The organism is Thalassotalea hakodatensis (assembly GCF_030295995.1).
Classification (GTDB): Bacteria; Pseudomonadota; Gammaproteobacteria; order Enterobacterales; family Alteromonadaceae; genus Thalassotalea_C; species Thalassotalea_C hakodatensis.
In genome coordinates, this window is sequence record NZ_AP027365.1 from 3,748,645 (window position 1) to 3,806,315 (window position 57,671).

Below are 57,671 nucleotides of genomic sequence, written 5' to 3' on the forward strand. Positions count from 1 at the left end.
TGATCGAGCTAAAACCTTGCGCAAAGGCCCATTGATAACTTTCTTGCCAGTTACCCCCAGTTAGAGCTACCTGCTCAAGCCCCATGCTTTCTAATTTTCGAGCGGCTTTTTGGATATTTCTTTCACTATAGTTATCAAACTCAGGAAAGTATAGAAACACCTCACCATTAATATGTTGAATGGTTTTATTCTGTTGCCAATCTGTTGCTTTATTGTCGTTAATTAAATGTACTAGAACACCTTGCTTCACGGGAACACCTTATTTCTTGAAATTCATTGTGTTAGTTTACACCAAACAAACAAGGTGCTCACACTTAGTTCAATAAATATTGTACTATCATGCACACTTTATTTTACAAAATTGTCTTAACTATGAAGCTAACACTTTCTCGAGCAACCCTTGAAAAGCGATATAAGCGATTTCTGGCTGATGTCATCCTTGATAACGGCAATAGAACTACTATCCACTGTGCAAATACAGGTGCAATGACCGGTTGTGCGACTTCTGGAAACAAGGTGCTTTACAGTGTTTCAGAGAATAAAAAAAGAAAATATCCCTATAGCTGGGAGCTTAGTATCACCGAGCAACAACACACCATCTGCGTCAATACCATTCGCGCAAATCAGTTGGTAGAAGAAGCATTAAACAATGGAATAATTAATGAATTCGAACATTTTTCAGCATTAAAGCGGGAAGTTAAGTATGGTAACGAAAACAGTAAAGCTGATTTTTATCTTCTCGATGAAAATGGAACTGAAACGTATATCGAAGTGAAAAGTGTCACGTTATTTGAGGATGAACAAGGTTATTTTCCTGATGCTAAAACCCTACGAGGACAAAAGCATTTGCGTGAATTAATAGACATTGTAGAACAAGGTAAACGTGCCGTGTTATTGTTCGCGGTGCTACATTCCGCTATTAATAATGTCAAAGCAGCAGCGCATATAGATCCCATTTATGCTGACTTACTCCGCCAAGCAAAAGAAAAAGGAGTTGAAATTCTCGCATATAAAGCAGAATTTTCTGTTAGGGAACAGGAAGTCGAAATTCAATTAACAACGCCCATATCTGTCAGTTTTATCGATTAACACTGCAAAAAGTGATATCCCCTTTTGAAGGGTTAAATGAAAATACAACAAAAAAACAGCTAATTTGTTACAACTATTATCAACAAAAGATTGACGAGAGCAGCTAAATCTTGCTAAAAAAGTGGGCTTGCAATAAAACAGGATTCATTCATTATAAGTTATACTTGTAACATTTTGATATTCCACTAAAAAAAATATTTTTAATGATTGTTCTTGAATTTTGTCTAACGTAACACAATATAGTTCTGATATTTCAGGTCTATTTTAAAAATTGGCACATGCAGTCAAATTAGCATTCTTTAATTGTTATTTGAACTAGTTAGCATTAGGAGAATTAGCATGCCAAACAGTAAAGCTTTAGGTATTTTAGCGTTAGCAGGTGTAGAGCCGTATGTAGAAAAACCTAATGAAGAATACATGAGCGCTGAGCAATTGGAACACTTTAAAAAGATCCTAGAAGCATGGCGTACCCAACTTCGTGAAGAAGTCGATCGCACCGTAACTCATATGAAAGATGAAGCGGCAAATTTTCCTGACCCTGTGGATCGTGCAGCGCAAGAAGAAGAGTTTAGCTTAGAATTACGTACTAGAGATCGTGAACGTAAATTAATTAAAAAGATTGAAAAGACTTTGCAATTAATTGAAGAAGACGATTTTGGTTTTTGTAAAAGTTGTGGCATTGAAATCGGTATCCGCCGATTAGAGGCTAGACCTACCGCTGATCTTTGTATTGAATGTAAAACATTAGCGGAAATCAAAGAGCGACAACTTGCCGGTTAATCATCTGTAAAGATGAATAACGAAAACACAACAAAGCGACCTAAGCAATATCGAGGTCGCTTTGCACCATCTCCTTCTGGCCTGCTACACTACGGCTCACTTATCACAGCATTAGCAAGTTTCCTTGACGCTAAACACCATCAAGGTCAATGGCTCGTACGCATTGAAGATATTGATCCGCCAAGAGAGCAGGCAGGCGCTAGTGATATAATTTTAGAAACCTTGCTAGCCTTTGGTCTTCAGTGGGATGAAGACGTAATGTTTCAAAGCCAGCAGTATTCGCGGTATAACCAGATAATTTCATCGTTAAAGCAACACTCTCTTGCTTATCATTGTCAATGTACTCGTGCTCAAATCAAATCTATCGGAGGCATATACCAAGGGCATTGCCGACACTTAAACCTAACCGAACCACAAAGTGCGATCCGCGTAAAAAACCAGCCTAAAATTGCCCATTATGATGATATTTTCCAAGGTAGAGTATCTTGTAATACCTCACTGGCTGCAGAAGATTTTATTATCAAAAGACGGGATGGACTATACGCTTATCAACTAGCTGTTGTCGCAGACGATATTGAGCAAGAAATCACTCACGTGATCCGGGGCTGTGACTTACTAGAGCCAACCGCCAGACAATTAAGTTTTTTTAAAATATTGGATGAAGCAACCCCGCAGTATGGCCATATACCTTTAGCCGTCACTGAATTGGGCTATAAATTAAGTAAGCAAAATAAAGCACCGGCCATTGACCGCAATGATCCTGAATCCAGCTTAATAAATGCCTTATCATTTTTAGGACAACAACCACCAGCATTACTTCAAACTGCTGATGTTAAAACGATTATCAGTTGGGCTATCGAAAATTGGCAGCGCGAACTTGTGGCTAAAACTCGCGAGATCACTATCTAATTTTCTTATCGTTTCTGCGTTATTCCAATCAAATATCTATTATAACCGCAGTTGCCTGTATTTTTTTCATTCTCTTTTTAGCCCTACTGTTATATGATCGCGGCGCTCTTTTTTAGTTTTGAGGTTGTTAAGTATCAAACGCGTTATCAATTTGTGTAAGAAGGTATTCGGCCAATCTATGCGTGAAAAAAATTCCAACAGTTCAATCAGTGCAGTAAGCACCGATGGCCCGCAAATTTTGACCAGAGATCAACACCCTGTCTCTCGTCAATATATCAGTTCTAATGCGCTAAAAGTACTTTATCGCCTGAATAAATCAGGCTTTGATGCATACTTAGTGGGTGGTGGAGTTCGAGACATAATGCTTGGTTTAACGCCAAAAGATTTTGATATTGCCACTAATGCGACACCTGAACAAATTAAAGGATTATTTAGAAACTGTCGTTTAATTGGTCGTCGTTTTCGACTTGCCCACATTGTTTTCGGTAGAGATGTGATTGAAGTTGCTACTTTTCGTGGTCATCACGACAACCCTCAACAAGCACAGAATTGCGGGAAAACATCAAAGCAAAGTGAACATGGAATGCTACTGCGTGACAATATCTATGGCTCGATTGAAGAAGACGCTGAACGTCGTGATTTTACCATTAACGCACTTTATTATTCGATAGCTGATTTTAAAGTGTACGATTTTGCCAATGGTGCCAAGGATATTTCTCAACGAAAAATTCGTTTAATCGGCGATCCAGAAACGCGTTACCGCGAAGATCCTGTGCGAATGTTACGAGCCATTCGCTTTGCCACAAAGCTCGACATGGATATCAGTAAAGAAACTGAAGCACCTATTGTTTCATCGGCGCCATTATTAGAAAACATTCCACCAGCACGTTTATTTGAAGAATTTTTGAAGCTATTTTTGTCGGGTAAAGCCGTTGAAAATTACACGATGCTACGTCAATACGCTTTGTTTCGTTACTTTTTCCCTGTCGTAGAAGAGGCCTTAGTTAATCAATCGCTACCTTATTTATCTCCATTTATCACGCAAGCTCTTACCAATACAGATGACAGAATTAATAACGAAAAGCGCGTAACACCCGCTTTTCTTTTCGCAGCAATGCTTTGGTATCCAATTCAGCAACAAATAAAAGCGCTTAAACAAACATCATCACTTACACCACAAGATGCATTTTTTGCCGCTTATGGCGAAATAATGGGCCGTCAACAGCAGAGTATCGCAATCCCCAAACGTTTTCAGTCAGTTATAAAAGACATTTTAATTTTACAAGATAAGCTCGCTCGACGTGAAGGCAAAAAAGCGTTTCGTACCTTTGAACATCAAAAATTTCGAGCTGGTTACGACTTTCTATTATTGCGCCACCAAGTGGAGTCTGCACAAGGGTGTGATGATTTAGCAGAGCTTGTTAATTGGTGGACTGAGTTTCAACAACGTAACTACGATACTCAACAGCAAATGGTAAAAACACTTGGCCGAAGTAAACCAGGTGCCAGACGTTCTCCAAGAAAACGTCGTCGTCCTCGTACGAATAACTCTCAGGACTGATCATGGCAATTTGTTATATTGGCTTAGGTAGCAATTTATCTAATCCGCAACGACAAATACAACTTGCTGTTCAATGTATCAGAGCGCATACAGGTATCACTCAAATAGCGCTTTCAGCACTTTATTGTAGTCAACCGATGGGGCCACAAGACCAGCCTGACTATATGAACGCAGTCATGGCTATTAATACTAAACTCACCCCCATTGAATTACTTGATGCATTACAAGCTATTGAGCAGCAAGCTGGCCGTGTCAGAAAAGGCGAACGTTGGGGAGCACGAGTGCTTGATTTAGATATTCTGCTTTATGATCAAGAAATAATAAACACTCCTCGCCTCACCGTCCCCCATTACGGAATGAAACAGCGAGAATTTGTGTTAATCCCACTAGCAGAGATAGCACCTAAACTGACACTACCTTGTAATAGTAACGTGTCAACCCTGGCCGAGAGCATCGATAAAAACGCACTAACAATTCACAGCCAACTCAGTTAAAATCGCTGCAAGAAAATCAATTTATCGCACAAATAACTGTGTTTTGGATCTTTTTATGACAAAGATAACAACCTCAGTGTTGCAAAAAATGAAGCAACAAGGTGAAAAAATAGCGACAATCACTGCATATGACGCTAGTTTTGCTAAATTATTCGATCAAGCAGGTATTCACGCCATTTTAATTGGTGACTCACTAGGTATGGTTTTACAAGGCCAAGATGACACCTTACCTGTTGATGTTGACCATATGGCTTATCATACGCAATGCGTGAAACGCGGTGTTGAAAATACACTGATCATCAGCGATCTACCTTTTATGAGTTACGCAACAAAAGAGCAAGCATTCACTAATGCAGCTACTTTGATGCAAGCTGGTGCAAGTATGATTAAAATTGAAGGCGGTCTTTGGTTAGCTGACACCATTTCCGGTCTTGTTGAACGTGGGATACCCGTGTGTGCTCACCTTGGTTTAACACCTCAATCAGTTAATGTCTTTGGCGGATTTAAAGTACAAGGACGTGACGATAGCAAAGCACAAGAAATGATCGAGCATGCAAAAGCACTAGAAGCCGCTGGCGCTCAATTATTAGTATTAGAATGTATTCCTGCTTCGTTAGGTAAAGCCATTTCCGAGGCGATTGATATTCCAACTATCGGTATTGGTGCAGGAAAAGATACCGACGGCCAAATCCTTGTTATGCATGATGCCTTAGGTATTTCATGTAGTTATATGCCTAAATTTTCAAGAAACTTTCTTATCGACACTGGCGACATTAAAAAAGCTATCGAGTTATATATAAGTGAAGTGCAAAAAGAAAACTTCCCAGGTGATGAACACATTTTTAAGTAGGCGGAATAATGATCACCCTTAACGATATTTCTAGTTTAAGAGAAACCATAAACCAGTGGCGACAACAAGGTTTCAAAATTGCCTTTGTACCTACAATGGGTAATTTGCATGCAGGTCATATTGCATTGATCACAGAAGCCCATAAACACGCAGATAAAGTCGTTGCGAGTATCTTTGTTAATCCTATGCAATTCGGTCAGAATGAAGATATTGCTAATTACCCCAGAACGTTGCGAGCAGATCAACAACAACTTGAAGCCGCCAAAACTGATCTACTTTTCACGCCAACACCCGAAATTGTATACCCAAAAGGCCTTGATAAACAAACCTTTATTGAGGTTCCGCAAGTTTCTGAAGGTTACTGTGGAGAAAGTCGTCCAGGTCATTTTCGTGGCGTAGCAACAGTCGTTTGTAAGCTGTTTAACCTTGTGCAACCTGACGTAGCCTGTTTTGGCTTAAAAGATTATCAACAGGTACAAGTCATTCAAACCATGGTTGAAGATTTATCCATGCCAATCGATATTATTCCGGTAGCAACAGTAAGAGAAGCAAGTGGTTTAGCATTAAGTTCACGTAATGGATATTTAACTGAAGAGGAGTTAAAAATTGCGCCTGCACTTAGTCAAAACATTCAGTGGCTTGCTGAGAAAATAAAACAAGATACCGACTTTATTGGTTTAGCAAAGCAAGCGACTAATTTCATTAATAATGCTGGACTAAAAACCGATTACATCCATATTTGTCATGCGAAAACATTACAGCCAGCAAGCGAAGATGATAAAAACTTAGTTATTTTAGCCGCTGCGCACTGTGGTAAAGCACGCTTAATTGATAATTTGCAAGTCAACCTGTAACTCAACAACAAAGATTACATAATAAAAAAGGCCAACAGTGGTTTTTCACTGCTGGCCTTTCAAACGTGTGTTAGTTGATTTTATTCGTATGAACGTTCAAGCCACATAAGTTGACTCTTCAAATCTTCAATTTCTTTTTGTGCATCAACAAGTTGCTGCTCAATAGATTTATCTTCGATAGTACGCTCATCAATCATTTCTGGCATATTACTGTCCTCTTTATACATCATACAGCCCTCAAAAATGTAATCATAGGTGTAATATTACACCTTAACTTTCATTTTGTAAAACAATCGAAAGAAAAACATTTCGGTTAGAAAGCAAAAGAGTGTAAATTTTAGGCAACAGTCACGAAAAATTTCGATAAGATTCAAGAATCAAGCAATGTTAATTACAATAACATTGCTTCATACTTATAGGTTTTGTGATAAAGCGACCAACTTGGGTAAAAAGTGGCTGCTCTCTTGAGCTAATTCTACTTGTTCCTCTAGAACATCTTTTAGAATCTCTTTTGAAGTAAGTGGATTTGCCAACACAACACGGAAGACTAATGTTTTCCTGCCGTGATATTTTTTCACCTCGATACGCGTACGAGACACAAAAGACTTGCCGTTCTCACGTTGCCTTTTCTGAATGAATTTAGTGAGCTTATCCAATAGATTATTGACGTTAGTAAGCGTGTTTTCATCCGCTTTAGACAATAACTGCTGAACAGAGGCTGGATTATAACGATAGGTTAATAAACATAGTTCAGGTTCTGTTACTAATTCAAAGTCAGGATGTTTATCAATAATATCAGCAAAATATTTTGCCTTCTCAATACCCTGGTTAATCAGCATTTCATAGCCTGGGCGACTAATAATGTGCAAACTTGCATAAACGAGCATCGCCATACCCGGCCTTGAGCCTTCTAATGTATGCGCACCCAAGTCTTTTGAACCTTTACGTAAAATATATTCAGCATGATGCTCAATTGAAGCGACTGACGCAGGATTACGAAAAACAACTAAGCCTGCCCCCATAGGTACATACATTTGTTTATGCGCATCAATAGTGACTGAATCAGCACGCTCAATGCCGTTTAACAAACCTCTGTGTTTACTTGAAAGTAAGGTAGCGCCACCCCAAGCAGCATCAACATGAAAATGACATTGGTATTCATTCGCCACATCTGCTAATTCGTGGAGCGGATCAATATTACCCGTTTCTGTCGTGCCAGCAACGCCGACGATACTTAAAATACGAATATTTTTTGCGGTAAGCTCTTGGCACTTTTCTCTGAGCTTTTGCGGGTCCATTTTATTATGTTCATCGGTTGGTATAGCAACAACGCTGTCTTGACCAATACCTAACACATCAGCTGATTTTTTCAGCGAGTAATGACCTCGTTTAGAAACCAAAATGGCTAAGCCGTCGTACTGATAATGCTTTAATGCATTGAATAAACCTTCTCGTGCGACTCCTTTAAAAGAACCATCTGCTCGTAACAGATTATTGCGAGCCACCCAAAGTGCTGTGATATTGGCCACTGTGCCGCCTGAACAAAATGCGCCTAATGAATGGTTTGCACTGTGCATCCATTGCTGATAAAAATTTTCTTCAAATTGGTACACCAACCGATGCATCATACCTAATACTTGACGCTCTAACGGTGTAAAAGCTTTTGAGGTTTCAATTTTGACCAGGTTCTGGTTTAACCCCACCATCAATTTTGAAAGGGGTAAAATAAAATAAGGCAATGCAGAGGTCATGTGACCAATAAAACTAGGGCTTGAGGTATGAACAGATTGTGACACCAACTTTTCGAGTAAGTGGTGCATGTGATCAGAAACAAATGCAGGTTGCTCTGGAATTTTAGAGCAATCAAAATCTTTTTCTATTTCTGTAAGTGCAGTTTCTTTTGCAGCTATATGTGAACCAAGAAATCCAGCAAGGTTTTGCGAGATCTCTTGTTCTATTCGCCCTAAGGTTGAGTCAGGTGCTTCTGGAATAGTAAAAATACGTAGTAATGACTCTTCTGTCGCATTTGCCGCACGTTTGTTTGTTGTCATAAATAGCACTAACTAATTATTGTCATTAACCCGATACTAATGACCCTTCATAGGTGCGGCACTGTAATAAAATTTAGATCAAATGTCTTGCTTTTTTCACGATTAACACTATTTTGCTAACGAAGTGTTAGCCAATTAATGTTGCTAAGTAAACAAAACCAAGTTCCACTATTGCTAAACTACTTAATGCCATCATAAGTACATTTTTTTTGATATTGTGAGTCATTTTCATTTCCTCTATTAAAATTGACTGATGCTTATCTATAAACAAATATCAGACCAATATTGATATACCATTGTTTTATCTGCATTTTTCCTATAAAACAATGATTACCACTATGATTAATAGTAGTTACAAAAACAATAAAATGGTAATTTTAACCAACAATTTTTAAAAAATTGACCAACAATAAAGTACTCACGTAATTTCGCTATCAGCCCATACTAGAAAATATCTAGCTGCCAGCAAGTTTGTCCACTCGCTTGGTACTTAGCTTCAAACGGTGTCAATGCAGGGCTATTTTCCACTTTGCAAATATCACCAGTACGATTAGTTAGCTTAGCCGCAATTAAAAACTCTTCGAGATATAAACGCCAATTACTACGTAAAATAAGGCGTTCGCCTATTGAAATGATTTCAGGGAACACAGCACTACCATGCCATCGACGCTGAATATGCTTACTTTTAGGCCATGGGTTAGGATAAAGAATATAATGCTGGTTTACTTGCCATTTTTCTTGGGCCACTAAACGATAAAAATCATTAAGATCAGCACGTAACAGTAGGTAGTTATTCACCCCTTGCGTATCGGTACGTTCAATCAACTCTTCATCATTACGCTCTATGCGATGCGCCGATTTATCAACCCCAATAACTAAAGCATTAGGGTTGTTTTTCGCCAATAAACGAGTACTTTGGCCAACGCCGCAACATGAATCGAGGATCACCTCTCCTTGGTGTGCTTTGACGCGTTCATTTGCAACATTAAATGCTTCTAACGTATGTTGTTGAAACGGTTTTTTTGAACGATGTGCTAAATGCTTTTCAACGATTTCTGTCAGTTTCTCGTGAATCCCCGTTTGGTTAGTCACAATAACTTTTGAGTCTCCTAATTGCGTTTCATCCATCAGCTTCTTAATCCAATACCTTTAGTGATCAAATACATGGCAATGGCATATAAACCAATAATAAACGCACCTAGCACACTAAACGCCACTGGTAAGCTGACATCAGAAATACCTAAAAATCCATAGCGGAAAGCATTAACCATATAGACAATGGGGTTGATTTTTGACACGCCTTGCCAAAAATCAGGTAATAAACTTATCGAATAGAATACCCCACCTAAATACGTTAGCGGCGTTAATACAAAGGTAGGAATGATAGAAATATCGTCAAAACTACCTGCAAATACGGCATTAATCAAACCACCTAAAGCAAAGGTTGCTGACGTAAGTGCGACTGTGGCAATGATCACCCATACATTATGAATTTGGATCTGAGTAAAAAACATCGCGATGATTGTAACAATTAAGCCCACTAATATACCACGAGCCATACCACCGCCAACATAACCAGCAACGATGACCCAATTAGGTACAGGAGCGACGAGCATCTCTTCGACATTGCGTTGCCATTTGGCGCTAAAAAACGAAGATGCCACATTAGAATAGGAATTAGTTATAACGCTCATCATAATCAAACCAGGTACGATAAACGACATATAATCAAAGCCGCCCATTTGACCAATTCTTGAACCGATTAACGAACCAAAAATAACAAAATACAAACTGATGGTAATGGCAGGTGGCACTAATGTTTGCACCCAAATACGCATAAAGCGATGAGTTTCTTTATGTAAAATACTTTTTAAGGCAACCATATTTCTGGTAGATGACATGCTTACGCTTCCTCCGCTTTTTCGCCTGTTCCAACAAGGCTGACAAACAGCTCTTCTAATCGGTTGCTTTTATTTCTCATACTGATCACATCAATGTTTTGCTCGCTCAATTGTGCAAATACATCATTAATTCGTTGTGATTTTTTCACATCAACCTCTACGGTATGATCATCAATAACCCGATAACAAAATCCGTTGAGTACAGGGACATTACTGTTAGGCTTGAGGTCTAAAATAAACGTTTCTAAATCTAGCTTTGCCAATAACGATTTCATATCTGTATTTTCAACAATAACGCCTGAATCAATAATTGCGATATTGCGGCACAACATCTCAGCCTCTTCTAGGTAATGTGTCGTTAAGATAATGGTAATACCTTGCTTATTTAACTCGCGAAGGAAGTCCCACATAGAACGTCTTAACTCAATATCGACACCCGCTGTAGGTTCATCTAAAATCAGCATTTGGGGTTCATGCATCAATGCACGAGCAATCATTAAGCGTCGCTTCATACCACCTGAGAGCATACGCGCTGCATTATCTCTTTTCTCCCATAAATCTAATTGCTTTAGATACTTTTCAGCTCGCTGATGAGCTGTTTCTCGATCTACGCCATAATAGCCAGCTTGATTTACTAATATTTTCGTTAAACTTTCAAACTGATTAAAATTAAACTCTTGTGGCACTAAACCAATATGACTTTTTGCCGTTTCTAGTGCCTGATCAATATCATAGCCAAAAACTTTTACTTTTCCTGCAGATTTATTCACTAAAGAAGTTATCACACCGATTGTAGTGGATTTACCCGCACCATTTGGGCCGAGTAACGCGAAAAAATCCCCACTTTCAACGGAAAGATCTATCCCTTTTAACGCTTGAAAGCCACCTTTGTAGGTTTTCTTGAGATCTGAGATTTCGAGTGCTTTGGTCATATCGATTTCAAAATTAAAACAAATAATGATTATAAGTGAGGCAATAATGCACGAAATTCAAGCGTGTAAATAAAATAAAATTCACCTTTGCGCTAGAATAATAACGGTGACTTATTGCCTTTGAATTGTATACAATTTAAAGTAACGGTGTTATCCATGAGGAATATCACAATGCAATTAACAACAATTAAGCAACTACTTATAGGTGCGGCGCTCACCACAGCGATTGTGGCCTGCCAATCAACAGACAGTAAGCCTAATGAACAGGCAAAGAATAATCTCGCTAAAGAAGAGAACACATTAACACTAAAGCGAATTTATCAAGATTACGAATTTAGCTCAGATAGAATCGGGCGCATTCGTTGGTTAGCTGACAACAGCGGCTATACCGCTATTGAAAAATCAGCCGCTAGTAAAAAAGATAAAAAAGGAAAGTCAATTTCAGTTGGCAAAGATATCGTTATCTATAACCCTCAAACGCTGGATCGTGAAGTACTAGTAAGCGCTCAGCAGTTAACACCTGAAGGAAAAGATTCTCCACTTTCAATTCATAATTACATTTGGTCAGAAGATCGCAAGCAATTATTAATTTATACCAATAGTAAACGCGTTTGGCGCTCTAATAGTCGTGGTGACTATTGGGTTCTAGACCTTGCAACAAATAAACTAGTGCAATTAGGCGGAAAAAGCGCAAAGCCAAGCAGTTTAATGTTTGCAAAATTTTCTCCAGATGGCACACGCGTAGCCTATGTACGTGAAGATAACGTGTACATTGAAAACTTATCAACCAACAACATTACTCAATTAACTGATGATGCAGGAAACGGTATTATCAACGGTTTATTTGATTGGGTGTATGAAGAAGAATTCTCGATTCGCGATGGTTTTCGCTGGAGCCCAGATGGTAGCAAAATTGCTTTTTGGCAATTAGATACCACTGGCAGTAAAGACTTCATCATGATCAACAACACCGACGAACTTTACCCTACCATCACAAAATTTCCTTATCCTAAAGTGGGCGAAACAAATTCACTCGCAAAAATAGGTATTGTTGATTTATCCACTAAAGAAACTATCTTTCCAGATTTGCCGTTTAATTCACGTAATATGTATATTCCTCGCATGAATTGGGCAGGTAACGGCAAAGAAATACTGATCCAACACGTGAATCGCAAGCAAGATACTAATCGCTTATATCTTGCGAACAGCACGAGTGGTCAATTAACCCGCATTATGACCGAGCAAGAAGAAACCTTCCTCGATTTTTATGATGATGCTCACTGGTTAAATGATGGCAACTACTTTATCTGGACAAGTGAACGTAGTGGCTGGCGTGATCTATACCGCATTTCAAGAGACGGTAAAGAAGTAATTAATTTAACGCCTGGTGATTTCGATGTGACTGCATTCGGCTCAATACAAGCCATTGATGAACAAGGTGGTTGGGTATACTTTACCGCATCAATAGGCAATACCTCTGAACGCTATTTATATCGTAGTAAACTTGATGGTAGTGTTGTCAATCAACGTTTAACACCTAATACTTTTGCAGGTGTAAATTATTATCAAATGTCACCAAATGGCCAATGGGCTGTGCATAGTTATTCCGCGTTTGATAAGCCAACGCAAAAACGCTTAGTGTCGATTGAAGGGCACCAAGAAAAGCACATGTTAATGAGCAACAAAAAGCTTGTTAACAAGTTAGCAAAATTGAATAAGCCCAGTCATGAATTTTTTCAAGTAAAAGCCAGAGACGGTGTTGTGCTTGACGGTTACATTATGCGCCCAGCTGATTTTGATCCAACTAAAAAGTATCCCATTATTTTCTACGTGTACAGCGAACCTGCTGGTCAAACGGTGCAAAATAGATGGCGAGGAAGTTCATACTTATGGGACAGCTATATGACGGAGCAAGGCTATATTATTGCTTCTATTGATAGTCGTGGCGCACAAACACCTAAAGGGCGCGAATGGCGTAAATCAATTTACGGTGCTGTAGGCATTCTTGCTTCACGCGATCAAGCTGACGCTTTAGACGCCATGGCAAAACGTTGGAATTACATAGATACAAATCGTGTGGGTATTTGGGGGCATTCGGGCGGCGGCTCAATGACATTAAATATGTTATTCCGTTACCCTGAAAAATATCATGTAGGTGTTTCATTAGCGCCGGTACCTGATCAAAAGCTATACGATTCTATTTATCAAGAACGTTACTCTGGGTTATTGCCTGACTATGAAGAAGGTTACAAGCAAGGTTCTCCCATCACGCATGCAAAGAATCTAGAAGGTAATTTATTACTTGTACATGGTACGGGTGATGACAATGTGCATTATCAAGGTGCTGAACGCCTAATCAACGAATTGGTAAAACATAATAAGCAATTTGACTTTATGTCTTACCCTAACCGCAGCCACGGTATTTATGAAGGTGAAGGTACAACACTGCATCTAAATACGATGAAAACACAATATTTCAATCGTCATTTAAAAAATAAACAGTAAAACTGCATTGTACTGAAGCATCAAAAACCTGCCAATTGGCAGGTTTTTTTATAACTTTTAAAAACAATACAAAGTGGCAAATTAAACCTAAGAATAGTAAAAACCACTATTACCTCTTCTGCAAAAAATAACTTAACCCATTGTTAATATTTACTTTATATTTTATGGTCACACTTTTGCTTATATTGAGCATCAATAATCAATTAACGGCGATGTTCACTATTTCTCATTGCGGTTATGCTTTATTTTAGCAGTAGAGGATATTATGAGAGAAATTAATTCGACAGAGAAAAAGAACTGGTTAAGTGCAAGTACATGGTTACGTGGTTTATTCATGCTGCTATTTGGTTTTATTGCAGGTTTTACCCGTTTTATTATCACCTTAATTGCCATATTCCAATTTTTATCACTACTGGCAACAGGTCGAGGAAACACTCATCTTAAAAGCTTTGGTGAAAGCTTAAATAACTATATTTATCATATTAACCAGTTTTTAACGCTTAATACCGATAAATACCCATTCCCTTTAAGTAGTTGGCCAGAAGAAAAACCACATTACCGTTACACGCCTAGAGATTAAAACAGCACGGAAACCATCGCTAATTATTTTATTGGTTAGCAATGGTTTCAATATAATTACCTATCGAGTTTACGCTATGTACCTGCAAATAGTAAATCGTATCATACCAACCATAATATTTTTGCTGTTCAGCCAAGTGTCAAATGCTAACAGTTACCAGCAAAAGTTTGATCGCTTTCTTATTAACACGATCGACACATTGGATCTTAAAAGCTCTTTATCTGTAGCAGTTGTAAAAGATGGTACAGTCATTTACCAAAATACACACGGCTACGCCAATATTGCCAAACAAGAAAAAGCGACTGCTAACACACTCTATTATATCGCATCTATTACGAAGCCGATATTTTCACTTGCAATACAAAGAGTATTGTCGCAATCAAAGTACAGTTTACATACCACGCTTAAAGAAATGTTCCCTGAAGTTAATTTCCAAACTGAAATAAAGGCAGAACATATCACAATAAAAGATTTACTCGCACATACTTCTGGATTATCAGATCAATATTTAACAACAGCCGTATCACTCACAGGCATACATAATCCAACGCTAAAATTAACCATGCTGACACATTTAACTATTAATGAAGAAAACCCACTTGGTCAGTTTGACTATACAAATTTAGGGTACAACATTATCAGTTTGTGGTACGAAAAAACCTTCTATCATCCCTGGCAAACTGTCGTTAAACAGCATGTACTAACACCGATGAACATGCTCAGTACAACAGGCTTTAAAAGTGAAGCTTTACAAAATAACGAACAGATTGCCAAACCCTATACTTACTTTTCATTATCGCCTCAAAAAGCGCTTTATTTAGAGAAGCAAGACAATACCTTACATGCAGCTGGAGGTATCTATTCGACAATAAGTGACATGGCAACGTTTCTTATTCATCAACTCAGCGCGAAGCAAATATCTTCATTATCCAAAAGTATACATTTCACCCAGAAACCAATCGTGGCACTCGACAGTGCACGAGGTGACTTTAAACGTACTCACTACGGATTAGGATGGTATATCGGTCCATACAAGCAACATAAAACCTATCATCATTTTGGCAGTTTTGATGGTTATCGGCCGCATCTATCTTTTATGCCAGAACAAGGCATTGGATTGGTTATTTTAAATAACGAAGGTATGTTAAACGATAAACTAACAGATGTTATTGCCGATTATATTTATGGCTCTCTATTAAAGGAAAATGCTATAGAACAAACAGCAGCCGCACGTTTAGCTAAACTCGCAAACATGGCAAAAAAATACCGCACAGTCTATGTGAAAAAAGAACAAGGTTACCTAGAAAAACCACTCGCTTTAACACTTGATAAAAAAACTTTTACAGGTACTTATGCGCACCCACTTGCAGGTGAAGTTAATATTTCGCTAAACGATGAAAAGTATTTCGTGACTTGGGGTAATCTACACGCAACCGCCACAGCTTTTAAGCAGCCAGATATATTACGTATAAAATTAAGACCAACCCGTGGGCAGCTCATTAGGTTTGATATTGAGCAACACGGTATTAGCGCGCTAACGCTAGACGGGATTACATTTAACAAACAATAGCGCAAAAAAAAGCCTTGCTTAGCAAGGCTTACTTAAACGAAACAATAAAACGCGTTATTTACCTGCGCGTGAAACATATTCACCCGTGCGGGTATCGACTTTTACTACTTCACCAATTTGCACAAACAGTGGAACGCGTACAACAGCGCCCGTTGATAATGTAGCAGGTTTACCGCCAGTACCAGCAGTATCACCTTTTAAACCTGGGTCAGTTTCGGTAATTTCTAACTCAACAAAATTAGGTGGTGTTACCGAAATTGGCGTGCCATTCCAGAACGTTATCGTACATAAATCACCTTCCGATAACCATTTTATATTATCGCCTACCGCTTTTTCGTCAGCAGCAACTTGCTCAAAGGTGTCATTATTCATAAAATGCCAGAATTCGCCATCGGCATATAAATAACCGAGTTCTGAATCCATTACATCAGCACCTTCGACAGAATCACCTGATTTAAAGGTTTTTTCTAGCACTTTGCCAGAGATTAACTTACGGATTTTTACACGGTTAAATGCTTGGCCTTTACCCGGCTTAACGATTTCATTTTCTAAAATGTTACAAGGTTCGCCGTCGATCATTAATTTAAGACCGGCTTTAAATTGGTTAGTACTGAATGAAGCCATAAATACTCGCTTTACTTTCGAGAGATTGAAATTATAAATGCCGCAAATAATACCTTATATTCACGATAATTTGCACACTTCTTGGCAAAAAGAGTTAGCAGCCGTTGTGACAGACCCGAGTGAACTGTTAAAAATGCTTGATATTGACCCAAATGCTTACCAAGATCACTTTTCAGCGCGTAAGCTATTCCCCGTGCGTGTACCCAAACCTTTTATTGCGCGAATGATAAAAGGCGACATTGATGATCCACTACTAAAACAAGTAATGCCATTGTCGGACGAATTTATTGAAACCACAGGATTCAGTACCGACCCGCTAGCAGAACATGACACTGTCGCTGAAGGGTTATTACATAAATATAAACACCGTGTGCTTATGATAGTGAAAGCGGGCTGTGCGATTAATTGTCGTTATTGTTTCCGTCGTCATTTTCCTTATGCTGATAACAGCCCGAATAAACAGCGTTGGCAGCAAGCACTTGACTACATCGCAGATCATCAAGAAATTAATGAGGTGATCTTTAGCGGTGGTGACCCTTTAATGGCTAATGATCAACACTTGCATTGGTTGATAACAGAAATAGAAGGTATCTCACATGTAAAGCGATTACGAATCCACAGTAGATTACCCGTAGTAATTCCCCAACGGATCACACCTGAGTTGGTGAATATGCTCGCAAACACTCGACTTAAAAGCACCCTTGTGTTTCATATCAATCATCCAAATGAAATAGATGAACAATTTGCAAACGCCATTGAGCCCTTGCGGCAAGCTAGAATACCGCTGTTCAATCAAAGTGTTTTATTAAAAGGAGTTAACGACGAAGTAAACACCTTATGCCACCTTAGTGAACAACTCTTTGATCATGGCATTCAACCTTATTACTTACATTTGTTCGATAAGGTACAAGGTGTCGCGCATTTTGATATTGACAATCAGCAAGCTCAAACATTAGTCGCAGAGATGATGGCTATCTTGCCTGGCTTTTTAATGCCTAAAGTAGTGAGAGAAATTGCAGGTGAAGCTAACAAAACCCCCATAAAGCTGGCATAATAGCCGCCATTATTTTGAACAAACTATGAATGTGCTATGAGTGAAGCTGTTAGTAAACAATTGGTAGACAATATTTCAATTATTTTAAAAAAATCGTTGGCGGCAGATGCCACACTAACGGATTTGCGTGAAAAAAAGATGGCAAATTTTGAAAATATTTTTACCAAAGATGCCGGCTTTAACGCCAATGCCAATACTTTTCAACCCTATGTAGAAGAAGTTGCTGACGACTTATTAAAGTGGCAACAAACTCAAGATCAACAGTTACTTATTATGTTAGTCAAAAAAATAGAACAACTGTTTAATGTCTTAGGTAATTTTGAAAATACCTACCGTCAGTAAACAAGTGTATTCACATGTGAATTGAGTTCAATTAGCGGTTTGATGTTGGCCCGGTGGTTAACAACTTCACCAACTACTATTAGTGCTGGACCATTAAAACAAGATATCTCTTGTTGATTTGTTATTCCGTTAATTGTACTACAACACACTTGCTGATCTTTCTCTGTACCTTTATCAATAACGGCTATTGGGGTGTCTTTATCCATGCCATGCTCTATTAATTGTTGGCAAATCATGGCTATTTTATTTAATCCCATATAAAACACTAATGTGCCTGTTTCCTTTGCTAGTAGCTGCCAGTCGCAGTCTTGTTCAGCATTCTGACGATGTGCAGTCACAAATTTAACCGATGCTGCACATTCACGGTGCGTTAATGGGATACCTGATGAAGCAGCACAGCCATTTGCTGCGGAAATACCTGGAATGATCTGATAAGCAATATGTTCAATATCTAACACTTGGGTTTCTTCTGCTAATCGACCAAAAACCGATGGATCTCCCCCCTTCAATCTGACGACATGTAACCCTTGATTAGCATAACTTACCAACAGCCGACATATTTCTGCTTGACTCATTGAATGATAACCACAACGTTTTCCCACAAATACCCGCTTAACGTTAGCTGGGATCATCTGATTAATATCAGCGCTCACCAACCAATCGATCAACACCACATCAGCAGAATTAAAGGCTTTAATGGCTTTTAATGTCAATAGATCAGGGTCGCCACTTCCAGCTCCAACGAAAAATACGGCACCTTCGTTATCCGCTTTAGTTTTATGTGTGAAAGCGTGATTATGTTGCCATCGATTAGTCTGCCAATAACTTGCAAACTTTTTAGTGAATAACGATAACTGCTGAATAGATCTAACCAACATATCAACCTCTTATGCTAACTGTTTAATTGGAATTTCAAGTTGGTGTTCGTCAAGCAAAGCTTGCAATTCGGGTTTACACGAACCGCAATTAGTACCGCATCTTAACGCGTTACCTAGCGCTCCAACAGATTGACAACCCTGTTCTATTGCTGAGATAACTTCACCTTTACTAACTGAGAAACAACTGCATACTTTACGTGTAGCTTCTGCATCTTCAGGTGATTGCTTTGTTAGTAATGATTGAATTTGTTCGACGGTTAATTTTTTCTGTTCAAAGAGTTGATCAATCCATGGCTGACTGATAACAGGTGCAGTTGTGCTGAAATAACCAGCTATTTTTATTTGCCCTTCTTGCAAACAAATAAATTGAAATTGTTTACCGCCTTGCTGACTTTGGCAGATCCACTCACCTGCAATCTCAATCGATTGCTGAAGTGATTCGAAACTAATTAACGACTGCGAAGCTAATTGCCAATAATCACTATGTTTCAAGACGGTTTTTAACCAATATTCACTCGTTATATTTATGGCATTGTTAACATATATTTCCCCAAAGCTTTGATAGTCAATCGCTTCAATATTCACTCCGACATGTTTAGATTCTGGTTGGCCCGAAATAGGATCAACGACACCTTGAAAAAGTGTTGCAACCGTTGCATTAGCCGCAAACTGTTTGTTCCAATGGATAGGTATAAACACTTGACCTTTACGCATAGCACTAGACAGTTTTACAGCAACCTCAATACTACCTTGCGCTGAGCTTACTTTAACGATCTGATCATCCTTTAACGCTAATAATGCACCATCTTGGTGACTGACATAAACATAGGGCTTAGACGTATGCTCATTTAAAGGTGCAGCAATGCTTGTACGTGTCATGGTATGCCACTGATCACGTAATCGTCCTGTATTCAGTACCCATGGAAATTCATGATTAGTTTGTTGTTTTGGAAGTGAAGGCATTACAGGATAAAACTTCGCATTAAAATCATCGCTAACATATCGGCCATCGTTAAAGATCTGCCCCCCCCCTTGAGGATTTTCTGTGGTTACTGGCCACTGAATAGGCATCATATTATTATATTGAGCTATCGTTAATTGCCCTAGCCCCGAGATATCAAATAATCTGCGATTTTTCGCTTGATTATCTACTCCGGTTAATTGTGCAAATTCGGTAAAAATTTCTTGCTGATGTTGATAATTAAATCCGTCAAAGCCCATCGCTTTGGCAACATCGCAAATGATTCGCCAATCATGCCTAGCCTGCCCAGAAGCAACTTGACTTGCACGTTGTCTCGACATTCGCCTTTCTGAGTTGGTCACTATTCCGTCTTTTTCTCCCCAACCTGTGGCTGGCAACTTTACCTCAGCAAACTCAAGGGTATCGTTGTATGCAACACAATCAGAAACAACAACAAAGTCACATTGTGACAATGCTTGTTTTATTTTTGTTGTATTAGGCAAACTAACCGCAGGGTTTGTTGCCATAATCCACACTGCTTTTATTTTTTTATCGGCGATTTGGTCAAACATATCAACGGCTTTAGCACCTTGCTTTACCGCTATCGTGGGTGACTGCCAAAACTGTTGTACCAATGACTGATGGGTACTATTTTCAATATCGAGATGAGCGGTTAATTGATTAGCCAAACCACCCACTTCTCGACCACCCATGGCGTTAGGTTGTCCAGTGATAGAAAATGGCCCACAACCCTCCCGCCCTATTTTTCCGGTCGCAAGGTGAGCATTAATAATACTATGACACTTATCTACCCCAGAAGATGATTGATTTATTCCCATAGAATACATTGACACCGCGTTGTTGTGGGTGGCAAACCATTGATAGAACTGTTCAATAAGAGCTATATCCAATTCACAATACTTAGCAACTGTTGCTAACGGCCACTCATTCGCTACCTTTAACGTTTCCTCAAAACCAGTAGTATGCTGAGCGATATAATCAGTATTTAATTGTTTTTCATTCGCTAAATAACATAATAAACCATTATAAAGTGCGCCATCAGTTCCAGGTTTAATCGGCATAAACAAATCAGCACCTGACGATGTTGGCGTTTCACGAGGATCAATAACGACAAGTTTAACCTCAGGGTTAATCTGCCTTGCGCGTTCAATGCGTTGATATAACACAGGATGAGTCCATGCTGCATTTGAACCAATGAGAATGAGCAAGTCCGTTTGCTCTAAATCACGGTATGAACATGGCACAATATCTTCACCAAATGCGCGTTTATACGCTGAAACCGCTGAAGACATACACAAACGAGAATTAGTATCTATGTTTCCGCTCCCGATATAGCCCTTCATTAGTTTGTTCGCGACATAATAATCTTCAGTTAATAACTGCCCCGAGACATAAAAAGCTATAGCGTCACGACCATATTTAGCGATAATTTCTGTAAACTTATCTGCAACCGTTTGAATGGCTTCTGACCAACTTACTTGGTGTCCTGATACTTCTGGTGTAAGTAAGCGAGTACTTTCGTCTAACGTATCAATCAAATGCGTACCTTTAACGCATAAGCGGCCAAAATTAGCAGGATGATCTTCACTACCATTAATACCTGTTGCTTTACCGTCGGTTACTGTTACATCCACGCCACAACCAACCCCACAATAGGCACATGTAGAGCGTACTAAACTTGCAGGTGGCGTTTCACCTTTGCTTTTAAACATGTAAATACTCTTTATATCGGCTTAGCATTATTCACGAAAAATTTGTACGTATCCTTCAGCAATACGAGTTTTAAAACACGTCACTGCTGCTTCTTCTTGGATACATTTCCCAGTTCTTAATGAATACTGTTGCTTATACAGAGGACTTGCGACAATGGGTTCTCCATTTTGACAGCCAACAATTCCTCGATACAGCACGTTGGCACTGCCAATAGGATCATAATTGGTAATAGCAAAAACCCGTTCAGGTTGTGACGGTAAACTAAATAGCGCTACTTGTTGATTATCATTGATTAAGGCACAAACGCCTGCATTATCAATCAAATCATCAGGCTTACATACATTGATCCATTGTTCATTGGTCGTCATTACAAGACCTCCACGACGATTACTTGGTTAGATTTTTCAGCTGCAGTTGCGGGACGAATTTGATCTCGCTCAGTGACAAATTGAATGTTTTCGTCGCTTTCATCAGAGTTAACAAATTGTTTAAAACGCTTTAAGGCTTCTGGATTTTTTAAGGTTGTCGTCCACTCACACTGATATTTACCAATAATCTCTGTCATGTGCTGTTCTAATGATTGGCAAACACCTATGTGATCTTCGATCACGACTTGCTGTAAGTAAGCTAATCCCCCCTCTAAATTTTCTAACCAAACCGAAGTGCGTTGTAAACGCTCGGCAGTTTGGATATAAAAAGCTAAAATACGGTCAATGTATTGAATTAGCGTAGAATCATCTAGGTCGGTAGCAAATAAGTCAGCATGTCTAGGCTTCATACCTCCATTTCCGCACACATATAGATTCCAACCTTTATCTGTGGCGATAATACCTATATCTTTGCTTTGTGCCTCGGCACATTCACGTGTACAGCCTGACACGGCAAATTTTAATTTATGAGGCGCGCGGATTCCTTTGTATCGATTTTCAATCGCAATCGCCATTGACACACTGTCTTGCACACCAAAGCGACACCAAGTACTTCCCACACAAGATTTTACAGTTCTGACTGATTTACCATAAGCGTGACCTGTTTCTAAGCCAGCTTCTATTAAGGTTTTCCAGATCTCTGGTAACTGTTCAACGCGCGCGCCAAACAAGTCAATTCGTTGTCCCCCGGTAATTTTGGTGTATAGTTTATATTGCTGTGCTACCTCGCCGATTTTAATCAACTTTTCTGGCGTTATCTCGCCACCTGGTATACGCGGAACGACTGAGTAGGTACCATCTTTTTGCATATTGGCCAAGAAGTTATCGTTTGTATCTTGTAAAGCAAGATGCTCGTTAGCCAAGATATAGTCATTCCATACTGACGCTAAAATTGAGCCCGCTGTGGGTTTACAAATTTCACACCCCAAGCCTTGCCCATGTTTAGCCAACAATTCATCGAATGAACGAATTTTTTCAATTTTTACAATATCGAACAACTCACGTCTAGAATAAGCGAAATGCTGACAAATATCTTTTTTAACCTCAACTCCTCTACTTTCCAGCTCACTATCAACCACACTTTTTAGCAATGCTGCACAACCACCACAGCCACTACTTGCTTTCGTACATGATTTAACATCTGCAACCGTGCAAGAGCCTTGATCAATAGCTTGGGTAATATCGCCTTTGGTGACATTCAAACAAGAACAAATAGTGGCGGTATCAGGTAATGCGTCTGCGCCTAAAGTCGGCTTATTTTCAGCCATAGGTAGTATTAACGTTTCTGGTGACTCAGGTAAAGAAATGTCATTTAACTTATATTGAAGTAATGTATCGTATTCATTAGTGTCACCAATCAAAACCGCACCGAGCAAGCTTTGATGATCTTCACTTACGACTATTTTTTTATAAATACCCGCAGGTTGATTAACATAGGTATAGCATTGAGCGCCTTCAGTTTTAGCATGTGCATCACCGATTGACCCAACATCTACGCTCATGAGCTTTAATTTAGTGCTCATATCAGCACCCGAAAATTGGCTAGCGTCTGGCAAAGCAAGAATATGCTGTGCTGCGGTTTTTGCCATACTATAGCCTGGGGCGACAAGGCCGTATATCATCTGATTAAATAAAGCACATTCACCAATTGCGTAGATATCTGGATCTGAAGTCTGACAATGGTGATTAATCGTCACACCACCTCGTTCTCCAACCGTTAACAGACAGTCGCGCGCAAGTTGATCATGCGGACGTATACCCGCAGAAAACAGGATCATGTCGGTTTCTAGCACGGTTTCATCTGAAAAAATCAATTTATAGCGACAAGTTTCTCCACGTGAAATTGATGAGGTTGCTTTTGAGGTATGTACTGAAACACCTAACGCTTCAATTTTTTCTCTTAGCACCTGTCCACCACCTGCATCCACTTGTACCGCCATTAGTTGCGGTGCAAATTCAACAACGTGAGTCTTAAGACCTAGCTGTTTTAATGCATTCGCAGCTTCCAACCCTAGAAGGCCGCCACCGATCACTACACCCACTTCACTGGTACTTGCCGACTTTTCAATCGCGAGTAAATCTTCAATCGTGCGGTACACTAAGCAATGTGGTTGTTCTCCTCCAGGGATCGGTGGCACAAAAGGATAAGATCCTGTTGCAAGGATCAACTTGTCATAACAAAACGATTCACCAACATGTGTTGAAATAGATTTATTTTCTCTATCTATATCAATAACCTTTGCATTGGTACGATAATTCACTTGCCAGCTATCGTACGTACCTTCATCAGTTAATGCTAAACCTTGCGCTGACTTACCAGCAAAAAACTCTGATAAATGAACTCGATCATAAGCTAAACGACTTTCAGCGGATAACACAGTAATATCGATTTTCACGTCATGCTGTTGTAATTCGATAAGCTGTTCAACACAGTGGTGTCCCACCATACCGTTTCCCACGATAACGACCCTACATTGTTTAGACATGTTGTTTCCTTATTATTATATTTTCCTACCTAATGTCCCCTAAAAAAAACCTCGTTATTTATCTTCTGAAATGTCATCAATAAATCGTGGTTTTTGCACGGTATTCTTATCATTGGTAAGCAAGCTAATTGTGCGTAAAATTGGTTGTTCTACAGTTAGTAAAGCAACCGTAATGCCAACAATTATTAACAAGTGTTTTCAATCACTTATAAGAAAACACTCTTTTTTTGTACCGGGCTTTGCACCTGTGTGAGCAAAATTCGCACTAATTAGGGGCGAGCCATTGATTTGAAAGGGGTTGACGTTAATTTTAGCCGTTAAAGTAGAATCGGTTGAAATCACGCAATAGCTATTAAATGAGATATGAAAAAGAAGTGGCAACAGAATCACCAAGATGATCCTGTTTAGTGTTACAAATAGGCGTTTTTTTGTACGAGATAGTTGTTAATCGTTTAACAATTTTTGATAGGCTTAGAAAGAAGCACTTAGCCAAAGCCATAATTTATCCGTATCGACTTTGCCGATAGTATTATTTCCGGCTGAATAAGCAGCAAATTTAATTCCAACAGAATATGTTTTACTGAGTTTTTTCACGTAAGAAATATTCAGTTCGTCACCTAAGTCATCATCAATATTGTTGGCATTATCAGCAGTAAAGTTGTGGAAAACAAGCGCCCACTTTCCTTGAAACATAGTTCCATTAAACGAAATATATTGATCACGTAAGCCAGCAGAAGGAGTAGCTAAAAATTGATCTGTCCAACCATTAAAAGCGTGTAATGTTGCCAAAGGAGTCGAGAAAGCAAACTCACCCTCATCGCTACTTAATACTTCAATACCACCTTTCATCGTTACACCCTGAATTGTCGCACCAAGTTCTGCAAAGTGATAATCAACAGAAAATTGCTTATCCGCTTTATCTGCATGTTGTTTTGCATATTCAATACGGTATAACCAAGCAATATCATTAAATGATTTTTTACCCACCAAGCGCACACCATTAGTCGTCAGTGTATCTGTTATTTCTTCATCTGTATCCAGTAAGTATGAGTAACCAGAAAGCTTACCAAGTTTGCTGTTAATACTCACATTAAAAAGGTGATCTTGTGCTTTATTATCTTTTTGCGCAGCAAAAATACGATTACGCTGAGTTAAATATGCATACTTTACTTCTATGTTATCAGTTGCTTGATAGCCAACAGATGCAGCATCAAATGTTTGTTTGTCTTGGCGCCAACCTACATGCCCAACAAAACGTTGATTGTCTAAAGCGATCACTTGCCGTCCAAGTTTTATAGTCACACCTTTATTTTGGTATTGCACATAAGCTTGATCGACTTCTGTGGTGTTTGGATCCGCAACGACTGAATATTGCGTGCCATACCCATTCGTATCGTTATAGTGATCAAGCCCAACATCACGAGAATCTGCAAATTCAATAAAGCCAGAAAAATGTTGATATTGCGGGGTTTGTAGTCGTAATTGGGTACGTAACGTTAACGCATCTGCATTTTTCAACAAGTTATCTTGTGAAACAGACTCGTAGCGCAAACGAAAATCAAAACTTGCATCCACTGACTCACCCGCCATAACTGGTAACGTAAGCAACGTTAAGCTCACGGATGAAAACAGTGCCAATGATAAAGTAGTGCCTTTCATAAAGGTTCCTTAAACAGAGAATATTGAATTGATACCCTCCCGTAATATGCAGTTTGCTGCTGTTTATACGAATAGGTATTACAAAATGTTATTCAAAATAATATCGCTAACAATCTTTGGCTTTATTACGCTACATCAACCTTTTTGTTCTTTGTCGCATTTTGTTGCTTTTTTTGGCCGTGATTTAAAGGTTCAACTTTGCGTTGTTTTTCATATAAGAAAGTTAATACCGCTGATCTTAAACGGTTGTACTCCACATCTTGAGCCAGCGACAACCTATCTCTAGGTTTAGGTAAATCGACTTCTAGCACTTCACCAATGGTTGCTGCAGGTCCATTAGTCATCATGATAATGCGATCTGAAAGTAAAACAGCTTCATCAACATCATGGGTGATCATGATCACGGTATTATTTAGCTCATCTTGAATATCCATCAAGGAATCTTGCATATGGGCACGCGTTAGCGCATCAAGTGCACCAAATGGTTCGTCCATCAGTAATACTTCAGGTTTCATTGCCAACGCACGTGCAATACCAACACGTTGTTTCATACCACCCGAAATTTCATCTGGTCGTTTGTGCATAGCATGCTCCATATGCACTAATTTAAGATTGTGTTCTATCCACTCTTTACGTTCTGGCGTAGTAAACGTTCTTTTGAATACTTGATCTACGGCTAATTCAACATTTTGGTAGGCCGTAAGCCATGGTAATAACGAATGATTTTGAAACACCACCGCACGTTCTGGGCCAGGCTCGATAACTTCCTTATTATTCAATAGTACGCCACCCTTTGTTGCTTGATGTATACCAGCAACAATATTTAATACTGTTGATTTACCACAGCCTGAATGACCAATTAGGGAGATAAATTCACCCTTTTTGATTTGTAAGTCGACCTCTTTTAAGGCAGTAAAGTCACCACTCGGTGTTGGAAACACCATGTCTATTTTACTAATGTTTAATAATGTACTCATGTTGCAACTCCTTTGTCTTAACGGTTAACTGTTGTTTTGTCCCAAGAAACAAAACGTTGAATTTTTAACATGGCTCTATCGAGTAAAAAGCCAATAAAACCGATAACGAATACCGCGGTCATGATGCGGCTCAGTGATTGTGAACTACCATTTTGAAATTCATCCCAAACAAACTTACCTAAACCTGGGTTTTGCGCGAGCATTTCTGCGGCAATTAATACCATCCATGCAATTCCTAACGATAAACGCATACCAGTAAATATTGCGGGTATTGATGCAGGTAATATAATTTTTCTTACATGTACTAGGTTTGGTAAGCGTAATACTGAACTTACGTTGAGCCAGTCTTGATTAATTGACGACACGCCAATAGCAGTATTTATCACCATAGGCCACACGCAGCACAAAGTGACCGTAATCATTGAATTTATGAATGATTTATCAAACATCGGATCATCGCTGGTATAGACAGCACTTACCACCATGGTTACTAACGGTAACCACGCTAAAGGTGAAACCGGTTTAAAAACTTGGATAATCGGATTAATTGCCAAGTTTAATGATTTATTAAGCCCTACAGAAATTCCAAGAGGAATCGCAATGATCACCGCGAATAAAAAGCCACTCATCACGGTAACTAAGCTAGTAATAATTTGATCTAAAAACGTTTCCTTACCGGTGTAATCGCGAATTTTAGCCGGATAGTTAGGGTCTTTTTTCAACCGCTCTGCATTACGCAATTCTTGACGTTGATAAAAAGCTTGCTCTTTTTCGCGGCTATCCACATGCTCTTGGTAAAGGTTAACTATTTGTGTTCCCACCGCTTTAGGACCAGGGAACTGACCTAATGAGGTGTCAATATTATTGGCAGCAATCGTCCATAACCCTAGAAAGAAAGCGATACCAATTATGGGTAACATAATGGCTTTTACTGTAGTGGAAATGCGAACATACCATTGAGACATAAAATCATTATTTAAGTTATTGATACCTGATTTTGAGAATACTTTTACCATGAAACCTCCTATCATTTGACGAGAATAAGTTAAATTTTATCGTCAGCTTTTAAACCAAGTGTGAATTTATTAATGTATTCATTTGGCTTTGTTCCGTCGTAGATTATGTTATCTATGAAGTGTTGTTGTGGGTCTCTAAAACCATCTTCATTGTCAAGAGCACTAAAATCAGCCGGCAACATTAATTCGTCGTCAATCAACGAACGCACTGCTTTCATATAAATATCGGGGCGGTACACTTTCTTGGCGATATCGATATACCATTGATCAGGTTTTTCGTCGCTTATCTGCCCCCAACGACGCATTTGCGTTAAATACCAAATAGCATCAGAGTAATAGGGATAGGTAGCATTGTGGCGAAAGAATACATTGAAGTCAGGAACTGCTCGAACATCACCAGGTTCATATTCAAAGGTACCCGTCATACTGTTTGCAATAACATCATAATCAGCTCCAACATAATGAGATTTTGACAATATTGTTACTGCTTCTGAGCGGTTTTTATTGTTCTCTTCATCTAGCCATTTAGCTGCTCGAATTAACGCTCTTGTTAATCGAATAGTAGTGTTGGGGTATTTTTCAGCAAATGCTTTAGTCATACCGAAGACTTTTTCTGGGTTGTTTTTCCAGATTTCATAATCTGTAACAACGGCGACACCAATACCTTTTAATACCGCTTGTTGATTCCATGGTTCACCGACGCAATAACCATGAATAGTTCCAGCTTCTAGTGTTGCAGGCATTTGAGGAGGAGGTGTTACAGACAGCAATGCTTGAGCATTAATTTGCCCAGACGTGTCTCCCTTATGCGGTGCATAATACCCAGGATGAATTCCACCTGCCGCTAACCAATAGCGCAATTCGTAATTGTGTGTTGATACTGGAAATACCATGCCCATATTGAACGGCTTCCCTTGCGCCGAAAATTTATCAATGATCGGCTTTAAGGCATCTGCTTTTATCGGATGAACAGGCTTCCCGTTTGATTGCTTTGGTATCAAAGGTTTCATTTGTTGCCAAATGTCATTTGATACCGTTATAGCGTTCCCATTTAAATCCATGGAAAATGGCGTAATAATTTCAGCTTTAGTGCCATAGCCTATGGTTGCAGCAATAGGTTGGCCTGCAAGCATATGGGCGCCATCTAATCGCCCATCGATAACCCCATCAAGTAATACTTTCCAGTTTGCTTGTGCTTCAATAGTGACGTACAAACCTTCATCTTCAAAAAAACCTTTTTCATAAGCAATTGCGATAGGCGCCATGTCGGTAAGTTTGATGAATCCAAACGTCAATTCTTCTTTTTCAGGGTAACCTAAATCACTGGCTTGACTGGTGGCGGCACAAAGCATAATCATTAATCCGATACACGTGTAATTTCGAACTAGGTGTTCACGCCATTTTTTTGTACATTGAAAAATACCTGCGAGCATGTTTTCCTCCAAATAAAAAGCCCGTAGTGCTCTGCGAACAGACACATACGGGCTTCGATGCCTAACTTACCTTTACTACACGAAGTAGTTGATCAGTTTATTGTTAAAAGACCTACAGTCGTTGTAGGAAAGTGACTTAAAGCAATCGCGCTAAATCGCCTTTAATAGATAAGTTAATTCAGGATACGTGCCAGACCAAGAAAAAACAAATAACCTCTTGTTATATAAAGGCTTTTAATATTGCACCATAAAAAATGAGCTTTTTTTGCACTTAGGTTTGCTTCAAAATAGCGCACAAAAAGCACTATTTTGCACTCATATTTACATAAAAGCGGTGGTGGGTAACGCTAACGCTTTACGATAGATGTCTTGACGATACACTGAAGACACTAAGGTATCATTGATTAACTTTTTATCTATTTTAATCAACTTCTTCATTTGGTTAAGTAACCACTCGCCTTGGTATAAAGTAGGTTCATTGATAGGTTGATTGACGTCAGCAAACCGATTGTAGCGATGAACATCTCTCGGTGTATGTTGATGGTGCACTAGACAACTCCCCATTAACGAAGGGGCTATGACGGATAATGGCAAACCTAAATATGATGACTGACTAAGCATTCTCGCTGCTTCTAGTCGATTAGCGATTGGTATTACCAATTACAGGCTTTTTGTAGGGCACAAATTAATGCGTGTGCCTCGCTCGAGTGCTGTTGATACCATTGATTAAGAAAGGCCAATACTTTTTCAGGCATGTCTGGCCAAACATCACACGATGTTACTCCTGTAACGCCTACAGCATCTCGTACAGCTTTTGCATTCCAAGGACCTCCAACGCAAAAGCCATCTATGTCACCACACGCTAATGCCTCTACCATATTTGACGGTGTCACAATGATAATTTCTATATCACTTAACCTGATACCGCTATGCTCAAACCAACTGCACAATTGATAATAATGGCAACTATCAGGATAAACGGTAGCAAATTTGAGCCGGTTCTTTTTCCGCTTTCTTTTTTTTATTATGGGTTTTAACAGAGTCGCACTCAATGGAAAATCGATATGTTCTAATTGGTTTACTACTTTTACTTGATCATAAAGCTGTTCAGATATTGTAATTGCATTACCATTTTGACTCAAAATCATCGGAGCAATCACTTCGACTTTATCAGACGATAGACCAAGAGCACTTGCCAATGGCATAGGCGCTAAACATTGTGCTGCATCTAATACTCCTGCATGTAGTTTGTCCTGCATCACTGCCCATGAATACTGTTTTTCTAGCCTTACCGTTAAACCTGTCTCAGTAAAAAAACCTAGCTCATATGCGACAACGATAGGCGCGCAATCGGTTAATGGCATATAACCTAGGTGAATGATGTTGGTTGGCGTTTTGTTAGGTAGCAGTTTAGTTTTGCTCATGTGAAGCTACTCCTGTTATTGACATAATACTTTCAGCGACCCGCTCTAATTTCTGCCCTTTATCCATCGCTATTTTTTGTAAATATCGATACGCGACAGGCTCTGACATTTTTTGATGTTCTATCAACCAACATTTTGCTTGAGAAATTACACGTTGATTATTTAACTGTTGTTTAGTCTCCGTTAATTGTTTTTTCAATTGTTGTAGCTCATTAAACCTTGCAATTGCCGTGTCTAAAATTACCGTGACGCGATTAAAATCAATTCTTCCCGTTATATAAGCACTCACACCAGAAGCAACCACTTTGTTAATAGACTGACTATCATGTAAAGATGAAAAAACAATAATTGGCGTTGCCATGTATTGCATAACCACGCGATATTGCTCTAATAAGCATTGAGAGCTGTCAGCTAAGCTGACAATAACAACATCTGGCTGAAAAGCTTCTACGTTTTTTAACAAGCTATCGTTCGTGGGCGCGGTATAACAAAGGTGATAATGAGAATGCACTAATGCATGAGTAAATGAACGCACCTGTTCTTGATTATCTTCAATCAAAAGCAGTGTTAGTTGGGGGTGTTGAGTGTTTAAATTCACGTTTAACTCTTAACAACATTTTTATTATCAAGTTAAACAAGTTACATACCAATGCGGTTTTTACCTTTATTTCAATGCTTTAAGCAAGCCCCGGATATTAAAAGCGCATTGAATGTTATATTTTGATCCACGAATGCGCTAATAAAGGGCAATAAAAAAAGCTGGAAAACCAGCCTTTTTAAGTCATTTATATATTCAATCGGTTTTATTGTTCGAAGGTGTTTTCAAACCAATCGTCTAACATCACTTTTTCATAATGAAGAAAAGAGTTGTTATAACGTAAACTACTACGCATCATGAAGCCCATATCTTTCAAATGTTCTTCGCCTTCTTGAAGAATTTTCTCTGAGGCATCAACTAACTGATATGAAAACTTCATACGTGGGATATGAATATCTTTAATCACACGTATACGCTCCATGGTTTCATGAACATCACCCGCTAAATCAACATCAGTTACGGTAACTTTTAAAACCTGTTCTTTAGGAAGTTGCTCTGCAAGTTTAGCAAAGTGCTGTTCAAACTCTTTAAACACGCGCTTTTTAAACTTAGCCCTATGTTCTTGTCCAGCATACACATCTCTATATTTATCGGGGTTCTGCCACGTTACTTCACTTGTCCCAGCTAAAGCCATTGGCACAACAAATAAAACAGATAATAATGTGGAGATAATTCTATTCACTTTATACATCACGTTTTCCTCTTTGCTATAAGCCTATTAATTAGACCGGAGTTTGACTAAAAAATGTGTGTTCAATTGTAATCAACATCATAATGCTAATAATCACACACTACAATATTCATTCCAAATCTATGCTGTTCACGCTGATTAACGATAAAAACGTTCATTAAAATGAATAAGTATAAGATGCCATAACGGTTCTACCTCTACCAGGCATATGCCTTTTGCCCCCGCTGAGCTCCAATAAGCCTTATCAAATACATTTTCAACTTTAACCCTAAATATACTGTTTACATGTTCCATTTGATATTTAACGCCAACATCAACACGCAAATATGAAGGAAAACTTGGCGTGTTATTGACATTCTGCTGCCTTTTACCAACAAAAAAAGCGCCAAACTGCACATTAAGGCCATGCAAGTATTGAAGTTGATAATCAATAAACGCATTGGCTTTATTTAATCTTAGCTACATTCGCGGATTGATTACCATTTAATGTTTGGTTATTCACTAAGCTTGTCAGCTTTCCATCTTGTGAAGTAGTCACTTGTAATATTTTATTTTCACGTCAAGTTTTTAGTATCACATTGACTTATCTAGATAAATTTTCACATCAGAAAAAAGACAAATATTATGCTTGCATTTTAACCAAATGATAACTATTATCACTCGCATAATCATTAAGGGTAGCATTATGTTTGTTTGCATTTGCAATGGCATCACAGATAAAGATATTCAAGACGTTGTACGCAATGAAGGCGTAGGTTCTATGCGTGAGCTTAAAAAACATCTTGCTGTTGGTAAAGACTGTGGATCTTGTGTAAAAGCAGCGCAACGTATTATGGATAACACGATTATTGATGAATCACTTTTTCAAAATGTTGGCTAACCGCCTCTTTTTCCTGTAATTCTCTTATTCTCCTCAAAAACCTGTAAATATTGATGCTTAATAAAAATAGAAACAAGAATAGTTTTCAATATTAAACCATTGATTTTATTTGTTTTTTTGACTTTTAGCCTACACATTCTATAATAGAACCACTATTTGCTAACAGGGCGCTATTCATGCAAAGTCAAAGCATCATTATTACGTCATTAAACACAGTTCTCACTACCGAGCTAACGTCTATTAATCAATACTTCTTGCATGCCCGAATGTATAAAAATTGGGGTTTTAGTAAGCTAAATGATCAATGCTATAAAAAATCTATTAAAGACATGAAGCAAGCAGATGCCATTATTGAACGCGTGTTATTTTTAGAAGGACTACCTAATTTACAACGACTTGGCGCATTATCAATTGGTGAAAAAACCGAAGAAATGTTGCAATGCGATACTAAGTTTCAATTGGCGCAAATTGAACAAATGAAACAAGCGATCGTGGTTTGCGAACAAGAAAAAGACTTTGTTACTCGTCAGTTATTAGTTGAAATTCTTGATTACGAAGAAGAACATTTAGATTGGTTAGAAACACAAGCATACCAAATTGAGCAAATGGGTTTAGAGAAATATTTACAAGCACAGTTATAGAGGACTAATCATGAAAGGTAATACAGAAATTATTAACGCCTTAAACGGCTTGTTAGCTTACGAATTAGCCGCAATGGACCAATATTTCATTCATTCACGTATGTATCACGACTGGGGCTTAACAAAGCTATTTGAACGTATCGATCATGAGTTTGACGACGAAAAAGGTCATGCCACACTATTAATAGAGCGTATTCTATTTTTAGAGGGTACGCCTGATATGGTTACGCGCACCGGCCTTGATATCGGCAAAGACGTACCACAGATGCTAAGCAATGATTTAGACGTAGAGCTTGCTGTTGATAACGCCTTAAAAGATGCCATGGCGCTTTGCGAAGAGAAAAAAGATTTTGTGACTCGTAACATACTACAAACGTTAATTGATGATACGGAAACAGATCATGCGTTTTGGTTAGAACAGCAACTCAGACTGATAAAAACCATTGGTTTAGAGAATTACTTACAGTCACAAATGTAGCTATACGCAGAATAAAAAAAACCGCCAAGGCGGTTTTTTTTATTCATGAATGTATAAGCAATACATTCAGCGTAGGGTAAATTGACAATGACAAGGTGCTTTAAGCGACGCATAGCTCGTGCTATAAGAATCGAACAAGCAAAACGACGTCAGGATTAATTTAATCAAGCACGAATTACATCCCCCCATACAGCCCCTAGTTTCAAGGGTGTTAATAGTAATATCCCACCTTGTACCCCGATGAACTTAACACTTAAGCTAACCAATTGAACTTTAACAAGTTTAGTTTTCATTTGAAATTTAAAAACGTTTCATCACTTTCCAACAGTGATCAGCGTTCAATCATAAATACATATTGCATCAAATTTAACTACGCTTATTCCTGTCACCAACTCAATTCAGCTTTTGTTGCTCTATAGATTCAGTGAGTATTTCCAATTCTTCCCTACACTTTTTGTTTTCTTTTGCAGAACCGCTGGTGCAGACTGGTCGGTGTTGAGACTCGGTTCCTACTTTACCTTGGACGCCAATATAAACGCATGACGGAAGAGAAAATAGTGCGAATATAATGCACATGTATAACAAGCTTTTGTGTATAGTTTTCAAAATCTTCTCTATCTTACTTCATTGTTGATTGATTATTTTTAGGCAGTAACATCTGAAACTCTGCTCCGCAAAGCTCACTAGAATCACCAATAGTTAACATGGCGTTATGCCAGTCGAGCACCCGCTTCACAATAGCTAAGCCAACACCATGACCTTTATAGTGCGATTCTTTTTTTTCTCCTCGTATGAAGGGCTTAACGATTTTCTCTCGCATATCCACTGGTACTCCTTCACCATCATCTGAAACTCGAATAATATGCGAGTTGTCATCTGTTTCCAATGAAATAAGGACTTTACCTTGGCCATAATTAATTGCATTTTGAATAACATTATTAAATGCCATCTTTAGATAATTTCGATCCGCGGTTGTAATAAATTGCTGTGCGCTACAGTTAAATTCGATTTCAACCTTGTCGCTTCGTTTTCTTTCAATGCACTCGTTAGTCAATTGAATAAGGTCTACGGGTGCTTTTTTGAGTGTCATTGTCTGCTGATCGAGTCGGGAAAAATTTAGCAGAGCTTCGACAAGAAGTACCATTTCATCAACATCTTTACCTAACTTATGTTGTAATCTGGCACGTTGCCCTTCATCCTCAACTTCTTCTAAGGTATCCAGGCCAAACCGTATCCTAGCCAATGGTGTTCGAAGATCATGTGAGACAGCGGTACTTAGCAACTTTACATCATCAACCAAGCTATTTATGCGCCTTGCCATTGTATTAAACTCAAGTTCAATATCTCGGATATAAGAAATAGAGTGAGTGGATATCTGCTCATCTAATTTTCCATTACCGAATGACTTAGCAGCATTTCTCAATGATGAAAGCTGTTTTAGCAAGGGGTAAGCCCAGATCAAAAATAGTAAAATGAGTAACAGGTAGAATGATAGAGTCAGGCCATACTGCTGATAAGTATATTGATTGGCCGGAGTTAATCGAGGCGATTCTAATACCAGTATTTGTTTCTTATTACCGAGATAATAATGAAACAACTGGGTCTTTTGGGTTTCTAAAATAACCACTTCACCTTTCGTAAGTTGATGAATTAACTCCTGTGGTAATTCAGCATTGGCGATGGCACTTACCGAAACAGTATAGCGACCACTATTGGGCCAATTAGATAGCAGTTCGTCGCTATTTGATGTTTTATCTATCGCTATAGCTAAATCTTGGCCAATTGCTTCAGCCATTTCAATTGTTGTTAACGGTTGCTGTTCTTGTTGGTATTGCTCGTAGACCTTATCAAACAACCAGCCTAGGCTGATTGTTGCCAGAATGGTAACGCTTACCAAAGATATTAAAAGATAACGCATAAGTTACCAGGCACTCTTTACCAACAAATAACCTTTACCCCATACCGTTTTAATGCGGTATGGCTTGCTAGGGTTATCATTTAACTTTTTACGCAGTTTCGAAACGATCAAATCGACAGTACGGTCGAAGCCATCATAATCAAAACCTCGCAATAACTGAATCAACTCATCACGAGTAACCGTGTTGCCTGCACGCTCAGCTAACAACCACAATAAATCAAACTCACTTGAAGAAATGTCAACAACCGTATTGCTAAGCTCGACTGAACGATCTTGTTTATCAATTTTAAAATCACCGTAGTGAATTGTGCCTTGGTTATCCTCTATTTCTGCCACATTATTATCGTGCTGTTGCATTAACGATTGCCGCGCTAAATACTTACGAATTTTAGTAGCAAGTACATTGGCTCTAATGGGTTTAGTTAAGTAATCATCTGCCCCCATTTCAAGGCCAAGCACTTCATCCAATTCTTGATCTCGTGCTGTCACCATGAGAATCGTATTGGTAAAATCGGGCCTGACTGCTTTCAAGACATCTATACCGTCCAATCCTGGCAACATGCCATCAAGAATAACTAAGTCAGGATTTTGTTTTTTGATAAATTGCACAGCCAAGTCGCCGCGTTCTTGAACGGTGACCTGATAGTGCTTCATTTCAAGATACTCTTTTATCCAGTCAGCCAGACTGGTGTCATCTTCTACGATTAAAATATGAGCGGTATGTATTGTTGCTGCGGCCATAATAATTTTTACTAAGATCTCTAGCTTATTGTTTTAGTTCATTGTCCAAGATAGTTTGTAAGACTTGATCTGACTCCGATTCACATTGTGCATTTAGGCCACAATTAAAAAAGGCCGTAACACTGGTCTGTGTCTCTTCAATGAAAATGTTAGCTGTAGTATATCCTGCTTCCAAGCCTCCATGGTGATAAACTGTTTTATTGTTTAACTTTTCTTTGAAAATACCTAAGCCGTATTCTGTACTCGCGTTTATTTTCACCATCGACTCGGCTTCAAAGAAGCGCGCTCTTACATCTTGGGAAAAAGCGGAATCTGTTGACACAATATTTTTAAGAAGCAGTGCCAAATCTTCAACATTAGACCTCAAAGGCGCATCGGCAAAGCCGATAAATTCGTAAAAAGGTTTAGTATTGACAGTACCGATAGCTTCATCTTGATAATAGCCAGAAATAATATCTCCAAGGGATTTTTCTATGCCACCGTAAAAACTAGAGTTCATCCCCAGTGGCTCAAGAATACGATGCCTCATTGCAACTGAATGGTGTTCAGCTAATACTTTATCAAGAATTAGTCCAATTAATAGATAGCCGGTATTCGAATAATTAAATGCTTCGCCAGGAACCGAGTAAGCCGGTTTATTCAGCGCAAAACTTAGTGCAAACGAATCCAATTTTAACTGTTCAGTGTCTGATGTTAAGACCGCATTATAAAAATCAACTGCGATGGTTTCATCTAAATAATCAAACACTCCTGCAGTATGATTTAGCAACTGCCTGATGGTGATGTTATTGCTGTTTTCAATTTGCGCCAATATCGCTGCATCCAGAAAGGTATTTATGCTATCGTCTAAGTTAAGTAGACCTTCTTGTTCAAGCAATACTGTTAGTAACGCCGTTAGCTTTTTACCAGCGCTACCACTAGGCATAACATGGTAAGACTGCATGGGCGCTTGAGTTTCTATATTGGCAAGGCCAGCAGCACCTAAAAATTTAGTCTCGGAGTTTTCAACCAATAGAATAATACCCGGAATTGTCTCGGAAATAGCGTTATCAATAACAGCCTGATAATCAAACTGTTGTTGTATAGGAGGTAATATGACTTCTTTAACTTTGTTTGACTTACCACCCCCGCAACCTGTTAGTAGTGAAAAACTCGCGAACATTGCAAGCAGCCATTTTTTACGTTCAATCATATACATCTGAAACTATCCTTAAGTCATTAAATATTATCTTATGAAACAAGGTTAAAGTGATTAACTTGGTTTTGACGTATAAAGATATTTAGAAATGTAGCTTTTTGTACAATATGGTTCGACTAGTTAATAAAAAATGCAGTGAATGGTTATTCAATGCACTTTTTATTAACTTAAGAAGTTCAGTGGAAATTAGAATACTCGCCATGAGGAGTGAGAAAACTTCTCCTTTTTATATACCCAGGCTAAGGGAAGCCGATTTTTAACGATCACCTGTTCACTTTTTTTATCTCTCAATGTGTAAACAAGATCGCTCGTCATTTCGACTTCCTGAGTAAATGTTCCTTGCTTAGTTGATGACCAGCAATGAAGTGAATTAGTTTGCATCGAAGAAAATAAACAATAATCGCCAACTTCGGCGACTTGCCAAATAACAGTTACATTGACATAACAGACTTGCTCCTGCTGTAAAGACACACACTTGGTTGGCTTTATTTTCAGCTCTGGTAAGTTTACAGATTGTTTTGCCTGCGTAATTAGAACAACGCTAGGTAAAGCAAAAAGCGTAAGTAATGTTAGTAGAAAAAATATTTTGCTGGTGAAATTAGAAAACATATTTCACCACCATTGCCGCTTCGACAACCTTATTACCATCAACAAGTGGGCTTTCGCTCACTCCCGAGGGCAACAGTGTTGTTCTAACAAATCCCTCAAAAACCCAATTTTCGCCAATGGGGTAACTAGCCCCTACTTGCCCCGTATATTCGAAGCCCGCATCACCTCGATAATAAGGCAAACCTTCAACCTCATTAATAGCATAAAAGTGATTAACCACATTTTCATTGCGATACTCCACACCGAAACTACCGTAGATATTCCAATTATAATAATTGTAATCCCGGCTTAGCCAAGCAGAAGCGTACAAGCCACCATCAGGATCGCCACTCGCTCCGGCGACAATAAATTTCACATGAGTATTATCAAAATCACCTAAAATTCGAAGCCCAAGTTTAGAGTGGCTTACTCTTCGACTGACACGGTTAGATACAGGTAATTTATGGTCTAAATCTCTGTGATTCATTGCCAACTGTAGGTCATACGACCAATTTTCAGTATTGAGGAAATTGTACCCCATAGACAATGTAGTCGCTTGCTGCTTGGAAGTTCCATGAGGAAATTCAAAGAAAAGACCATATTTTTGATAGCGGCCGTTTACGTATAGTTCAAATCCCGAATCATTTTCATCGTCATACCTAAAGGGATCAGATTCAACGTCTAAGCCAATGCCTATATCAAAGTAGGCACCATCTCGAATATTAGCCTCATCGGCCGACACTTGTTTGGGAGTTATCAACGCCATTAGGCTGAGAACATGTATTGTTGTAATAAATAGCAATTTGCAAGTATTCACTCTTTCTTCCAGTTAAAGCAGGTTGATGTAACGAATGGTAACTAATCGAGTTAGAATGTGCCGTATAGGTTTGTGGAAAAATGTATCAAAGTGTACCTGTTGATGAAAAACATCTTTAATACCAATTCAATTCTACCCTATTTTGCCATAGATGCCTGTATACATCACTAGAATGGCTGCGATAGTTAGTGAAAGAACAATACATCAACGAATAGCCAAACTAATAAGCTGTTAACGGGCACAAAGCGATTCTTTAGTGGCTTACGAACGAGCAGTAAAAAACCCGCTTAAAGCGGGTTTTTTACTTATTATAATACTTAAGCAATACATTCAGCGTAGGGTAAATTGACAATGACAAGGCGCTTTAAGCGATGCATAGCTCGTGCTATGCGAGTCGAAAAAGCAACGATGTCAGAATCTATTTAATCATGCATGAGTTACATCATGCTGCCCATATATAGAACAAGCAACTGATCATTAACTAAAAAATATAATACATAAAGTAGAATATCCCGCTTGTTGCCCCAATCAAGGGCTTAGTTAAACATTTTTAAATTTTATGAATTAAGATGCTTATAGAAAACAGCTTACGATCTTAGCTCTTATATTGAGAAGTTATAATGTAACGTCCTTACCTTAACTTTTCATCAGCTTTTTTAATTGCTCTTTAGCGTGTTTGTTATCAGGTTTTAACTCAAGTACTTTTTTATAAAGTTCAACTGCTTTATGTTTATCACCTAACAACCAATAAGTTTCCGCTAAGCTATCATAGGTATTGGCGCTTAAAGGATAAAGGTGCGTATTCAATTTAAAAATTTCTAACGCTTTTTGCAACTGCTTTTGTTCTATCAGCTTATAACCCCAGCTATTTAATGCGTCCTCTTCAAACTTTAACTGTTGAGTTTGCTGTAACTCTTTAGCAAGCTGCACAGCCTTTATATAACCTTGTGATTCTAATTCCTTCCAAAGTACTTTTATGGCAGGAGGCAAGCCAAAACCATTTTTTGCTTTCATTTGAGGAATATAAAAACCTGCAATTTCATCTATAAAGTGTGATGGAAGACCGCCCATAAGGTTGGTGAGCACCACAATTGATAGATCATCTTCTGGGTAAACAAAAAACGCGGCACGATCCCCTCCTGCTGCTGCAACTGCTGGGTGTTCCGGCCTTTCAACAACAGGCCATCCTAATGCATAACCGTTTAATAATTTATTAAACCCTTTGGTTTTACCGCTAGTGAGTACTGCTGGTGTCCATAAGGTCTCGATACTTGAAGGTTTACTTAGGAGCTTTCCATTTTGTAAAGCAATAATCCAAGTAGCAATTTCTGTAGCAGTAGAACTCATGCCTGCCGTAGTACGAAGAAAAGCCGGGAAGTCTGCCGCCTTTATGTTCGATATTTCGCCCGAGCCATAATAATAAGTATAACGACGCGCAGAGTGCATTACTACGTCTTTAAGATTTGAAAAGCCGGCTTCTTCGGTTCTACCCATATTTGCTCTACGTAACTGGTTTTGAGTTATATAGTCGATAAAATTTTGGCCACTCACATTGTCTATGATTTTACCTATCAGCAAATAATTCGTTTGGTTATAGCGAAATTGGCTATTGGCTTTAAAATCTAGTGGCCTTTTTTTAACTAATTCCCATGACGCTTTTGCACCCTCACTGGAAATTAACTGGGCATTGTTGCTATTCATGATATCTGGTAGCCCTGAAGTGTGAGTTAATAGCTGTTTTACTGTAACGTTATGCCATTCAGCGGGTAAACTTGGTATGTATTTAGAGATTTTTGCAGACACTTCAAGCTTGCCCTGCTCAACCAATTGCATTACCGCGACACCGGTAAATGCCTTAGTAATTGAGTTAATTGAAAATACGGTGTTATCGTCTACCGGAATAGCGTCTTGAATGTTGGCTAAACCATAACTTGCTGTTTTAACTATTTTTCCATTTTTAACAATAGCCAATTGTAAACCAGGAATTTTTCTGTCGAGCATTTCAGCACGCAGAAAATCATCTATCTCGTCTGCCTGTGCTAAACCACTTGTTAGCCCCATTATTAGACAGAGTGAAAGTACAGTAGCTTTCACATATAGTGCTGTATTGTAACTAATAGATCTGCTCATTTTTCACCCTTTATACTAAACATGAAACCCAATAGTAAATATTTCCCTGCTAACTTAGTCGTGGAAAGAATCATTATTGGGCGATCATTTTGCCATTCGTTAAATAGTAATGGCGTCAACATTGAAGGGGTATAATGGCGTAGTTCTAGCAATAGTTCGACCGACTAAAAAAGTCGGACCTTGCATTTATATTGGGCTAGCGTGATTAATGAAAAATTAATTCATACCTATTGATAACTTATGAATGTAATTTTCGATATTGAGAAGGTGTCATCAACAGGTGTTTTTTAAAGGCAGTATTAAACGATGATTTTGAATTAAACCCCACTTCGTGCAAGATCTCTAAAACCGTTTTTGACGGTTGCTCATTTTTGATCAGCATTTCGGCAGCTAAATTTATTCGATACAAATTCACGAAATCAAAGAAGTGTTGCCCTATTTTTCTGTTGATAGTTATTGAGAGCTCACTGCTAGGTAGGTTAATTCGTTCCGCCAAAGTATCTACGCTTAAATAGGGATCTAAAAAAGGCTTATTATGCTCCATGTAGTTCCTTAATCGCAAAACAATAGCATCGTATTTTTCAGTTTCGATAGTGGGAGTTTTAGAAACACTTGAATTATCTTTACTGGTAGCCAGTTCATCAGTCACTGTTATGGTTGAACTTACTCCGTTAAATAGCTCAGGTTTATGCAGCGCTTGCCACAATATCCAACAAATACTTAATAACGCCGAAATAACCATGAATAGTTGCACTAGTCTTTCTAACTCATAGTTTTGGTAAATCGAGAACCTAAAATACATTCTTCCTAAACCTATAAAATAGATCAGAGTAAACAAAAATATCAGTTGGGTTAACCAACGCTTGTTTAATCTATCTGCATCAGAGTAATTTTCTACAACAACTTTCCGATACCTTATTATATGTTTATAAATGGCTACAAGGTACAAGCCAAACTGTATAGATGTCATGAAATGAATAAAGGTTAATTCAGCTACAGCAGTGAAGTTGTCATACCAAAGCTGTTTTGAAGCATTATCCACACTGAAAAAATTGGGTATCATCACGAGACAAGCTATGACGTAAGGAATGGTGTGCAATAAGTGTTTAAGTTTTAATGTAAAGTCATTATAAATAGCTGTTTTAACATAAAGGTATAAAGCCGGCCCCATAAACAGCGAAACATTATACCTAAGCATATCTAAATCGGGATAAGCTTGGTAAAAGTCGTTAAATATGATGTTACTCAAATCAACGACTACAACTAATAGATAAGCTGCAAGTAGTTTATGACTTAAGCGATTGCCAGAACTAAGACTACAAAGATAGGTGGCTACAAATAAATAAGAAAAAAATATCACTAAGACAATATTTTCAAACATTACTACAATATTCTCAACCACTGAATACTTTCCTGTTTATATGCTATCGATGATTCGAAAATAAGAATTATATCTAAATTTTCGTAAAAGTGAGTAAGTTACTCCAACTTCGTTCTGGCACCAACACGCTTATCGCTCTAAATAATCTAAGCCCTATCGATATAATGATTACTTTGTCTGTGGAGCTCCAATGAGTAAAACAAACGCTATCGTCATCAAACAGTTAGCATTAGTTGTTTAATGATGAATGACTGTTTTAGTGGCTATTAATATGATAGTTAATTTAACGTCTTTTGAATATTAAAAATAGCTAAAAAATTATTGATGATATGACCACAATGACAGGACACTTGTCGCTAGGTAAGCCAAGGCTAACGTTTATATCGTATCAGAGCTGGCATTTTAAAATTAAATACCAGTGTCCGCTATAAGTCTTGATGCTGACCTTTCAGAATGAATAAACTAACGTCAAAAATTCGTATAATTAAAACAAAACATCTGTTGGTAGAATATTAATAGGGATAAAAAAGCCTGAATATCACTATTCAGGCTTCGTTTCAATGGTTAGAGCTACAGTTATAGATTTAAAAATCTATTACATCATACCTGGCATGCCGCCACCCATACCACCCATGCCGCCCATATCAGGCATTGCAGGAGCTGAGTCTTTAACGGGTGCGTCGGTGATCATCGCTTCAGTTGTTAGCATTAAACCAGCAACAGATGCAGCAAACTGTAAGGCACTACGTGTTACTTTAGCGGGGTCAAGTATACCCATCTCTAACATGTCGCCATATGTACCGTTACCTGCATTGTAACCATAGTTACCTTCGCCATTGCGAACTTCATTTAGCACTACTGATGCTTCATCACCACAGTTGGTCACGATTTGGCGTAACGGAGATTCCATCGCACGTAACGCAACGTTAATGCCATGGTTTTGGTCTTCGTTGTCACCTTGAAGGGCTTTAATTTTCTCAGCAACGCGTACTAAAGCAACACCACCGCCTGCTACTACACCTTCTTCAACGGCAGCGCGAGTTGCATGTAATGCATCTTCTACCCGTGCTTTTTTCTCTTTCATTTCAACTTCAGTGGCAGCACCCACTTTAATGACTGCTACACCACCAGCTAACTTAGCAAGGCGTTCTTGAAGTTTTTCTTTGTCGTAATCTGAAGATGTTTCTTCAATTTGACCACGAATTTGCGAAACGCGAGCTTGAATGTCTGCTTCTTCACCAATACCATCGATAATCGTGGTATTGTCTTTAGAGATAACAACACGTTTAGCTTGGCCAAGGTCTTCTAATGTTGCTTTTTCAAGCTCCATACCGATTTCTTCAGAAATCACTGTACCTGCCGTTAGGGTTGCGATGTCTTGTAACATAGCCTTACGACGGTCACCAAAACCTGGCGCTTTTACTGCTGCTACTTTCACAATGCCACGCATGTTGTTAACAACAAGTGTCGCTAATGCTTCACCTTCAACATCTTCTGCAATAATTAATAACGGCTTACCCGCTTTTGCTACCGCTTCAAGTGTTTGAAGTAATTCACGGATGTTTGATATTTTCTTGTCCACTAAAAGAATAAATGGATTTTCTAATTCAACCGTACCGTTTTCTTGGCTATTAATGAAATAAGGCGATAAATAACCACGATCAAACTGCATACCTTCAACCACATCTAACTCATCAGTTAATGCTTGGCCTTCTTCAACAGTGATTACACCTTCTGCACCAACACGATCCATTGCCGTTGCAATGATTTCACCAACTGTTTTATCAGAATTGGCAGAAATAGTACCTACTTGTTCAATCGCTTTGTTATCTGTACAAGCCGTAGAAAGCCCTTTAAGTTCTTCAACTGCTGCAATTACCGCTTTATCGATACCACGTTTCAAATCCATTGGATTCATGCCCGCAGCAATTGATTTTAAGCCTTCTGTCACTATTGACTGTGCTAATACGGTTGCTGTTGTTGTACCGTCTCCAGCTTCATCATTTGCTTTTGAAGCAACTTCTTTCACCATTTGTGCGCCCATATTTTCAAACTTGTCTTCAAGTTCGATTTCTTTCGCAACAGAAACACCATCTTTTGTGATAGTAGGACCGCCAAATGATTTATCTAAAACCACGTTACGGCCTTTAGGACCTAACGTTACTTTTACTGCGTCAGCTAAAATATTTACACCGCTAAGCATTTTTGCGCGTGCATCATTACCGAATAATACGTCTTTTGCCGCCATTTTTATCATTCCTATTTTTTATGTTTGGCTCAGTTTTAAGTTTCTCACGTAAAACGAGTGATATTCGTTGTGAGTTAAATAACCTTTAAACCCTGCCTAAATTTCAACCAATACGTGAATATAGAATCAACGTACAATGAATTAATATTTACTCAACGATAGCTAAAACATCAGTTTCGCTAAGAATCAATACCTCTTCACCATCGATTTTTTCCGCTTTTACGCCGTAGCCTTCATTGAAGATAACCTGGTCACCTACCTTTACGTCTAAGGCACGTACTTCACCGTTTTCTAAAATACGGCCGTTGCCTACGGCAACTACTTCACCACGAGTCGATTTCTCAGCAGCGCTACCCGTTAAAACGATACCGCCAGCAGACTTAGACTCTACTTCTTTACGCTTAATAATTACGCGATCGTGTAATGGACGAATGCTCATTTATTTCTCTCCTGAGAATGTTGTTAACAAAATAATTAAGTTGAAAGATAAATAGGGCCGTATTTCATCAATACAACCCTTTTTTTTAAAAAAATTACTCTTTACGTTCAAATTCGCCTTCAATCGTTTTGTTCTCGTTACGTTGTTCAGGCTGTTGCTCTTCTTGATCAAACGGAGATTGTTGATGAAAGCCAAACTGTTGTGTATGTACAACGGTATGTTGTGATAATTGTTTTTGCACGGCATTAATCAAACCATTTCTAACCTGTGGGATTAATAGCGACAGACCAAAAAAGTCAGTAACAAAACCAGGTGTCACCAATAGCACACCTGCCACTAACAAAAGTAAACCCGCAACAATTTCATTAGACGGTGCTTCACCCTGCGCCATTTTATCCTGCACAGATTGTAGAGTAGCAATTCCCTGCTGTTTTACATTCTTTGCGCCAAGCCATGCAGTAATAACAACAATTGCGATTGTGGGCCATGCACCAATTAATGCTCCTACCTGCATTAATACCATTATTTCAATGATGGGAATGACGATAAATAAAAAAAACAAAATGCGAAACATGTAATAAAATCTCCTAATACATTGAAACAGATATGAGGCTTATCAGGTCTTTTTCAACCAGTGACGTTTTACAGACTCTCAATATTACTTTAGATTAGGGCAAGCACTAACAGATGGCCTCAATATTATGTATCAAATCGTGTTATGTACCTGCCCTTCTAATGAGGTGGCGAATGAAATTGCTGAAGCACTCGTAAAACAAAGCATAGCAGCTTGCGTGAATATTATTTCAAACGTTTCTTCTGTCTATTTATGGCAAGGTAATATTGAAAAAAACGTTGAAGTGCAACTAATCATCAAATCAAAAGCTGCAATATTTAAACAATTAGCTGATACAATTACCCAGCTCCACCCATATGACGTACCTGAAATTATCGCTTTGGATATTAGCAAAGGGAATCAGGATTATTTAACTTGGCTAGATGAATCAATACATACTCATGATTAAACATATTCTCTCCTTACTTTTACTACTTTGCGTTACAACTGTTTCTCTGGTTTCTGCAAGCCCTCAAGACTCTATTTTTGATAGTAGCGCTAGTTCACTGTTTAACAATGAAAAGGAGTTCTTATCACCCGATCTTGCCTTCAATTTTAATTTTGAACAAAAACAACAAACGGTAGAAATTACTTTCGATATTGTTGACGGTTATTATCTATATAAAAAACAGTTTTCTTTTGACGGTAAAAACGTCACAGTAAATGAAGTTGAACTACCTCAAGGGGTTCAACACGAGGATGAATTTTTTGGTATCCAAGAAATTTACGAAAAGCCGCTATCAATTACCCTTGTTTTAGAAAATATTGATGACAATGCACAATTGGTGATCCGTTTTCAAGGGTGTGCCAAAAAAGGACTCTGTTACCCGCCTGAAATTAAAACCATTGATTTAATTTCCTCAAGTGCCAGTTCCGCTGATATTTTTGCGGCTATGTCACAAGATACGGGAGATAGCGCTTCAGTTAATACTAAGGTGTCAGCTAGCCCAAGTAGCGAACAACATCAATTAGTGGAATTACTTAAAAATGAAAGCCTTTGGTGGACCCTTGCAGCCTTTTTCCTTGGTGGTTTATTGTTATCTTTTACTCCATGCGTATTTCCTATGTACCCAATTTTAACGGGGATTATTGTTGGACAAAAACAAACATTAACGACTAACCGAGCCTTTACATTGTCTTTTACCTATGTACAGGGGATGGCAGTAACCTATACCTTATTAGGTATAGTTGTTGCGTTAGCAGGTGCCAAATTTCAAGCGATGTTTCAACACCCTGCAGTACTGATTACATTAAGCGTGTTGTTTATTTTCCTAGCGTTTTCAATGTTTGGTGTTTTCAATTTAAGCCTACCGACCAGTTGGCAGCAAAAATTAAACAATTTAAGTAATAGCCAAAAATCGGGTTCTTATGGTGGCGTTTTTAGTATGGGTGCAATATCAGGTTTAGTCGCTTCACCTTGCACCACCGCACCTTTAACCGGTGCTCTATTGTATATTTCTCAATCAGGGGATGTTGCCTTAGGGGCTGCTGCACTTTATGCATTGAGTTTAGGCATGGGAATACCACTACTTATTCTGGGTAGTTCTGGTGGCAAGCTACTTCCTAAAGCAGGACCTTGGATGGAAACAATAAAAGTTGTATTTGGCTTTTTATTATTAACGGTACCTGTATTTTTACTCGAAAGAATATTACCAAGTAGCATAGCATTTTCACTATCTATAATTATTCTATTGTCAGCGAGTGCTTACTTCTTAAAGTTAACGTTAAAAAACCGAACCACTATAAAAAAGTTTTTCAATAGTGGTGTAATCGTCGCGATAACGTTATTTTTTAGCTACCACTTAGCACAGTACTACCAAGTGCTACCCACACAACACGCCGAAACAAAAGCCTTTACTTACGTCAATAATTTAGCTGAGCTTGAAGCGGTTGTGAACGAAGCAAATGCTAATGGCGAAACGGTTATGGTCGATTTATACGCTGATTGGTGTGTCGCCTGTAAAGAGTTTGAACATAAAACCTTTCCAGTACCTGTGGTACAAAAAGCATTAGCGAATACTCACTTAGTGCAAATAGACCTTACTGATACTGGCTCTGCTGCAAGTATTGCATTGATGAAGCATTATGATGTGTTTGGCTTACCCTCTATCTTATTTTTTAACTTAGAAGGTCAAGAGATAAGCCATCGTCGGGTTACGGGCTTTATGGCAGCGGATGAATTTGCTAAGCATATTGAAGACACTTTTTAGACAATTAGACTTGCCAATTAATCGGCGCTTTTCCTAACTGCTGTAAATATTTATTGGTTTTGGAAAAGTGCTGGCAACCGAAAAAGCCACGATGTGCAGACAATGGCGACGGGTGAGGTGCGGTTAAAATAACGTGTTTTGTTGCATCGATGTTTTTACCCTTCTTTTGTGCGTGAGCCCCCCACAGCAAAAAAACAATACCTTCACCATGCTTACTTAACAGTTCAATGACGCGATCAGTAAACTGTTCCCATCCTAGTTTTTTATGAGAGTGTGCTTGCCCTTCTTCTACAGTAAGCACAGTATTTAACAAAAATACGCCTTGCTCAGCCCAAGCTTGTAAATTACCGTGTTGAGGAAGTTGAAAGTCAGAGATATCAGTTTGCAATTCTTTATAGATATTCACTAACGATGGCGGTGGTTTAACACCTGGCTTGACCGAAAAACACAAACCATGTGCTTGGCCTGCACCGTGATAAGGATCTTGCCCTAGAATGACCACTTTTATCTGTTCAAACGAGGGCGAATCAAACGCTGCAAAAACTTCTTGTTCAGAAGGGTAAACATTAATTCCTTGCGCTCGACGTTGGTTTACGTACGATAACGTTTGTTGGAAATATTCATTTTGTTTTTCGTCTGCTAGCAACACAGACCAACTATTCACATTCATTAATCAACCCTAAGCTGTTTCGTTATATTATGCGATACTTTACTCTCACGACTTAGCTGCAAGAAGAGCTCAAGAAGTAGTAGATATTGTTGGTTGAGTTTTCCAATAACCGTTAACAAAATGTGTTTCAACAAAGCCAAGAATGTCAACTTCTGGGATCGGCTTGGAAAAATAATACCCTTGGATAATATCGCAGTCACTTTCGGTTAAGCTTCTCAGCTGCGCACTACTTTCAACCCCCTCTGCTATAACCGTTAGCCCTAAGTTTTTAACCATAGCGATTGTCGACATAATGATCTGATAATCAGCATGATTTTCTAACATGCCAAAAATAAAACTTTTATCAATTTTAATCACGTCAATTGGCATTTTCTTAATATATGCCAAGGAAGAGTAGCCTGTACCAAAATCGTCAATGGCAAAACTAAAACCATTTTCCTTTAGTAAGTTCATGGTATCTATCGCACGATCAATATCTTTGACTAGGGTTTGCTCTGTCAACTCTAATTCAAAGCGATCAGCTCCGACATTAAACTCATCCAATAAATGATGTAAATAATGAGGAAGGTTGTTATCAATAAATTGTCCCGCCGATAAATTTATTGCCATTTTTACGTCATGTAAGCCCAATGCATCCAGTTTTTTTAACAACTCGAAACATCTGCGAATGACCCAATAACCAAGTTCTACCATATGTTCAGAGTTTTCTAATATTGGAATAAAGTCATCGGGAGATATCATCCCTTTTTCAGGGTGTTTCCAACGTAACAATGCTTCAAATCCGTACAACTGTTTTGTTTTTGTCAACAATTGAGGTTGCAAACTCAAGCTGAACTGTCCTTTTGCTAAGGCTTGACGCACTTCCGTTTCCATCATTACACGGTGCGCAACACGCTGATACATATCAGCATGATAAATATGATATTGAGCACCGCCATGATCTTTGGCTTCATACATAGCAATATCGGCTTGGCTGACTAATAACTCAGGCTTGGTTATTTCATCTTCACTGTATGCAATACCGATACTAGTGGATACATAAAATATACTAGAATCAATACGAATTGGCGCTTTAAATCGTTGTAAAATTTTATCCGCAATAGGTATCGCATCCTCCACTGAATTTAAATGCCCTAATACGACAACAAACTCATCACCACCAAACCTACAGGCTAAGTCAACATGACGAACACTCACTCTCACGCGATTAGCAGCTTCAATGAGCAACTTGTCGCCTTCACCATGACCATGGCTGTCATTTACCTTTTTAAAGTCATCTAAATCAAGAAACAATACCGCAATACCTTTGCCTACTCGGCCAATATTGGCTACCGCTTTACGCAACTGGTAATTCAGCATATTACGATTAGGTAAGCCCGTTAACAGGTCATACATGGCAATATTTTCAAGCTCTTTGGTTTTCTGCTCCACCTCAATGTTTAACTGCTCTAACTCATAACTTAACTCGGTGGCAGAATCGGCTACAATATCGAGTTCATCAGCTAATAATCGGCGGCGTTTTAAGCGAATTTGCCGAAATTGCTCAAATTCTTTTCTTGCTAATAACGGTAAAGCACTTGATAAGGTTAAAATACGGTTGGTAAACGGGCTAGCAACCAAATAAACCAAAACGGCTAGCGTAATGAATATCAATACTGCAGAGAATAAAAACTGTAACACTTGTTGCCTGTATTCTTGTTTAATTGAACTGACATTATCAACTAAGGCAATGTAAAATTGTTTATCTTCTGTGTTTGCCAACTTCATTAAGTTCACCAAATAACTTTGATCTCCTAAGGTCATTTCTAGTCCCGACTCCCTAATATCTTGAGCGGAGATATTACTCTCTAATTTTTCAAAAAGGTCATTCATCAGCTTGGCATTAGAAGTAGAAAGGAACCGCGGATTAGTAGATGACGTTTTTTGGTTATGGTCAAAACTGACGACAGATATTTCACTTTGTAGTACTTGGTTAATAGAATAAATGACATCAAGTAAAGACATAGTCATCGCAACAACGTGGAAACTTCCATCAGCACCAAGTAACGGCACGACAACTAATTGCTCGCATGCTACATCGCAAAAAAGTTGATAGTCAGGTTCTTTGTGTTTGATCACTTTTTTTGCCGCTAAACTTACTTTAGGGTGAGCATCAGCAGTTGTATAAAGTAACTGATTACTTTCATTGAACAACCAAATATTTTCAACATTTTGATTCATTTGTAATGCATCATACTGCCGTTCAAAGGCTTGTGATAATGAGTAATTATCTTTAGTTGCTAGCTGTAGAACATCAGAAAATGATTCGATCCACAAGCTTAACTTTTCTTTGTCAGTACTGGTTTGCATCGCAAACTGATTTTGGCCTTGTGCTATTTTCTCATCTTGAAAGTCTTTAAATTCTTGTTGTAAACGAGAAAGCGACATCATCGAAATACCAATACTCATTAACAAAAGTGCGCTAATGACCAATAGCAATAACTTAGTTGGCACACTAATAAAAATTTTATTCATCATTTAGAACCAGTACACAATTTGTATTGCAGAAATTTGCCAATATTCATGATTATTAACCAAAGGGTTTGGCAGCACTACGGGGGTTAACCTCGCAGTACCTTTTACCCAATGGTGCTCAAGTTGTATTTGAACATTAGTGGTAATATCAATGGTAGCACCAATAACAGCCTCATGCTGGTAGCCAAAGTGCTTAGGGACAAATCCATTGGTAGTTTCAGCTAAGTGTGTGCCCGTTTTATCGTCTTTATCGGCATAATAATGTTCCAAGCGACCTAGTAGTTTCACATTCGTACCATAAATATATTCCAACTGAGCAAAACCACCTTGGCCTGTTTTTTCTTGAATAAATGTGTCTGACATAAAGCCTTCAAGCTTCATTTTTTCTTGTAGCAACTCGAAACTAAATGTCCAATTATCTCCTTGGTATTCGCCGTTAAGATAGTGTCTCGTCAAAGCCAGATCACCATCGGTAAATGCACTTTCTCGTTCTTTCTCATACTGAAAAGTCGCATCTGTCATGGCTAAGCCAAGTCGCCAATTAGTACCCAATGGTGCCCAATAGACGCTGGATTGGAAATCAGCCTTATGCGCTAGATCGCCATTTGACATTGGTCCTAGAATAATTTTCGCTTGTTCATCTGAAATATTTGAATAACTCGAACTGATACGAAAATCAAAGTCACCTAAGTCATCGCTAAAGTATTTAGCCGTAAGTGCGCCGCCGTCTCCACCCACAGACATATTACGTGTGGCATCAAAATATACTGATTGCGGTAAAATAATACTTGGCCTAGTCATTGGTACGTCTCTCGTGCTAGAATACAACCAATGGTAGTTTTTAATACGCCCTAAATATAAATTCACCTGCCATTTATCATTGGTGAATGCTGACCAGTCCATTAATAAATAATCAATATGAAAGCCTTCGACATAACGATTCCCTCCATTTAGGTAAACCGCTTGCCCAGAAAAACGTAAATTATCAGAATATTGATACGAGGCATTAAAACCTAACTCTGTTAATTCAGCAGACGGTTTTTCATCATTATTTACATAGTTGCTGCCGTCAACATCAATCAAGCCTTGAGCCACGAAGCCGTGTAATTGTATATCTTGCTCTTCATTACCAACGGCAAGATTACTTGTAGCCAGCAGACATACAACAAAAGCTCCTTTACGAACGCTATCAGTCACTGAACGGATAAATGTATTACAGGGAAATTTCAATAACATTGACGATATCTTCCTTTGTTACGTTTTCCACGTACCCTAAGGCACCAGGGGTAGCACTCACCGCTTTGATTAATAATTCAGGCGTTTCAACAATCGTTGGTGCAACCCCCAATCCAGAAAAGGTGAGTTTATTCCAAATTCGGTCTAGCTTATATGGCAAGATACTGAGTTTTTCTTGTGCAAATTTTTGATGTAATGGATGATTGCTCGGCAGGACAAAGATCTTAATTGGTGAATTATCAGACCACCTTACTTGGCGCATGGTATAAATTCGACGTAGTTGTGCCACAGTTAAAGACTTCTGAGCAACGGCTTTATGCGCAATTATTTCTACCCCAAAAACAGGGGAACTAAAATAAAGCAGAATACAGAAAAGGCTTAATGAGATATATCGACTGATAACAATATCCTTATTAGAGAATCCACTTATATTCAAAATGGCGGAAATTATATATAGCGGTCAGTAATTTTGACCATTACCTTCCTACATTTCAACAACTTAAATGTTTAACTATTTTAATAATTTTAGCGTAATTATCTCAAATCACCAGAAAAAAAATGCGGTTAATTATCAACCAAAAGAGATTAGACCAGTATTTTGCTGCGATTGTCGCCGAAAACACTATAATAATCGGCAAACCAAGTAAAAGTTTAGTTTTTTATAGCAAGCCATTTCATAATGATTAATTTTATGTAAATATAGGGCTTAAACTAATATTAGCGACATTTTCGATGCAGATGACTACAAAATACCAAGTTTTATTGTTAAATGGCCCTAACCTAAATATGTTAGGAAAACGCGAACCCGAAATTTACGGCTCGCTTTCGTTAGCACAACTAATAGACGAAATAACAATATCTGCAGAAAAATTTAATATTGAATTTAGCCACGTGCAGTCAAATGCAGAGCATGAGTTGATCAATGCCATACATCAGGCACATAACAAAATAGACTTTATACTTATTAACCCTGCCGCGTTTACGCATACCAGTGTCGCTATTCGTGATGCATTAGCCGCTGTTGATATTCCTTTTATAGAAGTACATCTATCTAATGTGCACGCTCGCGAACCTTTTCGCCATCATTCTTATTTTAGTGATAAAGCTATTGGCGTTATTTGTGGCTTAGGACCGCAGGGATATCAATTCGCATTATCGGCAGCACATCAATATTTACAAGACAACAATCGTCAGTAGTGACTACTGACAACATTTACACTCATTTAAGTAAGGTATTTTCATGGATATTCGTAAAATTAAAAAATTAATCGAACTTGTTGAAGAGTCAGGTATTAATGAAATTGAAATTTCTGAAGGGGAAGAATCAATTCGCATCAATAAAGGCAATACTTATGTGCAATCTGCACCTATGATGCAAGCCGCGCCTGCACCTGCTCCAGCATCGGCACCTCCTGCCCCAGCAGCACCGGCGGCAAATGCCGAATCTGCTCCAGCAGCATTAACAGGTCACGTTGTTCGTTCTCCTATGGTAGGCACTTTTTATTCTTCAGCATCGCCAGATGCTCCTGCATTCGTTGAGGTAGGTCAACATGTTAACGCTGGTGATACATTGTGTATCGTTGAGGCAATGAAAATGATGAATCAAATAGAAGCAGACAAGTCCGGTGTTATTAAGGAAGTTTTAGCGCAAAACGAAGACGCTATTGAATTCGACCAACCGCTATTCATCATTGAATAAGCCCAACATAAAGAAGGGTAATTCCATGTTAGATAAAGTTGTTATCGCCAATCGAGGCGAAATTGCGCTAAGAATATTACGCGCATGTAAAGAGCTAGGGATAAAAACCGTAGCCGTTCATTCAACAGCAGATCAAAACTTAAAACATGTTTTATTAGCTGATGAAACTATTTGTATTGGTAAAGCGCCTGCACCTGACAGTTATTTAAATATACCTGCGATAATTACTGCAGCTGAAGTAACGAATGCCGTCGCGATACATCCTGGATATGGTTTCTTAGCTGAAAATGCTGATTTTGCAGAACAAGTTGAAAACTCTGGTTTTGCCTTCATAGGGCCAAAAGCAGAAAGTATTCGTATCATGGGCGATAAAGTGTCTGCGATACAAGCCATGAAAGCAGCTGGAGTACCTTGTGTACCTGGTTCTGATGGCCCATTAACAGATGATGATGAGTTAAACAAAGCCCACGCAAAGCGCATTGGATACCCGGTAATTGTTAAAGCTGCTGGCGGTGGTGGTGGCCGAGGTATGCGCGTTGTTCGTAGTGAAGATGAACTAATTGACTCTATTAGTTTAACGAAAAGAGAAGCTGGCACCATCTTTAAAAATGACATGGTTTACATGGAAAAATTCCTTGAAAATCCACGCCATGTTGAAATACAAATTGTTGCCGACGGTCAAGGTGGTGCAATTCATTTAGGTGAACGGGATTGTTCGATGCAACGCCGCCACCAAAAAGTAGTGGAAGAAGCACCTGCGCCAGGTATTACACCAGAAATGCGCGCTAAAATTGGTGAACGTTGTTGTAATGCTTGTATTGAGATTAATTATCGTGGCGCGGGCACCTTTGAGTTTCTTTATGAGAATGGAGAGTTCTACTTCATTGAAATGAATACTCGTATACAAGTAGAGCACCCTGTTACAGAAATGATCACTGGCGTTGACTTAATTAAAGAACAGCTTCGTGTGGCTGCAGGTTTACCGCTTTCTTGTACACAAGAAGATATAAAAATTGCTGGCCACTCTATTGAGTGCCGAATTAATGCTGAAGATCCACGCACGTTTATTCCTTCGCCGGGTAAAATTACTCGTTTTCATCCCCCAGGTGGATTAGGTGTACGTTGGGATTCTCACATTTACGCTGACTATTCGGTTCCTCCTCATTACGATTCGATGATCGGAAAGCTAATAACGTGGGGTGATAACCGTGACGTTGCTATTGCTCGTATGCGTAATGCGCTAAGTGAGTTGGTCGTTGATGGCATAAAAACTAACATCGCTTTGCACCAAGATATTTTGAATGATCAAGGCTTTGTTAATGGTGGCGCAAATATCCATTATCTTGAGAAAAAGCTTGCTGAAAGCGAATAGCTTTACAATCAAATAAAACGAGTACCCAAAGCCTCATGTAAATTATGAGGCTTTTTTATTTCTGCGTTTCTCTCGTTGGTGTATCATCATCACATTGATTAGCACATTTACTTTGATAAGCCGTTATGACTGAATCAACACTATTAGAAAAACCACAACCACCGGCAGACTACGAATGTTGTGACAGTGCCTGCAACCCTTGCGTATGGGATCACTACTACGCTGCATTAAAGGCTTGGCGCATTCAACAAGTAGAGTTAAAAGCACAACAACAAAACGGATAATTTAATCTAACGAAAAGGTTAATTTTCCTAGTGCTGAATTAAGATCAATTTCAGTGGAACACGACACTATTCTGTCATGACTGACTTGTTTTTCATCAACAAGATAATCAATAAACGTTTCTAACCTTTGTTGCCCAAGTTGTCGCACTTCTGCTAATTGTTGCGGGGATAAATTACCCTTGCGTTGTTCACCTTGAACATCCGCTTTGCCAATCACTGGGCATACGGTCATTTGAATATGATCTTTATCGGTTAAAATTTTAGCGACATCATCAGCAAATTTTTGTTGTTTATCCGCTAGCGGTACTTGTTTTGCTGAATAGTTTAAGTCATCAACATTAATGGCAAATAAAGAATCTCCGGCCATCATAGCGACAGAAATGATATTGGAATAAGGCACAAATGTTTGCATTAAATAATTTCTTGCTCCTCGCTTTAATGCCTTTGTTGTGATCAAAGAGACAAAACCTGATAAACCAAAATTAGGATCATCAAAATGGCCGGTCAGTGGTATATCAATCGTTATATTACCTTTTGAATCGGTTAATTGACCAATTGCTACGTTTAGTGGCACTAAATGGTTACTTGTGACTTTGTGTGTTTGACCAATATGCGGTGATAGCGCAATGGCTTTAATATTTGTTGCAACCTTTCCAGAAATGTCATTGTTATCTACAGTGAGATTTATGATTGCGTTCAGCTGGCCTTGTTTTATTTTGTGGCCAATAATATCTACCACATAAGGTGAAAATTGTGTCAAGTTAACGGTTTTCATTTCCCCTTTAATTTTCAGGGTTTTCGCCGGTTCAAAAGGCGTTATTTCACCTTCCATTTTTACCATTGAGCGTTTATCTAAATGCCCAAGTAACTCAAAACGTGCCGGCTTTGCATTTTTTTCCGACGATATGTCATGAACCACTAATGTTTCCAGCACAATATCTTGAATAACAGGCTCTGATGCAGTGAAATCATGCAATATCACCTGAGAATCTCCAGAGATATCAAGCTTATTAATGGTTAACGCTATCGCGCCTTTATCATTTTCAGGGGTATTGTCATCACCTTCAGTTTGAACAATAGTTTCTTTCTCAGCTGTTATGGATTTTTCGTTGTCTTCATTCTTTTGATTAGTTAACACTAAATTTTCAATAGCATTAGTTTTTGTTTTATATAGTGTCACTTTATCAACTTTCGCCACAACCTCTTCAAAGGTAACTCGTGATTGATCAATCT

The 57,671-nt window shown here is 38.6% G+C and carries 57 protein-coding genes (2 of these 57 only partly in view); 21 read left to right on the plus strand and 36 right to left on the minus strand.

Going from position 1 to position 57,671, the window contains the following annotated elements; genetic code table 11:
• Positions 1-250: the 5' portion of an aminopeptidase PepB gene (pepB, locus tag QUE72_RS16570; protein WP_286270228.1), read on the minus strand. The gene continues 1,049 nt to the left of window position 1, outside the view; only the first 250 of its 1,299 coding nucleotides appear in the window; the start codon lies at positions 248-250; its stop codon lies beyond the left edge, outside the window.
• A 122-nt stretch (positions 251-372) separates the two neighbouring features.
• On the opposite strand from pepB, the gene sfsA reads away from it, so the two are divergent.
• From sfsA to panC, 7 genes are all read left to right on the plus strand, one after another.
• On the plus strand, positions 373-1,089 hold the full coding sequence (sfsA, locus tag QUE72_RS16575; RefSeq protein ID WP_286270230.1) for a DNA/RNA nuclease SfsA: 717 nt from the start codon (positions 373-375) through the stop codon (positions 1,087-1,089).
• A 339-nt stretch (positions 1,090-1,428) separates the two neighbouring features.
• On the plus strand, positions 1,429-1,869 hold the full coding sequence (gene dksA / locus QUE72_RS16580) for an RNA polymerase-binding protein DksA (RefSeq protein WP_074496434.1): 441 nt from the start codon (positions 1,429-1,431) through the stop codon (positions 1,867-1,869).
• Between the two features lie 12 nt (positions 1,870-1,881).
• The gene (gene gluQRS / locus QUE72_RS16585; protein WP_286270231.1) at positions 1,882-2,778 is read left to right on the plus strand and encodes a tRNA glutamyl-Q(34) synthetase GluQRS; all 897 of its coding nucleotides are present in this window, start codon (positions 1,882-1,884) and stop codon (positions 2,776-2,778) included.
• Between the two features lie 178 nt (positions 2,779-2,956).
• Entirely contained in the window at positions 2,957-4,339 is a 1,383-nt protein-coding gene (gene pcnB, locus QUE72_RS16590; RefSeq protein WP_083601886.1) for a polynucleotide adenylyltransferase PcnB, read from the plus strand.
• Positions 4,340-4,341: 2 nt separating this feature from the next.
• Positions 4,342-4,833, plus strand: coding sequence for a 2-amino-4-hydroxy-6-hydroxymethyldihydropteridine diphosphokinase (folK, locus tag QUE72_RS16595; protein ID WP_286270232.1), 492 nt, complete (start codon positions 4,342-4,344; stop codon positions 4,831-4,833).
• A gap of 55 nt (positions 4,834-4,888) precedes the next feature.
• Complete coding sequence (gene panB, locus QUE72_RS16600; RefSeq protein WP_074496431.1) at positions 4,889-5,683, plus strand: 3-methyl-2-oxobutanoate hydroxymethyltransferase; 795 nt, start codon at positions 4,889-4,891, stop codon at positions 5,681-5,683.
• Between the two features lie 8 nt (positions 5,684-5,691).
• Positions 5,692-6,537: a pantoate--beta-alanine ligase gene (gene panC, locus QUE72_RS16605; RefSeq protein WP_074496430.1), complete on the plus strand. Its 846-nt coding sequence runs from the start codon at positions 5,692-5,694 to the stop codon at positions 6,535-6,537.
• An 80-nt stretch (positions 6,538-6,617) separates the two neighbouring features.
• On the opposite strand, the gene QUE72_RS16610 is transcribed toward panC, so the two are convergent.
• The 5 genes from QUE72_RS16610 to QUE72_RS16630 form a co-directional block, all read right to left on the minus strand.
• On the minus strand, positions 6,618-6,767 hold the full coding sequence (locus QUE72_RS16610) for a hypothetical protein (RefSeq protein WP_175573070.1): 150 nt from the start codon (positions 6,765-6,767) through the stop codon (positions 6,618-6,620).
• Between the two features lie 183 nt (positions 6,768-6,950).
• Complete coding sequence (gene panP / locus QUE72_RS16615; protein WP_074496429.1) at positions 6,951-8,588, minus strand: pyridoxal-dependent aspartate 1-decarboxylase PanP; 1,638 nt, start codon at positions 8,586-8,588, stop codon at positions 6,951-6,953.
• Positions 8,589-9,032: 444 nt separating this feature from the next.
• Positions 9,033-9,716: a tRNA (guanine(46)-N(7))-methyltransferase TrmB gene (gene trmB, locus QUE72_RS16620; RefSeq protein WP_286270239.1), complete on the minus strand. Its 684-nt coding sequence runs from the start codon at positions 9,714-9,716 to the stop codon at positions 9,033-9,035.
• A complete protein-coding gene (locus QUE72_RS16625; RefSeq protein WP_074496427.1) occupies positions 9,716-10,489 on the minus strand; it encodes an ABC transporter permease in 774 nt (257 codons plus the stop codon). The genes trmB and QUE72_RS16625 overlap by 1 nt, the downstream gene beginning before the upstream one ends.
• 2 nt (positions 10,490-10,491) lie before the next feature.
• Positions 10,492-11,421: an ABC transporter ATP-binding protein gene (locus QUE72_RS16630; RefSeq protein ID WP_074496426.1), complete on the minus strand. Its 930-nt coding sequence runs from the start codon at positions 11,419-11,421 to the stop codon at positions 10,492-10,494.
• A gap of 171 nt (positions 11,422-11,592) precedes the next feature.
• On the opposite strand from QUE72_RS16630, the gene QUE72_RS16635 reads away from it, so the two are divergent.
• The 3 genes from QUE72_RS16635 to QUE72_RS16645 all read left to right on the plus strand — a co-directional run bounded on the left by QUE72_RS16635 (position 11,593) and on the right by QUE72_RS16645 (position 16,076).
• On the plus strand, positions 11,593-13,926 hold the full coding sequence (locus QUE72_RS16635) for a S9 family peptidase (protein WP_286270241.1): 2,334 nt from the start codon (positions 11,593-11,595) through the stop codon (positions 13,924-13,926).
• Between the two features lie 265 nt (positions 13,927-14,191).
• Complete coding sequence (locus QUE72_RS16640; protein ID WP_074496425.1) at positions 14,192-14,506, plus strand: DUF4389 domain-containing protein; 315 nt, start codon at positions 14,192-14,194, stop codon at positions 14,504-14,506.
• Positions 14,507-14,642: 136 nt separating this feature from the next.
• The gene (locus QUE72_RS16645; RefSeq protein WP_286270242.1) at positions 14,643-16,076 is read left to right on the plus strand and encodes a serine hydrolase domain-containing protein; all 1,434 of its coding nucleotides are present in this window, start codon (positions 14,643-14,645) and stop codon (positions 16,074-16,076) included.
• A gap of 54 nt (positions 16,077-16,130) precedes the next feature.
• Here QUE72_RS16645 and efp read toward each other — a convergent pair whose 3' ends face one another.
• Positions 16,131-16,700, minus strand: coding sequence for an elongation factor P (efp, locus tag QUE72_RS16650; protein WP_074496423.1), 570 nt, complete (start codon positions 16,698-16,700; stop codon positions 16,131-16,133).
• A 37-nt stretch (positions 16,701-16,737) separates the two neighbouring features.
• Between efp and epmB the strand changes: the two genes are divergently transcribed.
• The gene (gene epmB, locus QUE72_RS16655) at positions 16,738-17,754 is read left to right on the plus strand and encodes an EF-P beta-lysylation protein EpmB (RefSeq protein WP_286270243.1); all 1,017 of its coding nucleotides are present in this window, start codon (positions 16,738-16,740) and stop codon (positions 17,752-17,754) included.
• Positions 17,755-17,790: 36 nt separating this feature from the next.
• Positions 17,791-18,096 carry a hypothetical protein gene (locus QUE72_RS16660; protein ID WP_074496421.1) on the plus strand — a complete coding sequence of 102 codons (306 nt, stop codon included), beginning with the start codon at positions 17,791-17,793 and terminating at the stop codon, positions 18,094-18,096.
• On the opposite strand, the gene cobA is transcribed toward QUE72_RS16660, so the two are convergent.
• From cobA to QUE72_RS16730, 14 genes are all read right to left on the minus strand, one after another.
• Positions 18,090-18,974: a uroporphyrinogen-III C-methyltransferase gene (gene cobA, locus QUE72_RS16665; RefSeq protein WP_286270246.1), complete on the minus strand. Its 885-nt coding sequence runs from the start codon at positions 18,972-18,974 to the stop codon at positions 18,090-18,092. The two genes, QUE72_RS16660 and cobA, sit on opposite strands and share 7 nt — an antisense overlap.
• A 9-nt stretch (positions 18,975-18,983) precedes the next feature.
• On the minus strand, positions 18,984-21,668 hold the full coding sequence (locus QUE72_RS16670) for a nitrate reductase (protein ID WP_286270248.1): 2,685 nt from the start codon (positions 21,666-21,668) through the stop codon (positions 18,984-18,986).
• Positions 21,669-21,695: 27 nt separating this feature from the next.
• Complete coding sequence (gene nirD / locus QUE72_RS16675) at positions 21,696-22,037, minus strand: nitrite reductase small subunit NirD (RefSeq protein ID WP_286270249.1); 342 nt, start codon at positions 22,035-22,037, stop codon at positions 21,696-21,698.
• Entirely contained in the window at positions 22,037-24,583 is a 2,547-nt protein-coding gene (nirB, locus tag QUE72_RS16680) for a nitrite reductase large subunit NirB (protein ID WP_286270251.1), read from the minus strand. The genes nirD and nirB overlap by 1 nt, the downstream gene beginning before the upstream one ends.
• Before the next feature lie 54 nt (positions 24,584-24,637).
• Positions 24,638-24,775 carry a hypothetical protein gene (locus QUE72_RS16685; protein WP_286270252.1) on the minus strand — a complete coding sequence of 46 codons (138 nt, stop codon included), beginning with the start codon at positions 24,773-24,775 and terminating at the stop codon, positions 24,638-24,640.
• Positions 24,776-25,054: 279 nt separating this feature from the next.
• Complete coding sequence (locus QUE72_RS16690) at positions 25,055-26,242, minus strand: alginate export family protein (protein ID WP_286270254.1); 1,188 nt, start codon at positions 26,240-26,242, stop codon at positions 25,055-25,057.
• Between the two features lie 125 nt (positions 26,243-26,367).
• Positions 26,368-27,219: an ABC transporter ATP-binding protein gene (locus tag QUE72_RS16695; protein WP_286270256.1), complete on the minus strand. Its 852-nt coding sequence runs from the start codon at positions 27,217-27,219 to the stop codon at positions 26,368-26,370.
• A gap of 17 nt (positions 27,220-27,236) precedes the next feature.
• A complete protein-coding gene (locus tag QUE72_RS16700) occupies positions 27,237-28,184 on the minus strand; it encodes an ABC transporter permease (RefSeq protein WP_286272997.1) in 948 nt (315 codons plus the stop codon).
• Positions 28,185-28,264: 80 nt separating this feature from the next.
• Positions 28,265-29,593 carry a CmpA/NrtA family ABC transporter substrate-binding protein gene (locus tag QUE72_RS16705; protein WP_286272998.1) on the minus strand — a complete coding sequence of 443 codons (1,329 nt, stop codon included), beginning with the start codon at positions 29,591-29,593 and terminating at the stop codon, positions 28,265-28,267.
• A 396-nt stretch (positions 29,594-29,989) separates the two neighbouring features.
• The gene (locus QUE72_RS16710) at positions 29,990-30,289 is read right to left on the minus strand and encodes a hypothetical protein (RefSeq protein WP_286270257.1); all 300 of its coding nucleotides are present in this window, start codon (positions 30,287-30,289) and stop codon (positions 29,990-29,992) included.
• 32 nt (positions 30,290-30,321) lie between these two features.
• Positions 30,322-31,092: a CmpA/NrtA family ABC transporter substrate-binding protein gene (locus QUE72_RS16715; RefSeq protein ID WP_286270258.1), complete on the minus strand. Its 771-nt coding sequence runs from the start codon at positions 31,090-31,092 to the stop codon at positions 30,322-30,324.
• The gene (locus QUE72_RS16720; protein WP_286270260.1) at positions 31,079-31,690 is read right to left on the minus strand and encodes an ANTAR domain-containing response regulator; all 612 of its coding nucleotides are present in this window, start codon (positions 31,688-31,690) and stop codon (positions 31,079-31,081) included. Before QUE72_RS16720 ends, QUE72_RS16715 begins: the two co-directional genes overlap by 14 nt.
• 205 nt (positions 31,691-31,895) lie before the next feature.
• Positions 31,896-32,381 carry a DUF3016 domain-containing protein gene (locus QUE72_RS16725; protein ID WP_286270261.1) on the minus strand — a complete coding sequence of 162 codons (486 nt, stop codon included), beginning with the start codon at positions 32,379-32,381 and terminating at the stop codon, positions 31,896-31,898.
• Positions 32,382-32,519: 138 nt separating this feature from the next.
• Positions 32,520-32,777 carry a hypothetical protein gene (locus QUE72_RS16730; RefSeq protein ID WP_407704934.1) on the minus strand — a complete coding sequence of 86 codons (258 nt, stop codon included), beginning with the start codon at positions 32,775-32,777 and terminating at the stop codon, positions 32,520-32,522.
• 289 nt (positions 32,778-33,066) lie between these two features.
• Between QUE72_RS16730 and QUE72_RS16735 the strand changes: the two genes are divergently transcribed.
• The 3 genes from QUE72_RS16735 to bfr (QUE72_RS16745) all read left to right on the plus strand — a co-directional run bounded on the left by QUE72_RS16735 (position 33,067) and on the right by bfr (QUE72_RS16745) (position 34,380).
• Positions 33,067-33,261, plus strand: coding sequence for a (2Fe-2S)-binding protein (locus QUE72_RS16735; RefSeq protein WP_286270262.1), 195 nt, complete (start codon positions 33,067-33,069; stop codon positions 33,259-33,261).
• A gap of 176 nt (positions 33,262-33,437) precedes the next feature.
• Positions 33,438-33,902 carry a bacterioferritin gene (bfr, locus tag QUE72_RS16740; protein ID WP_074496418.1) on the plus strand — a complete coding sequence of 155 codons (465 nt, stop codon included), beginning with the start codon at positions 33,438-33,440 and terminating at the stop codon, positions 33,900-33,902.
• Between the two features lie 10 nt (positions 33,903-33,912).
• Positions 33,913-34,380, plus strand: coding sequence for a bacterioferritin (gene bfr, locus QUE72_RS16745; protein WP_286270263.1), 468 nt, complete (start codon positions 33,913-33,915; stop codon positions 34,378-34,380).
• A 619-nt stretch (positions 34,381-34,999) separates the two neighbouring features.
• Here the strand turns inward: bfr (QUE72_RS16745) and QUE72_RS16750 are convergent.
• From QUE72_RS16750 to QUE72_RS16795, 10 genes are all read right to left on the minus strand, one after another.
• Positions 35,000-36,298 (minus strand): ATP-binding protein, encoded by a 1,299-nt coding sequence (locus QUE72_RS16750; protein ID WP_286270264.1) that lies wholly within the window; start codon positions 36,296-36,298, stop codon positions 35,000-35,002.
• Between the two features lie 3 nt (positions 36,299-36,301).
• Positions 36,302-37,039: a winged helix-turn-helix domain-containing protein gene (locus QUE72_RS16755; protein WP_286270266.1), complete on the minus strand. Its 738-nt coding sequence runs from the start codon at positions 37,037-37,039 to the stop codon at positions 36,302-36,304.
• A 25-nt stretch (positions 37,040-37,064) separates the two neighbouring features.
• Positions 37,065-38,237 carry a serine hydrolase domain-containing protein gene (locus QUE72_RS16760; protein ID WP_286270268.1) on the minus strand — a complete coding sequence of 391 codons (1,173 nt, stop codon included), beginning with the start codon at positions 38,235-38,237 and terminating at the stop codon, positions 37,065-37,067.
• A 186-nt stretch (positions 38,238-38,423) separates the two neighbouring features.
• The gene (locus tag QUE72_RS16765) at positions 38,424-38,846 is read right to left on the minus strand and encodes a DUF3019 domain-containing protein (protein WP_286270269.1); all 423 of its coding nucleotides are present in this window, start codon (positions 38,844-38,846) and stop codon (positions 38,424-38,426) included.
• Positions 38,836-39,642 (minus strand): MipA/OmpV family protein, encoded by an 807-nt coding sequence (locus tag QUE72_RS16770; RefSeq protein WP_286270270.1) that lies wholly within the window; start codon positions 39,640-39,642, stop codon positions 38,836-38,838. Before QUE72_RS16770 ends, QUE72_RS16765 begins: the two co-directional genes overlap by 11 nt.
• Before the next feature lie 636 nt (positions 39,643-40,278).
• Positions 40,279-41,772 (minus strand): beta-lactamase family protein, encoded by a 1,494-nt coding sequence (locus QUE72_RS16775; RefSeq protein WP_286270272.1) that lies wholly within the window; start codon positions 41,770-41,772, stop codon positions 40,279-40,281.
• 238 nt (positions 41,773-42,010) lie between these two features.
• A complete protein-coding gene (locus tag QUE72_RS16780) occupies positions 42,011-43,174 on the minus strand; it encodes a helix-turn-helix domain-containing protein (protein ID WP_286270273.1) in 1,164 nt (387 codons plus the stop codon).
• A gap of 574 nt (positions 43,175-43,748) precedes the next feature.
• Positions 43,749-45,401 carry a chaperonin GroEL gene (gene groL, locus QUE72_RS16785; RefSeq protein WP_074496414.1) on the minus strand — a complete coding sequence of 551 codons (1,653 nt, stop codon included), beginning with the start codon at positions 45,399-45,401 and terminating at the stop codon, positions 43,749-43,751.
• Positions 45,402-45,549: 148 nt separating this feature from the next.
• A complete protein-coding gene (locus tag QUE72_RS16790; RefSeq protein ID WP_286270275.1) occupies positions 45,550-45,840 on the minus strand; it encodes a co-chaperone GroES in 291 nt (96 codons plus the stop codon).
• Positions 45,841-45,934: 94 nt separating this feature from the next.
• The gene (locus tag QUE72_RS16795) at positions 45,935-46,414 is read right to left on the minus strand and encodes an FxsA family protein (protein WP_074496412.1); all 480 of its coding nucleotides are present in this window, start codon (positions 46,412-46,414) and stop codon (positions 45,935-45,937) included.
• A 127-nt stretch (positions 46,415-46,541) separates the two neighbouring features.
• On the opposite strand from QUE72_RS16795, the gene cutA reads away from it, so the two are divergent.
• Positions 46,542-46,862 (plus strand): divalent-cation tolerance protein CutA, encoded by a 321-nt coding sequence (gene cutA / locus QUE72_RS16800; protein ID WP_074496411.1) that lies wholly within the window; start codon positions 46,542-46,544, stop codon positions 46,860-46,862.
• Positions 46,858-48,663, plus strand: a complete 1,806-nt coding sequence (locus QUE72_RS16805) for a protein-disulfide reductase DsbD (protein WP_407704982.1) — start codon at positions 46,858-46,860, stop codon at positions 48,661-48,663. The genes cutA and QUE72_RS16805 overlap by 5 nt, the downstream gene beginning before the upstream one ends.
• Before the next feature lie 4 nt (positions 48,664-48,667).
• Here QUE72_RS16805 and ung read toward each other — a convergent pair whose 3' ends face one another.
• From ung to QUE72_RS16825, 4 genes are all read right to left on the minus strand, one after another.
• The gene (gene ung, locus QUE72_RS16810; protein WP_074496523.1) at positions 48,668-49,327 is read right to left on the minus strand and encodes a uracil-DNA glycosylase; all 660 of its coding nucleotides are present in this window, start codon (positions 49,325-49,327) and stop codon (positions 48,668-48,670) included.
• Between the two features lie 75 nt (positions 49,328-49,402).
• Entirely contained in the window at positions 49,403-51,850 is a 2,448-nt protein-coding gene (locus QUE72_RS16815; protein WP_286270281.1) for a bifunctional diguanylate cyclase/phosphodiesterase, read from the minus strand.
• Entirely contained in the window at positions 51,851-53,083 is a 1,233-nt protein-coding gene (locus QUE72_RS16820; RefSeq protein ID WP_286270282.1) for a hypothetical protein, read from the minus strand. It lies immediately after the preceding gene.
• Positions 53,061-53,372 carry a hypothetical protein gene (locus QUE72_RS16825; RefSeq protein ID WP_139302545.1) on the minus strand — a complete coding sequence of 104 codons (312 nt, stop codon included), beginning with the start codon at positions 53,370-53,372 and terminating at the stop codon, positions 53,061-53,063. Before QUE72_RS16825 ends, QUE72_RS16820 begins: the two co-directional genes overlap by 23 nt.
• Positions 53,373-53,821: 449 nt before the next feature.
• Here QUE72_RS16825 and aroQ point away from each other — a divergent pair, with 449 nt between their 5' ends.
• The 4 genes from aroQ to QUE72_RS16845 all read left to right on the plus strand — a co-directional run bounded on the left by aroQ (position 53,822) and on the right by QUE72_RS16845 (position 56,438).
• Positions 53,822-54,280: a type II 3-dehydroquinate dehydratase gene (gene aroQ / locus QUE72_RS16830; protein ID WP_074496408.1), complete on the plus strand. Its 459-nt coding sequence runs from the start codon at positions 53,822-53,824 to the stop codon at positions 54,278-54,280.
• A gap of 43 nt (positions 54,281-54,323) precedes the next feature.
• Complete coding sequence (accB, locus tag QUE72_RS16835) at positions 54,324-54,782, plus strand: acetyl-CoA carboxylase biotin carboxyl carrier protein (protein WP_074496407.1); 459 nt, start codon at positions 54,324-54,326, stop codon at positions 54,780-54,782.
• Positions 54,783-54,807: 25 nt separating this feature from the next.
• On the plus strand, positions 54,808-56,154 hold the full coding sequence (gene accC, locus QUE72_RS16840) for an acetyl-CoA carboxylase biotin carboxylase subunit (protein ID WP_074496406.1): 1,347 nt from the start codon (positions 54,808-54,810) through the stop codon (positions 56,152-56,154).
• 125 nt (positions 56,155-56,279) lie between these two features.
• Positions 56,280-56,438, plus strand: a complete 159-nt coding sequence (locus tag QUE72_RS16845; RefSeq protein WP_074496405.1) for an oxidoreductase-like domain-containing protein — start codon at positions 56,280-56,282, stop codon at positions 56,436-56,438.
• 1 nt (position 56,439) lies between these two features.
• On the opposite strand, the gene QUE72_RS16850 is transcribed toward QUE72_RS16845, so the two are convergent.
• Positions 56,440-57,671 carry the 3' portion of a DUF748 domain-containing protein gene (locus QUE72_RS16850; RefSeq protein ID WP_286270287.1) on the minus strand. It continues 1,177 nt past the right edge of the window, so 1,232 of the gene's 2,409 nt are visible here — the last part of the coding sequence; its start codon lies off the right edge, out of view — the gene reads right to left on this strand; it ends in the stop codon at positions 56,440-56,442.

Coding starts and splice junctions, on each gene's coding strand:
- sfsA (WP_286270230.1), top strand. CDS start 373: ATGAAGCTAACACTTTCTCGAGCAACCCTTGAAAAGCGATATAAGCGA.
- dksA (WP_074496434.1), top strand. CDS start 1,429: ATGCCAAACAGTAAAGCTTTAGGTATTTTAGCGTTAGCAGGTGTAGAG.
- gluQRS (WP_286270231.1), top strand. CDS start 1,882: ATGAATAACGAAAACACAACAAAGCGACCTAAGCAATATCGAGGTCGC.
- pcnB (WP_083601886.1), top strand. CDS start 2,957: ATGCGTGAAAAAAATTCCAACAGTTCAATCAGTGCAGTAAGCACCGAT.
- folK (WP_286270232.1), top strand. CDS start 4,342: ATGGCAATTTGTTATATTGGCTTAGGTAGCAATTTATCTAATCCGCAA.
- panB (WP_074496431.1), top strand. CDS start 4,889: ATGACAAAGATAACAACCTCAGTGTTGCAAAAAATGAAGCAACAAGGT.
- panC (WP_074496430.1), top strand. CDS start 5,692: ATGATCACCCTTAACGATATTTCTAGTTTAAGAGAAACCATAAACCAG.
- QUE72_RS16610 (WP_175573070.1), bottom strand. CDS start 6,767: ATGATGTATAAAGAGGACAGTAATATGCCAGAAATGATTGATGAGCGT.
- panP (WP_074496429.1), bottom strand. CDS start 8,588: ATGACAACAAACAAACGTGCGGCAAATGCGACAGAAGAGTCATTACTA.
- trmB (WP_286270239.1), bottom strand. CDS start 9,716: ATGGATGAAACGCAATTAGGAGACTCAAAAGTTATTGTGACTAACCAA.
- QUE72_RS16625 (WP_074496427.1), bottom strand. CDS start 10,489: ATGTCATCTACCAGAAATATGGTTGCCTTAAAAAGTATTTTACATAAA.
- QUE72_RS16630 (WP_074496426.1), bottom strand. CDS start 11,421: ATGACCAAAGCACTCGAAATCTCAGATCTCAAGAAAACCTACAAAGGT.
- QUE72_RS16635 (WP_286270241.1), top strand. CDS start 11,593: ATGCAATTAACAACAATTAAGCAACTACTTATAGGTGCGGCGCTCACC.
- QUE72_RS16640 (WP_074496425.1), top strand. CDS start 14,192: ATGAGAGAAATTAATTCGACAGAGAAAAAGAACTGGTTAAGTGCAAGT.
- efp (WP_074496423.1), bottom strand. CDS start 16,700: ATGGCTTCATTCAGTACTAACCAATTTAAAGCCGGTCTTAAATTAATG.
- epmB (WP_286270243.1), top strand. CDS start 16,738: ATGCCGCAAATAATACCTTATATTCACGATAATTTGCACACTTCTTGG.
- QUE72_RS16660 (WP_074496421.1), top strand. CDS start 17,791: ATGAGTGAAGCTGTTAGTAAACAATTGGTAGACAATATTTCAATTATT.
- cobA (WP_286270246.1), bottom strand. CDS start 18,974: ATGTTGGTTAGATCTATTCAGCAGTTATCGTTATTCACTAAAAAGTTT.
- QUE72_RS16670 (WP_286270248.1), bottom strand. CDS start 21,668: ATGTTTAAAAGCAAAGGTGAAACGCCACCTGCAAGTTTAGTACGCTCT.
- nirD (WP_286270249.1), bottom strand. CDS start 22,037: ATGACGACCAATGAACAATGGATCAATGTATGTAAGCCTGATGATTTG.
- nirB (WP_286270251.1), bottom strand. CDS start 24,583: ATGTCTAAACAATGTAGGGTCGTTATCGTGGGAAACGGTATGGTGGGA.
- QUE72_RS16690 (WP_286270254.1), bottom strand. CDS start 26,242: ATGAAAGGCACTACTTTATCATTGGCACTGTTTTCATCCGTGAGCTTA.
- QUE72_RS16695 (WP_286270256.1), bottom strand. CDS start 27,219: ATGAGTACATTATTAAACATTAGTAAAATAGACATGGTGTTTCCAACA.
- QUE72_RS16700 (WP_286272997.1), bottom strand. CDS start 28,184: ATGTCTCAATGGTATGTTCGCATTTCCACTACAGTAAAAGCCATTATG.
- QUE72_RS16705 (WP_286272998.1), bottom strand. CDS start 29,593: ATGATTATGCTTTGTGCCGCCACCAGTCAAGCCAGTGATTTAGGTTAC.
- QUE72_RS16710 (WP_286270257.1), bottom strand. CDS start 30,289: ATGCTTAGTCAGTCATCATATTTAGGTTTGCCATTATCCGTCATAGCC.
- QUE72_RS16715 (WP_286270258.1), bottom strand. CDS start 31,092: ATGAGCAAAACTAAACTGCTACCTAACAAAACGCCAACCAACATCATT.
- QUE72_RS16725 (WP_286270261.1), bottom strand. CDS start 32,381: ATGTATAAAGTGAATAGAATTATCTCCACATTATTATCTGTTTTATTT.
- QUE72_RS16735 (WP_286270262.1), top strand. CDS start 33,067: ATGTTTGTTTGCATTTGCAATGGCATCACAGATAAAGATATTCAAGAC.
- bfr (WP_074496418.1), top strand. CDS start 33,438: ATGCAAAGTCAAAGCATCATTATTACGTCATTAAACACAGTTCTCACT.
- bfr (WP_286270263.1), top strand. CDS start 33,913: ATGAAAGGTAATACAGAAATTATTAACGCCTTAAACGGCTTGTTAGCT.
- QUE72_RS16750 (WP_286270264.1), bottom strand. CDS start 36,298: ATGCGTTATCTTTTAATATCTTTGGTAAGCGTTACCATTCTGGCAACA.
- QUE72_RS16755 (WP_286270266.1), bottom strand. CDS start 37,039: ATGGCCGCAGCAACAATACATACCGCTCATATTTTAATCGTAGAAGAT.
- QUE72_RS16760 (WP_286270268.1), bottom strand. CDS start 38,237: ATGTATATGATTGAACGTAAAAAATGGCTGCTTGCAATGTTCGCGAGT.
- QUE72_RS16765 (WP_286270269.1), bottom strand. CDS start 38,846: ATGTTTTCTAATTTCACCAGCAAAATATTTTTTCTACTAACATTACTT.
- QUE72_RS16775 (WP_286270272.1), bottom strand. CDS start 41,772: ATGAGCAGATCTATTAGTTACAATACAGCACTATATGTGAAAGCTACT.
- groL (WP_074496414.1), bottom strand. CDS start 45,401: ATGGCGGCAAAAGACGTATTATTCGGTAATGATGCACGCGCAAAAATG.
- QUE72_RS16790 (WP_286270275.1), bottom strand. CDS start 45,840: ATGAGCATTCGTCCATTACACGATCGCGTAATTATTAAGCGTAAAGAA.
- QUE72_RS16795 (WP_074496412.1), bottom strand. CDS start 46,414: ATGTTTCGCATTTTGTTTTTTTTATTTATCGTCATTCCCATCATTGAA.
- cutA (WP_074496411.1), top strand. CDS start 46,542: ATGTATCAAATCGTGTTATGTACCTGCCCTTCTAATGAGGTGGCGAAT.
- QUE72_RS16815 (WP_286270281.1), bottom strand. CDS start 51,850: ATGATGAATAAAATTTTTATTAGTGTGCCAACTAAGTTATTGCTATTG.
- QUE72_RS16820 (WP_286270282.1), bottom strand. CDS start 53,083: ATGTTATTGAAATTTCCCTGTAATACATTTATCCGTTCAGTGACTGAT.
- aroQ (WP_074496408.1), top strand. CDS start 53,822: ATGACTACAAAATACCAAGTTTTATTGTTAAATGGCCCTAACCTAAAT.
- accB (WP_074496407.1), top strand. CDS start 54,324: ATGGATATTCGTAAAATTAAAAAATTAATCGAACTTGTTGAAGAGTCA.
- accC (WP_074496406.1), top strand. CDS start 54,808: ATGTTAGATAAAGTTGTTATCGCCAATCGAGGCGAAATTGCGCTAAGA.
- QUE72_RS16845 (WP_074496405.1), top strand. CDS start 56,280: ATGACTGAATCAACACTATTAGAAAAACCACAACCACCGGCAGACTAC.